The 43,832-nt window shown below is 69.6% G+C and carries 44 protein-coding genes, 1 tRNA gene and 1 pseudogene (1 of these 46 only partly in view); 22 read left to right on the top strand and 24 right to left on the bottom strand.

Annotated elements, in window-relative coordinates:
* Positions 1–22: 22 nt before the first annotated feature.
* From NBT67_RS16060 to NBT67_RS16045, 4 genes are read right to left on the bottom strand one after another with little or no spacing between them, the layout of a single operon-like run.
* Positions 23–907 carry an FAD binding domain-containing protein gene (locus tag NBT67_RS16060; RefSeq protein WP_251342769.1) on the bottom strand — a complete coding sequence of 295 codons (885 nt, stop codon included), beginning with the start codon at positions 905–907 and terminating at the stop codon, positions 23–25.
* Positions 907–3,318 carry a xanthine dehydrogenase family protein molybdopterin-binding subunit gene (locus NBT67_RS16055; RefSeq protein WP_251342768.1) on the bottom strand — a complete coding sequence of 804 codons (2,412 nt, stop codon included), beginning with the start codon at positions 3,316–3,318 and terminating at the stop codon, positions 907–909. Before NBT67_RS16055 ends, NBT67_RS16060 begins: the two co-directional genes overlap by 1 nt.
* Before the next feature lie 2 nt (positions 3,319–3,320).
* Entirely contained in the window at positions 3,321–3,824 is a 504-nt protein-coding gene (locus NBT67_RS16050) for a (2Fe-2S)-binding protein (RefSeq protein WP_251342767.1), read from the bottom strand.
* 2 nt (positions 3,825–3,826) lie between these two features.
* Positions 3,827–4,426, bottom strand: coding sequence for an SRPBCC family protein (locus tag NBT67_RS16045; protein WP_251342766.1), 600 nt, complete (start codon positions 4,424–4,426; stop codon positions 3,827–3,829).
* 250 nt (positions 4,427–4,676) lie between these two features.
* Between NBT67_RS16045 and NBT67_RS16040 the strand changes: the two genes are divergently transcribed.
* The 3 genes from NBT67_RS16040 to NBT67_RS16030 are packed head-to-tail and all read left to right on the top strand — an operon-like array spanning position 4,677 to position 7,339.
* Positions 4,677–5,879, top strand: coding sequence for a molybdopterin molybdotransferase MoeA (locus NBT67_RS16040; RefSeq protein WP_251342765.1), 1,203 nt, complete (start codon positions 4,677–4,679; stop codon positions 5,877–5,879).
* Complete coding sequence (locus tag NBT67_RS16035; RefSeq protein ID WP_251342764.1) at positions 5,846–6,502, top strand: nucleotidyltransferase family protein; 657 nt, start codon at positions 5,846–5,848, stop codon at positions 6,500–6,502. Before NBT67_RS16040 ends, NBT67_RS16035 begins: the two co-directional genes overlap by 34 nt.
* A gap of 42 nt (positions 6,503–6,544) precedes the next feature.
* Positions 6,545–7,339: a VOC family protein gene (locus tag NBT67_RS16030; RefSeq protein ID WP_256474664.1), complete on the top strand. Its 795-nt coding sequence runs from the start codon at positions 6,545–6,547 to the stop codon at positions 7,337–7,339.
* A gap of 87 nt (positions 7,340–7,426) precedes the next feature.
* Here NBT67_RS16030 and NBT67_RS16025 read toward each other — a convergent pair whose 3' ends face one another.
* Positions 7,427–7,783 (bottom strand): DUF5658 family protein, encoded by a 357-nt coding sequence (locus NBT67_RS16025; RefSeq protein WP_251342763.1) that lies wholly within the window; start codon positions 7,781–7,783, stop codon positions 7,427–7,429.
* Positions 7,784–7,866: 83 nt separating this feature from the next.
* On the opposite strand from NBT67_RS16025, the gene NBT67_RS16020 reads away from it, so the two are divergent.
* The 7 genes from NBT67_RS16020 to hmgB all read left to right on the top strand — a co-directional run bounded on the left by NBT67_RS16020 (position 7,867) and on the right by hmgB (position 14,498).
* A complete protein-coding gene (locus NBT67_RS16020; RefSeq protein ID WP_251342762.1) occupies positions 7,867–8,322 on the top strand; it encodes an NYN domain-containing protein in 456 nt (151 codons plus the stop codon).
* A gap of 49 nt (positions 8,323–8,371) precedes the next feature.
* The gene (locus NBT67_RS16015; RefSeq protein WP_251342761.1) at positions 8,372–9,226 is read left to right on the top strand and encodes a TatD family hydrolase; all 855 of its coding nucleotides are present in this window, start codon (positions 8,372–8,374) and stop codon (positions 9,224–9,226) included.
* 104 nt (positions 9,227–9,330) lie between these two features.
* Complete coding sequence (locus NBT67_RS16010) at positions 9,331–9,915, top strand: DUF2150 family protein (RefSeq protein WP_251342760.1); 585 nt, start codon at positions 9,331–9,333, stop codon at positions 9,913–9,915.
* 45 nt (positions 9,916–9,960) lie between these two features.
* Positions 9,961–11,682: an Ig-like domain-containing protein gene (locus tag NBT67_RS16005; protein ID WP_251342759.1), complete on the top strand. Its 1,722-nt coding sequence runs from the start codon at positions 9,961–9,963 to the stop codon at positions 11,680–11,682.
* Between the two features lie 88 nt (positions 11,683–11,770).
* Entirely contained in the window at positions 11,771–12,580 is an 810-nt protein-coding gene (locus NBT67_RS16000) for a type IV pilin domain-containing protein (protein WP_251342758.1), read from the top strand.
* A gap of 43 nt (positions 12,581–12,623) precedes the next feature.
* A complete protein-coding gene (locus tag NBT67_RS15995; protein WP_251342757.1) occupies positions 12,624–12,884 on the top strand; it encodes a hypothetical protein in 261 nt (86 codons plus the stop codon).
* A 276-nt stretch (positions 12,885–13,160) separates the two neighbouring features.
* Entirely contained in the window at positions 13,161–14,498 is a 1,338-nt protein-coding gene (gene hmgB / locus NBT67_RS15990; protein ID WP_251342756.1) for a hydroxymethylglutaryl-CoA synthase, read from the top strand.
* Here hmgB and NBT67_RS15985 read toward each other — a convergent pair.
* Complete coding sequence (locus NBT67_RS15985) at positions 14,495–15,202, bottom strand: helix-turn-helix domain-containing protein (RefSeq protein WP_251342755.1); 708 nt, start codon at positions 15,200–15,202, stop codon at positions 14,495–14,497. The genes hmgB and NBT67_RS15985 overlap by 4 nt on opposite strands.
* Before the next feature lie 128 nt (positions 15,203–15,330).
* Between NBT67_RS15985 and NBT67_RS15980 the strand changes: the two genes are divergently transcribed.
* A complete protein-coding gene (locus tag NBT67_RS15980) occupies positions 15,331–16,122 on the top strand; it encodes a 2-keto-4-pentenoate hydratase (protein ID WP_251342754.1) in 792 nt (263 codons plus the stop codon).
* Between the two features lie 16 nt (positions 16,123–16,138).
* Complete coding sequence (locus tag NBT67_RS15975) at positions 16,139–16,759, top strand: metal-dependent hydrolase (protein ID WP_251342753.1); 621 nt, start codon at positions 16,139–16,141, stop codon at positions 16,757–16,759.
* A gap of 165 nt (positions 16,760–16,924) precedes the next feature.
* On the opposite strand, the gene NBT67_RS15970 is transcribed toward NBT67_RS15975, so the two are convergent.
* Positions 16,925–17,110 carry a DUF8178 family membrane protein gene (locus tag NBT67_RS15970; RefSeq protein ID WP_251342752.1) on the bottom strand — a complete coding sequence of 62 codons (186 nt, stop codon included), beginning with the start codon at positions 17,108–17,110 and terminating at the stop codon, positions 16,925–16,927.
* A 69-nt stretch (positions 17,111–17,179) separates the two neighbouring features.
* Positions 17,180–17,440: a DUF8028 family protein gene (locus NBT67_RS15965; RefSeq protein ID WP_251342751.1), complete on the bottom strand. Its 261-nt coding sequence runs from the start codon at positions 17,438–17,440 to the stop codon at positions 17,180–17,182.
* Positions 17,441–17,706: 266 nt separating this feature from the next.
* On the opposite strand from NBT67_RS15965, the gene cmk reads away from it, so the two are divergent.
* Positions 17,707–18,396 (top strand): (d)CMP kinase, encoded by a 690-nt coding sequence (cmk, locus tag NBT67_RS15960; RefSeq protein WP_251342750.1) that lies wholly within the window; start codon positions 17,707–17,709, stop codon positions 18,394–18,396.
* Here the strand turns inward: cmk and NBT67_RS15955 are convergent.
* Positions 18,393–19,331 carry a DMT family transporter gene (locus NBT67_RS15955; protein ID WP_251342749.1) on the bottom strand — a complete coding sequence of 313 codons (939 nt, stop codon included), beginning with the start codon at positions 19,329–19,331 and terminating at the stop codon, positions 18,393–18,395. The genes cmk and NBT67_RS15955 overlap by 4 nt on opposite strands.
* A 25-nt stretch (positions 19,332–19,356) precedes the next feature.
* Entirely contained in the window at positions 19,357–19,860 is a 504-nt protein-coding gene (locus NBT67_RS15950) for a CBS domain-containing protein (protein ID WP_251342748.1), read from the bottom strand.
* Between the two features lie 84 nt (positions 19,861–19,944).
* Here NBT67_RS15950 and NBT67_RS15945 point away from each other — a divergent pair, with 84 nt between their 5' ends.
* A complete protein-coding gene (locus NBT67_RS15945; protein ID WP_251342747.1) occupies positions 19,945–20,592 on the top strand; it encodes a ribonuclease H family protein in 648 nt (215 codons plus the stop codon).
* Positions 20,593–20,602: 10 nt separating this feature from the next.
* On the opposite strand, the gene NBT67_RS15940 is transcribed toward NBT67_RS15945, so the two are convergent.
* A complete protein-coding gene (locus NBT67_RS15940) occupies positions 20,603–22,861 on the bottom strand; it encodes an NADP-dependent malic enzyme (RefSeq protein WP_251342746.1) in 2,259 nt (752 codons plus the stop codon).
* A gap of 79 nt (positions 22,862–22,940) precedes the next feature.
* The gene (locus NBT67_RS15935; RefSeq protein WP_251342745.1) at positions 22,941–23,090 is read right to left on the bottom strand and encodes a hypothetical protein; all 150 of its coding nucleotides are present in this window, start codon (positions 23,088–23,090) and stop codon (positions 22,941–22,943) included.
* Between the two features lie 41 nt (positions 23,091–23,131).
* On the opposite strand from NBT67_RS15935, the gene NBT67_RS15930 reads away from it, so the two are divergent.
* On the top strand, positions 23,132–23,980 hold the full coding sequence (locus tag NBT67_RS15930) for a COX15/CtaA family protein (protein ID WP_251342744.1): 849 nt from the start codon (positions 23,132–23,134) through the stop codon (positions 23,978–23,980).
* On the opposite strand, the gene NBT67_RS15925 is transcribed toward NBT67_RS15930, so the two are convergent.
* The 4 genes and pseudogenes from NBT67_RS15925 to NBT67_RS18195 all read right to left on the bottom strand — a co-directional run.
* The gene (locus tag NBT67_RS15925) at positions 23,977–25,044 is read right to left on the bottom strand and encodes a zinc-dependent alcohol dehydrogenase family protein (protein WP_251342743.1); all 1,068 of its coding nucleotides are present in this window, start codon (positions 25,042–25,044) and stop codon (positions 23,977–23,979) included. The two genes, NBT67_RS15930 and NBT67_RS15925, sit on opposite strands and share 4 nt — an antisense overlap.
* Before the next feature lie 35 nt (positions 25,045–25,079).
* The gene (locus tag NBT67_RS15920; RefSeq protein ID WP_251342742.1) at positions 25,080–26,534 is read right to left on the bottom strand and encodes a replication factor C large subunit; all 1,455 of its coding nucleotides are present in this window, start codon (positions 26,532–26,534) and stop codon (positions 25,080–25,082) included.
* A 461-nt stretch (positions 26,535–26,995) separates the two neighbouring features.
* Positions 26,996–29,683 (bottom strand): HVO_2072 family ArtA-dependent S-layer glycoprotein, encoded by a 2,688-nt coding sequence (csg, locus tag NBT67_RS15915; RefSeq protein WP_251342741.1) that lies wholly within the window; start codon positions 29,681–29,683, stop codon positions 26,996–26,998.
* A 168-nt stretch (positions 29,684–29,851) separates the two neighbouring features.
* Positions 29,852–29,944: pseudogene (locus NBT67_RS18195) on the bottom strand (surface glycoprotein); the annotation flags it as partial.
* Positions 29,945–30,306: 362 nt separating this feature from the next.
* Here NBT67_RS18195 and NBT67_RS15910 point away from each other — a divergent pair.
* On the top strand, positions 30,307–31,203 hold the full coding sequence (locus NBT67_RS15910) for a hypothetical protein (RefSeq protein ID WP_251342740.1): 897 nt from the start codon (positions 30,307–30,309) through the stop codon (positions 31,201–31,203).
* On the opposite strand, the gene NBT67_RS18040 is transcribed toward NBT67_RS15910, so the two are convergent.
* The 3 genes from NBT67_RS18040 to NBT67_RS15900 form a co-directional block, all read right to left on the bottom strand.
* Positions 31,204–31,332, bottom strand: a complete 129-nt coding sequence (locus NBT67_RS18040; protein WP_256474663.1) for a hypothetical protein — start codon at positions 31,330–31,332, stop codon at positions 31,204–31,206. It abuts the gene before it with no gap.
* Between the two features lie 218 nt (positions 31,333–31,550).
* Positions 31,551–33,338 (bottom strand): ArnT family glycosyltransferase, encoded by a 1,788-nt coding sequence (locus NBT67_RS15905; RefSeq protein ID WP_251342739.1) that lies wholly within the window; start codon positions 33,336–33,338, stop codon positions 31,551–31,553.
* A 55-nt stretch (positions 33,339–33,393) separates the two neighbouring features.
* Positions 33,394–33,546, bottom strand: a tRNA-Met gene (locus tag NBT67_RS15900).
* Between the two features lie 164 nt (positions 33,547–33,710).
* On the opposite strand from NBT67_RS15900, the gene NBT67_RS15895 reads away from it, so the two are divergent.
* Positions 33,711–34,712, top strand: coding sequence for a DUF7115 domain-containing protein (locus NBT67_RS15895; protein WP_251342738.1), 1,002 nt, complete (start codon positions 33,711–33,713; stop codon positions 34,710–34,712).
* Here NBT67_RS15895 and NBT67_RS15890 read toward each other — a convergent pair.
* Complete coding sequence (locus tag NBT67_RS15890; protein WP_251342737.1) at positions 34,709–35,074, bottom strand: DUF5830 family protein; 366 nt, start codon at positions 35,072–35,074, stop codon at positions 34,709–34,711. The two genes, NBT67_RS15895 and NBT67_RS15890, sit on opposite strands and share 4 nt — an antisense overlap.
* An 82-nt stretch (positions 35,075–35,156) precedes the next feature.
* Here NBT67_RS15890 and NBT67_RS15885 point away from each other — a divergent pair, with 82 nt between their 5' ends.
* Positions 35,157–35,783 carry a VTT domain-containing protein gene (locus NBT67_RS15885; protein WP_251342736.1) on the top strand — a complete coding sequence of 209 codons (627 nt, stop codon included), beginning with the start codon at positions 35,157–35,159 and terminating at the stop codon, positions 35,781–35,783.
* On the opposite strand, the gene gpmI is transcribed toward NBT67_RS15885, so the two are convergent.
* The 3 genes from gpmI to NBT67_RS15870 all read right to left on the bottom strand — a co-directional run bounded on the left by gpmI (position 35,780) and on the right by NBT67_RS15870 (position 39,874).
* The gene (gene gpmI, locus NBT67_RS15880; RefSeq protein ID WP_251342735.1) at positions 35,780–37,294 is read right to left on the bottom strand and encodes a 2,3-bisphosphoglycerate-independent phosphoglycerate mutase; all 1,515 of its coding nucleotides are present in this window, start codon (positions 37,292–37,294) and stop codon (positions 35,780–35,782) included. The genes NBT67_RS15885 and gpmI overlap by 4 nt on opposite strands.
* Before the next feature lie 108 nt (positions 37,295–37,402).
* Positions 37,403–39,346, bottom strand: a complete 1,944-nt coding sequence (locus tag NBT67_RS15875; protein WP_251342734.1) for a coiled-coil domain-containing protein — start codon at positions 39,344–39,346, stop codon at positions 37,403–37,405.
* Between the two features lie 6 nt (positions 39,347–39,352).
* Complete coding sequence (locus NBT67_RS15870) at positions 39,353–39,874, bottom strand: hypothetical protein (protein WP_251342733.1); 522 nt, start codon at positions 39,872–39,874, stop codon at positions 39,353–39,355.
* A 242-nt stretch (positions 39,875–40,116) separates the two neighbouring features.
* Between NBT67_RS15870 and NBT67_RS15865 the strand changes: the two genes are divergently transcribed.
* The 4 genes from NBT67_RS15865 (at position 40,117) to NBT67_RS15850 (ending at position 43,219) form a co-directional block, all read left to right on the top strand.
* Complete coding sequence (locus NBT67_RS15865; protein WP_251342732.1) at positions 40,117–40,398, top strand: hypothetical protein; 282 nt, start codon at positions 40,117–40,119, stop codon at positions 40,396–40,398.
* 51 nt (positions 40,399–40,449) lie between these two features.
* Complete coding sequence (locus tag NBT67_RS15860) at positions 40,450–41,142, top strand: hypothetical protein (RefSeq protein WP_251342731.1); 693 nt, start codon at positions 40,450–40,452, stop codon at positions 41,140–41,142.
* Positions 41,143–41,157: 15 nt separating this feature from the next.
* Positions 41,158–42,342, top strand: coding sequence for an ATP-binding protein (locus NBT67_RS15855; RefSeq protein WP_251342730.1), 1,185 nt, complete (start codon positions 41,158–41,160; stop codon positions 42,340–42,342).
* 127 nt (positions 42,343–42,469) lie between these two features.
* Entirely contained in the window at positions 42,470–43,219 is a 750-nt protein-coding gene (locus NBT67_RS15850) for a zinc ribbon domain-containing protein (RefSeq protein WP_251342729.1), read from the top strand.
* An 85-nt stretch (positions 43,220–43,304) separates the two neighbouring features.
* Here the strand turns inward: NBT67_RS15850 and NBT67_RS15845 are convergent, their stop codons facing one another.
* Positions 43,305–43,832, bottom strand: partial view of a zinc ribbon domain-containing protein gene (locus NBT67_RS15845; protein WP_251342728.1) — the 3' portion only. Its footprint extends 354 nt past the window's final position; 528 of the gene's 882 nt are visible here — the last part of the coding sequence; the start codon falls outside the window, past its right edge; it ends in the stop codon at positions 43,305–43,307.

Raw genomic sequence — 43,832 nt, 5'->3', positions numbered from 1 at the left:
GGGCGATACCGGCGGGCGGGGATTACGCCGATCCGGCGAGTACCCCGGTGCCGTCGCCGGCCTCCCGGATCGCACGCTCGGTGTAGGACTCCAGCAACTGGGCGCGGAACTCGGCGGAGGCCTGCAGGTCGTCCATCATCATCATCTCGTCGAGGTCGTCCGCGGCGCTCGCGGCCGCCTCGGCGACGACGTCGGCGTCGGGAGTCGTCCCCACGAGCGCCTCCTCGACGGGGTCGAGGCGGACGCCGTGGTCCATCACGCCGTTGGCGGCGACGCCCGCGTCCTCGACGAGGCCCGCGTCGACGGACAGCGACACGGCGACGCCGACCATCGCGTACCCGGAGGACGGACTCGGCTTCTTCGCGTAGGCGCCGGCCGCGTCGGGCCGGGCGGGGAACTCCACGCGCGTGAGGAGTTCGTCCTCGCCCACGTCGGTGGCGTACATGCCGAAGAAGAAGTCGTCGGCGTCGACCCGGCGCTCCCCGTCCGGACCCTGGACGACCATCGTCGCGTCCGCCGCGAGGGCCGCCGCCGGGAGGTCCGAGGCGGGGTCGGCGTGCGCGAGGTTGCCGCCGATGGTGCCGCGGTTCCGGACCTGCACGTCGCCGACGGCGTGAGCCGCCTCCGCGAGCACTTCGACGGTCTCCCGGACGGCGTCGTGGTCGGCGACCGTCGCGTAGGTCGTCAGCGCGCCGATTGAGACGACGTCGCCGTCGGCGTCGATCCCCTGGAGCCCCTCGACCGACCCGATGTCGACGAGGAGGTCCGGGCTGGCGAGCCCGGACTTCATCGTCGGCAGCAGGCTGTGCCCGCCGGCCAGGATCTCGGCCTCGGGGTGGTCGGCGAGCAGGTCGATCGCCGCCTCGACCGTCTCGGGACTGCGGTAGTCGAACTCGTCGGGGTACATCAGTTCTCACCTCCGTCGGTCGCCGCGTTCGCAGCACGCCACACCTTCTCCGATTTCAGCGGCATGTCGATGTGGTCGACGTCGAACGGCTCCAGCGCGTCACAGACGGCGTTGACGACCGCCTGGGGCGCGGCGATGGTGCCGGCCTCGCCGACCCCCTTGACGCCGAGCGGGTTGACCGGGCTCGGCGTGCAGGTGGAGTCGGTCTCCATCTCCGGGATGTGTTCGGCCTTCGGGACGGTGTAGTCCTGCATCGACCCCGTCACGAGCTGGCCGTTGTCGTCGTACTCCGCGCCCTCGTAGAGCGCCTGGCCGATGCCCTGGGCGACGCCGCCGTGGATCTGCCCCTCGACGATCTTGGGGTTGATCTGGTTGCCCACGTCGTCGACGGCGACGTAGCGGTCGATCTCGATCTCGCCGGTGTCGGGGTCGACCTCGACGACCGCCGCGTGGACGCCGAACGGGAACACGAAGTTGTCCGGGTCGTAGAAGGACGTCGCCTCGAGCCCGGGCTCCATGTCGTCCGGCATGTCGTGGGCGAGATACGCCGCCTGCGCGATCTCGGTGATGTGCATCGAGCGGTCGGGCGCGCCGGCGACGCGGACGTCGCCGTCCTCGAACTCGACGTCCTCGGGCGCGGCTTCGAGCTGGTGGGCGGCGATCCGTTTCGCCTTCTCGACGAGCTTCTGCGAACTCTTCACGAGCGCGCTGCCGCCGACGGCGGCGGATCGGCTGCCGTAGGTGCCCATCCCCTGTGGGATCTCGTCGGTGTCGCCCTCGACGACCTCCACGTCCTCGTAGTCGACGCCGAGTTCGTTGGCGACGATCTGGGCGTACGTGGTGTCGTGACCCTGCCCGTGCCCGGAGGTGCCACAGTAGGCGGTCACCTTCCCGGAGGGGTGGAAGCGGACGAGGCCGCTCTCCCAGAGGCCGGCCTGGGCGCCGAGCTGGCCGGCGAGTTCCGAGGGCGCGAGGCCGCAGGCCTCGATGTACGCCGAGAACCCGACGCCGATGTAGCGGCCCTCCTCGCGGGCGGCCGCCTGCTTCTCGCGGAACTCGTCGTAGTCGAGCAGGTCGAGCGAGCGGTCGAGCGTCTTCTCGTAGTCGCCGCTGTCGTACTCGACGGCCACCTCCGTCTGGTAGGGGAACTCCCCGACGAAGTTGTGCCGCCGGAACTCGGCGGGGTCCATCCCCACCTCGTCGGCGGCGAGGTCGACCATCCGCTCGACGACGAACGACGCCTCCGGGCGACCGGCCCCGCGGTAGGCGTCGACCGGCGGGACGTTCGTGAACGCGCCCGTCACCGAGCAGTGGATCGCCGGGATGTCGTACTGTCCCGACAGCAGGGTGCCGTAGAGGTAGGTCGGCACCGCGGGCGCGAACGTCGAGAGGTAGGCGCCGAGGTTGGCGGCGGTGTCGACGCGGAACCCGAGGATGTCGCCCGCGTCGGAGAGCGCCATCTCGGCGGTGGTGTCGTGACCGCGGCCCTGGGCGTCCGTGAGGTAGGTCTCCGTGCGCGTCGCCACCCACTTCACGGGGCGCTCGACCCGCTTGGCCGCCAGCGCGGCCAGCGCCTCGTCGGCGTAGTGGTGGATCTTGCTCCCGAACCCGCCGCCCACGTCGGGCGCGCGCACCCGAAGCTTGTGCTCCGGGTGGTCGATGACCCCCGACATGAGCAGGCGATGCAGGTGCGGGTTCTGGGAGGTCATGTGAACCGCCAGTTCCTCGTTCGAGGGGTTGTACTCCGCCACCGCCGCCCGCGGCTCCATCGCGTTGGGGATCAGAAGCTGGTTCTCCAGGTCCAGGGAGACGACGTGGTCGGCGTCGTCGAAGGCCGCGTCGGTCTTCTCGGCGTCGCCGATCTCCCAGTCGAAGGCCGTGTTGTCGCCGGCGTCGTCGTGGACGACCGGCGCGTCGTCGTCGAGGGCGTCAGCGGGGTCGGTGACCGCGTCGAGGCGGTCGTAGTCCACGTCGATCCGGTCGACGGCGTCGTGGGCGACGTATCGCTCCTCGGCGACGACGACCGCGAGGGCGTCGCCCTGGTAGCGGACCCGCTCCCCGGCCAGGATCGGATGATCGACCTGCTCCAGCGTGTCGAGCAGCCACCCCGTCGGGAGGTTGCCCGGCACGTCGAGGTCGTCGGCGGTGAAGACGTCGACGACGTCGTCCATCGCCTCGGCCTCGCTCGTGTCGATCCCGTCGATGCGGGCGTGGGCGTGCTGGCTCCGCTTGATGGCCATGTGGACCATCCCCCGCATCTCGATGTCGTCCGTGTACTCGGCGTCGCCGGTCAGGAGCGCGGGGTCCTCCCGGCGCTCGATGGCGGACCCGAGGATGTCCGCGGCGTCGACGTCGTCGGGGTCGATGGCCTGGACGCCGGATCGGGGCTCGGAGTCGGACTCGGCGCCCATCGTCAGTCACCCCCTCCGTCGGCCACGGCCGGCCGTTCCTGCATCTTCTCCGCGGCGGTTTCGACGGCGCGGACGATGTTCTGATACCCCGTGCAGCGACAGAGGTTCCCCTCCAGCGCCTCGCGGATCTCCGCCTCGCTCGGATCGGGGTTCTCCTCCAGCAACTGCGTCGCGGTCATCATCATGCCCGGCGTGCAGTAGCCACACTGGAGGCCGTGTTCCTCCTGGAACCCCTCTTGAATCGGGTGGAAGTCGCCGTCCTCGGCCAGGCCCTCGACGGTCGTCACCTCGGCGCCGTCGGCCTGTACGGCCAGCAGGGTACAGGACTTGACGGCCTCGCCGTCGACGTGGACCGTACACGCCCCGCACATGCTGCTCTCACAGCCGACGTTCGGGCCGGTGTAGTCGAGTTCGTCCCGGAGGACGTGGATCAGCAGCGTCCGCGGCTCGACGCTCAGTTCGTGTTCCGTGCCGTTGACCGTCAGCGAGATGTCCCGTGTCGACATGGTTAGATGAGTCCCTCGATGCGGTCACGGAGTCCCGAGGACTCCTCACCGACGTCGCTCAACTGGCTCTGGATCTGTTTGAAGAAGCGGCCGACGACGCGGTTGGCGACCGGGTTGATGACGCGCTGGCCCATCTGGGCGACGCGGCCGAACACGTCGGCCTCGGTCCACCACTCCACGTCGACGCCGTCGTCCGTCTCGACGAGGGTCATCCCCGAGTCCATCTCGAACGAGGAGTCGCTCGCGCTCCCGTAGCCGGAGGCGTCCATCTCGGGGAACTCCTTGCGGTCGATGGTCACGACCGTCTCGAACCGCGGTTTCACGCTCCCGACGCCGACCTGGACGAGGGCGGCGTAGTGCCCGCCCTCCTCGAGGGCGCGTTCGGCGACGTCCTCGGGGTCCGCCTCGGGGAGCGTCGGCGGGTCCTCCCCGTCCTCGGCCGCCTCGGACAGCGCGTCGAAGTCCACGTCGTCGGGGTCGTCGACTTCGACGAGGAACTGACACCCCGGAAGCGCGTTCCTGACCATCACCGGGTCCGAGAGGGCGAGCCACACCTCCTCCGTCGTCACGTCCGATAGGCTGAACGTCCCGTCGAACTCCATCTATCGGCCCACCTCACGCGGTACCGCGATATTAAGTGTTTGTAGCATCATCAGCAATCTACCGTGACAGTAACCATATTCACCAACCTAATAAGCCTTTTGAGGAATAACGTAACTATATTACGTTTCTCGACGCTAGTGGATAGACCTAGCCGACGAGAAATCGAGTCCGGTTCCAGTTACTTCCGTTTCGAAAAATCGGATTCATTTTTCGAGTTGATCGAAAGTAGTTACGCCGGACGGGGGACCCGTGTCGTCGCTCCGTGATCCGGCCGAAGCGGCGACGGCGGCAGCACGGCTCGGGGAGGCAGTCGCGGGCGAGACGACGACGGTCGCCGCCGACGCCGTCGGCGGACTGCGACTCGTCGAGGCCGTCGTCGCCGCGGACCCCCGCCCCGCGCACGACTACGCGACGATGGACGGCTTCGCCGTCGCGGCCGGCGATCCGCTCCCGCTCTCGATCCGCGACCGCACGCTCGCCCCGGACGACGACCCCGTCGACCACGCGGCCGGGACGGCGACGCGGATCGCCACCGGCGCGCCCCTGCCGCGCGGCGCCGACGCCGTCGTGCCACGGGAGGACGCCCGCGTCGACGGCGAGCGGCTCCGGGGACCGTCGCTCGAGGCCTGGACCAACGTCGTCCGCAGGGGGAGTTACTGCAGCGCCGGTGAGACGCTCGTCGAATCCGGGACCGTTCTGTCGCCGCGGGACGCCGCGATCCTCCGCGACCTGGGCCGGGACCGGGTCACCGTCCGGGAGCCGCTCTCCGCCGCCGTCGTCGCCACCGGCGACGAGGTGGACGCCGGCGCCCAACCGGACCGCGACTCGGCCACGATCGCCGGCCTGTGCCGTCGGTGGGGGCACGACGCCACGCTCGCGGGGACCGCGCCCGACGACTCGACGGCCCTCCGTCGCCGGTTGCGTGCGGCGGCCGAGACACACGACGTGCTCGTCACCTCGGGCGGCACCAGCGTCGGGCGACTGGACCACACCGTCGGCGTGCTGGCCGACCTCGGCGCGGTCGTCTGGCGGGGCGTCGCGCTCCGTCCCGGACGCCCGGCCGCGTGTATCCGCCTCGGGGGCCACGACGCCGTCGCGTTCGCGCTCCCCGGCAAGCCCGTCGCGGCCTACGTCGCCGCGGTCACCCTGCTGGCGCCGTTTTTCCGCGGGGCGCGGGCGCTTCCCTGGCGCGAGGCGACCGTCGACCGCGATCTCGCCCTCCCGGAGGCCCCGCTGGAGTACGCGATTCCGGTCGCCGTCGCGGACGGGACCGCGACACCCGTCGGGACGCCGGGAACGGGGGCCGACCTGTACGACGGCCGATACCGCCCCGGCCGGGTCGCGTCCTGCCCCCGCGTCCTGCGTGCCGACGGCCTCGCGTTCAGGACGGCGCCGCTCGTCGCCGGCGACGCAGTCGAGTGGACGCCGTTTCCGGCGCTGGAGACGCCGTGATCGACGCCGACCTCCCCGTTCGCTCGCCCCCGTTCCACCCGACGCGGACGGCGAGCGTCGCGGGCGTCGTTCTCGCGGCGGGCACGAGTTCCCGCTACGGCGACGCCAACAAACTGCTCGCACGCGTCGACGGCGAGCCGATCGTCACCCGCGCCGTCCGGACGTACCTCGACGCACCGGTCGATCCAATCGTCGCCGTCGTCGGCCACGAGGCGGGGCGGGTCCGGACCGCGCTCCCGGACGGCGTCCGCGTCGTCCACAACCCCGACTACGCCGACGGGCAGGCGGCGTCGGTCCGAACGGGAGTCGCCGCCGTGCCACCCGACGCGGACGCCGCCGTCGTCGGTCTCGGCGATATGCCGTTCGTGCGGTCCGAGACGGTGACGCGCCTCGTTCGCGCCTTCCGCGCGGGCGCCGGCGACCCCCTCGCGGCGGCCGTCGACGGTCGCCGCGGCAATCCGGTCTGTTTCGGGTCGCGGTGGTTCGACGCCCTCCGGGGCGTGGCCGGCGACGTGGGCGGGCGGGGGATCCTCCTGTCGGCGCCCGACGCCGCACTGGTCGAAACCGGCGATCCGGGCGTCCACCGGGACGTCGACCGGCCGTCCGATCTGGACGCGGCGTGACCGCCCGGCAGAGCGAAGGTCCCCGCGTGCGTAGCCGGAGCCGTGACCGGAAGCATCGGACGGGTGGGACTGTGGGTGACCGATCTCGACCGGATGGTCGAGTTCTACGGGGACGTGATCGGCCTGGAGACGCTGGTCCGCGACGGCGACCGCGCGGTGCTCGGCGTCGACGACCCGCTCCTGGTCCTCGCGGCGGCGCCCGACCGCCCGGCCCGCGGGGTTGACGAGACCGGCCTCTTTCACACGGCGTTTCGGGTCCCCTCGCGGGCGGCCCTCGGCGACGCGCTCGGCCGGATCGAGCGGAACTGGCGGCTCGACGGCGCCTCGGACCACCGCGTCAGCGAGGCGCTGTACCTGAGCGACCCGGAGGACAACGGGATCGAGATGTACCGCGACCGGCCGCGGTCGGCGTGGCCCACCACCGACGACGGCCGGGTCGAGATGGACACGCTCCCCCTCGGGCTCGACCCCCTGCGCGAGGCGGCCGGCGGTGCGGATCGGTGCCCGCCTGGGACGGACGTCGGCCACGTCCACCTCGAAGTGTCGTCGCTCGACGCCGCGCGGTCCTTCTACGCCGACGGCCTCGGCCTGCGCGTCCGGCAGTCGATGCCGGGCGCGCTCTTTCTCGCCGCCGACGACTACCACCACCACGTCGGCTGTAACGTCTGGAACGGGCGGTCGAAGCCACCGGAAGGCAGGGGACTGGCGTGGATCGAACTCGCTCTCGACGACGCCGAGGCGGTCGCGTCGCGAGTCGGCGGGGCGCCCACGAACCGCGCCGGCGAGGTCGAGGCCACCGACCCCGACGGCATCACGATCCGGCTGCGTCGGGCGTAGCGTCCCGACCACCCATCCCCACTGTGGGCGGTCGACCCGGCACCGGCGGCCCGGAACGCGACCCGGATCGGCGGCCGCGCCGCACGGCTAGCCGACCAGCAGCCGGACGTTGTACGCGGTGGTGAAGGCGCCGACGAGCGCCAGCACCGCCGGCGGCCCGTAGTAGAGCAGGTCGTCGGCGTCGCGGGCGCCGGAGAGGCTGATCGCCAGACAGGTGAAGAAGGCGGCGAGTTTGAGCCCGACCAGCCCCCACAGACCGAAGGCCTCGATGGCCGTCCGCAGGAGGGCGTTGGCCTCGCTCACCGACGCGCTGAACCGGACGAGCGCGACCGTCGTCACGACGTCGCCGACGCCGTAGGTCGCCGTCGCGACGAGCCACAGCCGCGAGAACTCGGCGTCGTCGTAGGGGGTGCCGTCGAGCGAGAGGAGGGTGCGGCCGGACACACCGGCGGTGGAACGCCCTGGCACAAAACGTCACCGGCGATCCGAACCGGGACGTATATGCCCGCGACCGGGGTAGGAGGGCCATGGATCCCTTCGGGTGGCTCTCGGACGGCGCGGGCGACGGCGAGCCACGCGTGGCGCTGTTCGTCGACGGGCCGAACGTCCTCCGCGACGAGTTCGACGTGGACCTGGACGACGTGCGCGAGGCCGCGGCGGCGGCGGGACGGCCCGCCACGACCCGACTCTACGTCGACGAACACGCGACGCCGAAGCTGATTCAGGCCGCCGAGGCGCGCGGGTTCGAGGTGGTCGTCACCAGCGGCGACGTGGACGTGAAACTCGCCGTCGACCTGACCCGCTTCGCCGTCGAGGGGCGCGCCGACGTCGTCGCCGTCGCCTCCCGGGACACGGACTTCAAACCCGCAATCGAGACGGCCAACGCCTGCGGACTCCGGACGCTCGCCATCGCGCCGGGCGAACACGGCCGGTCGGACGCCCTGCGCAACGCCGCCGCCGAGAGCACCACCCTCGGCGAGTGACCGACCGAATCCGAGCGACCTTTGCCGCGCCGGCCCCTCAGGGTCGCCCGTGACCGAACCGGACCTCGACACGCCGGTACTCGACGACCACCTCCACCTCGACCCCGACGCGGGCCAGGGGCTGTCGGCAGTCCGCGACTTCCGCCGCCTCGGCGGCACCCACCTGCTCGTGGTGAACAAGCCCTCCTGGCACCTCGGCGTCGAGGCCGAGACGGGCGAGGACTTCCGCGACGTGTTCGAGCGCACCCTCGACGTCGTCGTGGAGGCGAACGACCTGCTTCCCGGGCGCGCGTGGCCGGTGCTGGGCGTCCACCCCGGCCTGATCTCCCGCCTGGTCGACGACCGCGGGTTCGCGCCGGGCGACGCGCGCGACCTGATGCAGGCCGGCCTCGACGTCGCCGCGGAGTACGTCCGAGACGGGCGCGCGCTCGCGCTCAAGTCCGGGCGACCCCACTACGACACGCCCGACGAGGTGTGGGACGCCTCGAACGCCGTCCTCCGCCACGCGCTCGGCCTCGGGGCGGACGTGGAGTGCGCGGTGCAACTGCACACCGAGGCGAGCGAGGACCTCACGGAGATCGCGTCGTGGGCCGAGGAGCGGGGGCTCCCCGCCCATCGAGTCGTGAAACACTACGCGGGCCCGACGCTCGCGGGGCCGACGCCGAGCGTGATGTGCCGCACGGAGTGGCTCCGCGAGGCCGCCGAGCGCGGCGAGCCCTTCCTGATGGAGACGGACTTCGTCGACGACCCCGACCGGCCCGGGGCGGTGATGGGACCGAAGACGGTCCCCCGACGGGTCCGCACCCTGCTCGAGGAGGGGTACGACGACGCCGTCCGACTGGCACACGTCGAGACCCCCGCTCGCGTCTACGGGATCGACACGGAGGCGACGCTTTCCGCGTGAGGCGCCGAGCCGCCGGATACGACGGGAATCCGTCGGATCGGGTCGCCGAACCGACGCCGGGAGTATCGGAAAGGTCTTTGAGTCCACGAACGTTCGGTCGAGGTATGACCGACGTGGAGGACACGTTCTACACCGAAGACCGCTGGGGGAACTGGATCGAGCGGGTGGCCGAGGAGGACCTCGACCCGGAGAACGAGGACTCGGCGCGACTCCTGCTCAACCTGCAGGACGACGCCGCCATCGCCGTCGCGAAGATCGTCAACGCCTACGAGGACGGCCGCCTCGACGAGGAGGAGGCCGTCGACGAACTGACCGACGTGCGCGACATCGTCCTCGAGGACGTGGACCTGGAGGACGAGGAAAAGCGGATGCTGGTCGACGGCGTCCAGACCAGTCTGGTCTGTGTCTTCTACGCCGCCGAGGAGTACATCGCCGCGGGCGCGGCCGAGGACGGCACCATCGAGGAGTACGTCCACGCCGCGGCCGACGCCGAGGCCAACGAGGACCTGGACGCCGCGCTCGGCTACCTCGTGCAGGCCGGGACGCGCATCATCGACGGCGACGAGCTCGACATCGCCCTCGTCGAGGACCTGGAGTACGGCCTGGTCTCGGAGTGGGTCAACGGACTCGACAGCCTCCAGAGCGCGATGAGCGACCCCGAGGTCGTCGAGGAAGAGGACGAGGACTGATACTCGGGCCGGCATCCTTTTGAACGCCGGTTGGCAAACGGAGGTATGCGACTCCGGGACGATCGGCGAGCGGCCGCCCTCCAGGTCGGTGCCATCCTGTTGCTCGGCTTTCTCGTCATCGGACTGGCGCTCTATCAGGCCACGGTCGTCCCCGACCAGAACGAGGAGGTCGAGTTCGACCACAGCCAGCAGGTACAGGAGAGCCTCCAGCAGTTGCGAAACGGGATCCTGCAGACGGCGTCGGCGGAGCGCACGAGTCCGACGACGATCCAGCTCGGCACCCGCTATCCGACCCGCATCGTCGCGGTGAACCCGCCGCCGTCGAGCGGTCGGCTGGCGACCGAACCGGGCGGAGAGGTTCGGCTCGTCAACGCCACGGCGATCAACGACGAGACCGCCGACTACTGGAACGGGACGACGCGCTCCCGGTCGACCCGGACCCTGACGTACGATCCCGACTACAGCCTCTATCAGGCCGCGCCGCGGACGGTCTACGACGACACGGTGCTGTACAACGACTTCGGGAGTCGGAGCCGCGCGGTGACCGACCAGCGCCTGCTCCAGGGCAACCTGATCTACGTCGTCGCGCTCGACGGGGACCTGAGTCGGAGCGGCACGCAGGCGACCAGCGTGAGTCCGACGCCCGTCAGCGCGAGCGACCGGACCGTCGCCGTCAACGGGAGCGACATCGCCATCGAAGTGACCACCGACCTCCCCGAGGACGAGTGGGAGCGACTCCTCGCCGACCAGTACGAGTCCAACGGCGGGCGCATCGACGGCAACGCGAGCGGGGTGACGGTGACCGGCGGGACGCTCACCGTCGACCTCGTCCCCAACCGGACCTACCGCCTGCGGATGGCGAAGATCGGCGTCGGGACCGGAGTGTCCGACACGAGCGAACAGTACCTGACGGTCGTCGACGGCGCCGACAGCGTCACGGCCGGCGGCACCCGTCGGATCGTCCTCGAAGTGCGGGACGGGTACAACAACCCCGTCTCGGGCGTGACCGTCGACGCGGCGGTCTCGGGGACCGGCGCCGATATCCTGCCGTCGGAGGGCGTCTCCGACGGCTCCGGGCAGGTGATCTTCGAGTACGGCGCCCCGAACTCCATCGTCGGCGCGACCCGAACCGACAGCATCAACTTCACCTTCGACCCGCCCGCGGATCGGGCGGACTTCAGCGGCGAGGAGCCCGAATCGGTGCGGATCAACGTGACGGTGGTGTCGTTGGGGAGCGGGAACGGAGGCGGCGGCTCGACGCCGCCGCCGGACTCGCCGTACTATCCGGACGCGTTCAACGACGGGAACGGGGGTGACGGATCGATCCCTCCGGAGAACAACGCGTACGGGTATCTCAGCGACTTCGCCAACATGCAGGAACCGGACAGTCAGACCGCCAAGCTGGAAACCGAATACCGTAACCCCGGGAAGGAACATCAGTTCGATGTCGGGACGGTGACCAGAAACGTGGCGCCGTCGAACTCCTACACGCTCGAAATCGCGTACTTCTTCGAGAACGGGAACACCGACGGCGTCGACGTCGTGGTCGTCGACGAAGGCAATCAGGAACTCGACCGGTTCAGTTTGGACGAAACCCAGACCCGTTCGAACACCGGACTCGCCGAGGATTCGTTCACGCTCAATCAGGCGGCGACGGATTACATCAGCAACAACGGCGACCTGTACGTGCGGTACGAGACGACGAGCCCTTCGAAGGGAGACTACGTCCTCATCGAGATCGGGTACCAGCGACTGCGAGCGGGGTAAGCGGATCGCTCACGCGCGCCGCCGATATCACTCGTAATACTGAGACGGTACGCTCATACCGCCAGGCGAGTATATCTCCAACGAACGGATGCTCGACCGTGCCCAGTCCGAAGTGATCGGGTCGGTGCTCGTCGTCGGCCTCGTCGTCGTCTCCGTCGGGGTCGCCGGCGCGTACGCCATGGGAACGGTCGCGCCGGCCACGGACGACCCGCGGGCCGACATCACGGGCGAGATCCGGACCGACGGGATCACGCTGAGCCACCAAGGTGGGAGCGCGGTCGCGGGCGCCGACCTCCGACTGCTCGTTCGCGTGAACGGGAGCGAGACGTCGCTCGCCTGGGAGGACGGCACCCTCTCGGGCGACGACGACGTCTTCGATCCCGGCGAGGGCTGGACCGTCTCGCGGAGCTACGACGCCGACAGTCTGGTGTCAGTCACGCTCGTCCACCGGCCCTCGAACACGGTGCTGTTCCGGACGGAAACCTCACCGACCGCACAGGAGCCGGTCGAATCCGAGATGGGTGGGAAGGTCGATGCGGTCGACAGCGAGGGAGAAATCGCCCCCGGAACCGGCGGACCGTCCACGCCGGAGAACGGCGACGAGACCGACGACGGGGACGGCACCGAGGACGGGTGTCAGCCCCCGAAGGATAGGGAGGACGACGAGGACGACGACCACGACGAGGGCGACGAAGACGACGACGAGGACGACGAGGACGACGACGAGGACGACGAGGACGACGAGGACGACGATTGCGACGATGACGATGACGACGACGATGACGACGATGACGACGACGACGATGACGACGACGACGATGACGACGACGACGATGACGACGACGACGACGATGACGACGACGATGACGATGACGACGACGACGACGACGACGACTGACTGACTGACTGAGACGCACGCGGACTCGACTCGGAAGGATCCCATGGACGCGCTCGCTCGACTCGTCGGGACCCTTTTGCTCGCGGTGAGCGGCGCCGCGGCCCTCTGTGGCGTCGGCCTCGTCGGCTGGCTCCTGCTCTCGGGACCGACCGCCGTCCGCGTCGTGGCGGCGATGGTCGCCTTCGGCCTCGCGCTCGGTGCCGGCCTCACGGGGGTCGTCCTCCGCAAGTGGGCGGCCGGCACTCTCCTGCCGTCGGACGTCGACATCTCGGTGGGGTTCCGCGGGGGACAGGGCGGGCTCTGAGAGCGGGAGCGAGGTCTCGGTCCCTCGCTGCTCTCACTCTCCGCACGCTCCACGGCTCGCTCCGCTCGCCGTTCCGCTTCGAGGCCTCACTCCATTCGGTCGTTCGGCCTCGCCCCTGCCCCCACTCTCCGCACGCTCCACGGCTCGTTCCTCGCCGTTCCGCTTCGAGGCCTCACTCCATTCGGTCGTTCGGCCTCGCCCCTGCCGAACCCTTCTTCGACGTTCGACGTAGCTAGCATCGACAAACCCATATAGCGGCCCTCGAAACCCGAGGGTATGACAGCCGTCGGCATCGACGCAATCGAGATCTGGACGGGCAAGCTCGAGCTCGACCTGGCCGAGACGTTCGCCCCGGCCAAAGACGAGAACCCGGAGAAGTACACGAAGGGACTGGGGCTGGAGGCCTCGTCGTTCCCCGACACCTACGAGGACATCGTGACGATGGGTGCGAACGCGGCCAAGCGCCTGATGGACCGGAAGGGGCTCTCCCCGGACGACATCGGCCGGATCGACGTGGCGACCGAGAGCGCGTTCGACAACTCCAAGCCCGTCTCGACGTACATCGCGGGCTGTCTGGAGGACGTCTACGGGGGCGACTTCCACCACGCCAACAAGGGCGAGCGGAAGTTCGCCTGCGTGGCCGGCACCCAGAGCATCGACGACGCGTACAACTGGATCAAGGCGGGTCGCAACCGCGGCCGGGCGGCGCTGGTGATCGCCACCGACACCGCGCTGTACGCCCGGGGCGACCCCGGTGAGGCGACGCAGGGCGCGGGCGCCGTCGCGATGCTCGTCGACGAGGATCCCAGCGTGGTCGAACTCTCGACCGAGCAGGGGTACGGCAGCGCCGACGAGACGGACTTCCTGAAGCCCAACCAGCAGTTCCCGAGCGTCGACGGCAAGCGCTCGGTGCAGGTCTACCTCGCGCGGATGCGCGAGGCGCTGACGGACTTCGAGTCGGTCGCCGGCCGCACCCACCCCGACGACTACGCCTACTTCCCGTTCCACACGCCGTTCCCGGGGATGGTGCGCAAGGCCGCGCTGCTCGGCTTCCGGCACATGACCCGCGATACGGGTGTCGAGGACGAACTCGCCGACCGGATCGGCCGCCAGCCCCGTCGGGCGGACTTCGAGGACTGGGACGCCTACGAGGACGCCATCCGGGAGTACATGGACGCGCTGAAGGAGACGGACACGTACAACGACTGGTACGCGCGGGCCATCGACCCGACGCTGACGCTCTCCCGACGGGTCGGCAACTGGTACACCGGGTCGGTCCACGTCGCCCGCGCGAGCGCGCTCAAGACCGCCGCGGAGACGGGGCGGGCGCTCTCGGGCGAGAAACTCCTCGTCGGCTCCTACGGCTCCGGCGCGCAGGCCGAAATCCACTCCGAGACGGTGGCCGACGGCTGGCGCGAGGAGGTCGAGGCGTTCGACATCGACGAACAGCTCTCCCGGCGCTACGACCTCAGCTTCGAGGAGTACGGCCGCGTCCACGACGCCCACAACCACGAGAAGGATCGGGAGCTAGAGGAGTTCACCGTCCCGAGCGGCGAGTTCGTCTTCACCGGCTGGGGTCGGATGAACGAGCGGAAGTACGAGTACGTCGACTAGGGCAGGTCGCGGATCTTCGCGAGCGCCGAATCGAGGTCGCAGTTCGAGACGGCGAGGGCGAACCCGTCGATTTTCGCGAGTTCGGTCGCGTGTTCCCAGAGGTCGTCCGGATCGAGGCCGTGGAGGACGACGGCGTTGGGCGTCGGGTTCACGACCCGGAGCGCCACCAGCGGCGACTCCCCACGGGTCACGTCGGTGAAGACGAGCGCGCGGTTCGTGCTCTGCCCGTAGAGGCGGTAGAACTCCTCGCTGGGGAGGCGCGTGATCGCCTCGATGCTGTTGATGACCGTGTGGCCGCTGACGTGGTCCTGATCGCCGGCGATCACCTCCGTCGCCTCCATCGCCTCGTAGAAGGTCTCGAGGGGGATCGAGGTGGGATACTCACGCAGGTCGTGGACGATGTCGCTCTCGAAGCCCGCCGAGATGACGCGTGCGTACTGGCGGATGCGGCCGCCGCCGCGGGACTCGTCGATGTCGAGCAGCGCCCGGACGATGCGACTGACCACGCCGATGCCGGGGCTCTCCCGCCGGCCGCTCTCGTAGTCCGAGATGACGGACGACGAGACGTCCAGTCGGTCCGCGAGTTCCGTCTGTGAGACGTCGAAGTCCGTGCGCCACTTCCGGAGCGTGGCGCCGGGGTTGGAACTGAGCGTGATCTCGCCGGCGATCCGTCTGGCGAGGTCGTCACGGGGGTCGTCGCTCATCGGTCACCCAACCCTCCGAGGAGCCAGTCCATACCCCGATTCCGGGCGGTGAGCGCAAAAGGTTACCGAAAGGGCGGACGGCCGCCGACCCCACGGATCTTTGCCCGTCCGGCCCGCAGGGAGGGGCGATGCCACGGACCATCGACGCGGAGACCGTCGCCCGACTCGCCGACCGACTGACCGAGGCCTACCGGACGGGCGAGAGCGTCGATCCCCTCCCGGCTCTGTCGGTCGCCGACGGCTACGCGGTGCAGCGGGCGGTGATCGACCGCCGGGCGGACGCCGAGGGGCCGCCCGTCGGCTACAAGGTGGGGTTCACGTCGGCGGCGATCAGGGAGGAACTCGGCGTCGAGGAGCCGGCCTACGGGCGCGTCCTCGCCGACACCGTCCGGTCGGAGGGCCGCCTGACCGACGACCTGATCGAGCCGAAGGTGGAGGCGGAACTGGCGGTCCGCCTCGGCGACCCGCTCGATCCACCGGCGACGCCCGTCGACGTCCTCGCGGCGGCGGACGCGGTCGTGCCCGTGATCGAGGTGGTCGACTCGCGGATCCGGGACTGGGAGATGGACGCCGGGAGCGCCGTCGCCGACAACGCCCTCGCGGCGCGGGTGATCCACGGCGACCGGGTGGCCGACCCGTCGGCGCTCGACCTCGCGCTCGAGGGCGTCGCGGTCCGCCGGAACGGCGAGCGGGTGGCGACGGGCGTCGGCGCGGACGTCCTCGGGGGGCCCGCGCGGGTGGTGGCGTGGCTGGCCGAGCGACTCGCCGAGGCGGGCGAGCGACTGGCGGCCGGCGACCTGATCTCGACGGGGTCGCTCACGCCGCTGGTCGCCCTCGACCCCGGCGACACCGTCGAGGTTCGGTTCGCGTCGCTCGGGAGCGTGACCGTCTCGCGCGGGGCGAGGGATTCAAGCCCGTGACGGCCAAGGCCTACCCATGCCCTCGACGGTCGTCCACCTCGCCGTCGGCGGCCTCGTCGCCGCCGCACTGCTGGGCGACGAGTTCGACCGGCGAGCCGTCGCCGTCGTCCTGGCCGTCACGGCCATTCCGGATCTGGACACGTTCGCCGGCCTCTACGTGCAGGGCGCCCACCGCGCGCTGTTGCACACGCTCGTCCTGCCCGCCGTCGCGGGGGTGGCTCTCGCCTACGACACCCGGATGCGCGACGCGTCGCGACTCCGGGATCGCTGGGGAGGCCGGGGCGTCCGGGTGGCGTGGGTCGCCCTCGCGGCGCTGCTGGTCGGCGGGATCCTCCCCGATCTGATGACCAACGGCGTCAACGCCTTCTACCCGCTGTACGACCGGTTCCTGACCGTCGACGGCGAACTCCTCCTGTCGAACCAGCGCGGAGTGGTCCAGACGTTCGTCGACCTGTCGGCCGATCCCGAGCGGACGACGGAGAACACGCACTACTGGACGGGCGTCGACCCCTCGCCCGGACCGGAACCCGAGAACGTCGAACGGGTCTTCCCGGTCGTCCGCTCGGGGTTCCAGTTGCTCGTCGTCGTCCTCGGGGTCTTCACGCTCGGTGCGCGGTTCTGGGAGGAAGGACGGTAGATCGGCTCACGGATGCGGCGGGGCGGCGCAGCGAACAGCCAGCCGGCTGATCGACCCCGCGAATCGGCGGGGTCGAGCGTCGACCTCTGGCGGACGGGAGGGACCCGCTCAGGGCGCCGCGAGTGCTCCGAACGGGTGGGGAGCACCGCGAAGCGGCGCGGTCTCTCAGGCGGGGCGGCCGTCGACGTCGGTACCGATGAGGTAGGTGCCGACGGTCAGCAGCGCCGCCGCGGCGACGGCCAGCAGGTCGATACGCATCGTCGTCCGCGGGAAGATGGTCGGGAAGAAGGCCGCCGTACCCGCGATCATCAGGACGATTCCGATCACTCCTCGCTGCGAGAGGCCGAACATACGACGTCCCTCTGTCCCCAGTCACATAATTGATTTCGCTTTCCGTCGCGTCGGAGGGCGCCGCGACGATCAGCGACCGTGTTCGTGACCGAGGACGAGGGCCGCGACGTTCGCCAGCAACAGTCCGGCGAAGACCGTCGCCTGCTGGCCTTCGAGGCCGCCGACCAGCAGGGGGAGATAGAGGAAGGGGAGGGCCACGGCCGCCCAGAAGGCGACGAATCGGAGGGGGGCGGTGAGGACTTCGAGGCTCCGGCGCAGGGGCCAGGCCTCGGCGAGTTCCTGCAAACGGGGCAGTCGGTCGATGGGCGCGGTGGGGGACGAGTTCGACATCGGGGACACCTCGTTCACTCCATGAAGCCCGGATACCATATACCCCGCAGAGCGTTGCCGTCGTTTCGGGGGTTTTCATCGACCGTGCGACCGCCGGCACACGATTCACGACGGCCGATGATCGCTCCTAACGTTTTACGAAGCGCCTCGACTCTTTTATTCATCCTCCAAAAGAAGAATTCAAATGGAGCGACACCTGACGCGAGTGACGTCCCGGAACCGGTGTTCTCTTAACGACGGTGACGCGTAGATGCGGACGAACGTTCATGTCGAACTCGAGCGCCACCACAGAACGGCAACTCGACAGCAACCTGTTCATCACCGTCTCCGGTCCTCCGGGGTGTGGTGCGACGACGCTCACCGAGGGGCTCGCGGAGGCCCTCGACTGCGGGTACGTCATCGGCGGCGACATCTTCCGTGACCTCGCGGAGGAACGGGGGCTGTCGCTCCAGCAACTCATCGCCAAGGCGGAGGAGGACGACGAGATCGACCGGGCGCTCGATCAGCGGCTGCGCCGGATCGCCGAGCAGTGGGGGGCGGCGAACAAGGCGTTCATCCTCGAATCGCGGCTCGCGGGGTGGCTGGCTGGCAACCGCGCCGACCTGCGGATCTGGCTCGACGCGCCCGAGGAGGTCCGCATCGAGCGTCTCAGCGACTACGAGGTGAGCTACGAGATCGAGCGGCCCGACGAGCGCACCTCCGAGGACGTCCGCCTCCAGGAACTCGACGACGAGGAGGCCATCGGTCCGCTGTTGCGCGTCCGCGAGGTGAGCGAGGCCGGCCGCTACCGGAGCTACTACGGCATCGACGTGGAGGACCAGTCCTTCTACGACCTCTGTCTGAACACGGCGCGGTGGGACGCCGACACCGTCCTCGACATCGTGCTCTCGGCCGTCGAGGGGTACGACGCCGAGACGGACGAGGGCGCCTTCACCACCCGCGACGTGGAACTCTAGTCGCCGTCACGCCGTCGACCCGGGGTGCGGAGCCGCGGGAGTTCCGCGCGGATGGCCCGGCGCTTGACGAGCAGGAAGCCGAGGAAGATCAGCGCGAACCCGACGGCCGTCGCCGCGGAGAGCCGTTCGTCGAGGAGGAGCCAGCCCGTGAGCGCCGCGAAAATCGGCGCGACGTAGGAGACGAGGTTGATCTCGACGGCGCCCAGTCGGTCCAGCAGGTCGAAGAAGATGAGAAAGCCGAGCGCGCTCGCGGCCAGCGAGAGGTACGCGAGCGCCAGGACGCCCGTCGTCGAGAGGGTCACGTCGGCGACGGACTCCCCGAGCGCGGCGGCGATGGCGTGCATCAGCGCGGCGCCGCCGAGCATCGACCACGCCTCCATGGTCTCGATCGGCAACTCGGCGTCGATCCGTCGGGTGAGCACCGAGCCGAGGGCGAACGCCGTCGCGGCGCCGAACACGAGCAGTTTCGCGACGACCGCACCAGTCAGCAACGCGCCGGGTTCGGGCCGGGCGAGGACGGCGACGCCGAGGAGCCCGCACAGCAGTCCGACGACGCCGACGGCGGTCAGTCGCTCCGCGGGGAGGAGGGCGCGGGCGAACCCGGTCGTCAGGACGGGGCTGAGGCTGACGATGACCGCGGCGGCCGCGCTGGTCACCGCGGGGTCGGACTCGCCGAGGAAGAGCAGGACGTGATAGCCCGCGATCAGGAGCGTCGACCCGACGGCGACGAGCGCCCACTCGCCACGCCCGCGGGGGACGGGGTCGTCGACGACCCAGGCGGCGTAGCCGAGCATGAGGACGCCCGCGACGTCGTATCGGATCGCCGCGAAGAGGACGGGCGGGAAGTAGTCGAGGCCGGCCTTGATCGCCACGAACGAGGAGCCCCAGATGGCCGCGAGGGCGAGAAAGAGCGCGAGGTTCCGGTATCGGGCCACGGACGATATCGGCCCGACACTCCACTCAACGTTTCGATTCCGCCCGCTCGTCGCGGATCGCCCGCAGCACGTCCTGCCGGGCGACGATGCCGACGAGGCGGTCGTCGTCGACCACCGGCAGGCGGTTGATGTCCCGTTCGTCGTCGGCCAGCAGGTCGAGGATCGTATCGAGGTCGGTGTCGGGCGCCACCGTCACCACGTCCGCCGTCATCACCTCGCTGATCGGTCGCCCGGCGTGTTTCGCGAGGTCGATGCCGAGGTCGAGGTCGTCCCACGACACGTCGACGGCGTAGGTGAGCGTCTCGGTGAAGGGCGGGAGCCCGATCGGGAGCCACAGCACCCGGTCCTCGGTCTGGAACAGGTGGACGAGGTCGTGCTGGGTGACGATGCCGACGACGCGGCCGGCGTCGACAACCGGGAAGCCGTTGAACTCCGCTCGCGCGAGGCGGCCGAGCACCTCGCTCACCTCGTCCTCGGGGGCGACCGTCTCCACGTCCGTCTCCATCAGGTCGCGGGCAGTCAGGGTCACACCCGGGGTGACGGCCGACGCGCAGGTAGGGTTTGCGGGTCGCTCGCGCCGTACGTTTAAGTTACCGCACCGCGAACGGAGCGTATGGCCGTTCACGGCCGTTCGACGCTCCGGGATCTGTTCGACGACTCGCCCACGCCCCACATCGCGCATCCGCCGCGCACACACCACCGACACTTCTACGTCGCCACCGACGGCTCCTACAGAGCCGACGGCGGGGGGCTCGGGGCAGTCATCGAGACACGCGACGGGCAGCGGGTGGCCCGGCTCTCGCTTTCGGATACGCCGCCCGACAACAACGTCGCCGAATATCGGGCGCTCCACCTGGGCCTCGACGTCCTCGCTGCGCGGGCGCCCTCGGGGTCGCGGGTCGGCGTCCTCGTCGACCACGACGACCTGGCGGCGAACGTCAACCACGCCACCCTCGCGGCCGACGACCCCGACTGGAAGCCGGCCCACCCGGTCGACGTGCCGACCCACAGCGAGTACCACTGGCGGGGCATCCGTGCCCGCATCGCCGACTTCGACGAACTCCGGGCGGCCCGCATCGACAGTCGGGTCAACCCCGCCCACCCCCTCGCCAACGCGCCGGACCAGTACGCTCACGTCAACCGTCGCAAGGAGCGGTGCGTGATTCCGGACGCCGGCGGGCGGGCGGCCGACGACGGCCACGCGGACGCCGGCGCGGAGATTCCGCCGCCGTCGCGGGCCGAACGGCGCGCGGGCGACTGAGGGGAAGTCCCTACTCGTCGCGCTCCTGTGCGTCGACGACGGCCACGCCCGCGAGGTTGACGATGTCCTTCACCTCGTCGCCGCGCTGGAGGACGTGGACCGGCTTGTCCATCCCCACGAGCATCGGTCCGATGGCGTCGGCGCCGCCGAGCCGTTGCAGGAGTTTGTAGCCGATGTTGCCCGCCTCGAGGTTGGGGAAGATCAGCACGTTCGCCGGATCCTCCAGGTCCGCGAAGTCGTAGGTGCCGTCGAGGATGTCCTCGACGACGGCGGTGTCGGCCTGCATCTCCCCGTCGACCGGGAAGTCGACGTCGGGGTCGTTCCGGAGCATCTCGGCGGCCCGCCGTGGCTTTCGAGTCCCCGGGTTGTCGACGCTCCCGAAGTTGGAGTACGAGAGCATGGCCGCGCGCGGGTCGACGTTGAACCGTCGGGCCAGGTCGCCCGTGTGGCGGCCGATTTCGGCGAGTTCGGCGGCACCGGGATCCTGGTTCACCGTGGCGTCGGCGACGAAGATCACCCGGTTCTTGAAGGTGAGCATGTAGACGCCGGCGGCGTAGTCGGTGTCCTCGGCCGTCCCGATGATCTGCAGGGGCGGGCGCAGCGCCGAGGGGTAGTGATGCATCAGCCCGGTCAGCATCGCGTCAGCGTCACCCATCTCCACCATCACGCTGCCGAGGTAGTTGCCGTCGCGGACGAGTTCGTTCGCCTCGCGTCGGGTGATCCCCTTGCGCTTGCGGAGTTCGTACAGGCGCTCGGCGTAGGCGTCGAGCTCGTCGGCCGCGGGGTCGACGATTTCGGGGTCGAAGTCGAGACCGAGGTCGTCCATCGCCGTCCAGATCTCCTCCCGGTCGCCCAGCAGGATCGGGTGGGCGATCCCCTGCTCGGTGATCTGGTAGGCGGCGCGGATCATCTTCTCGTCGGTCCCCTCGGCGAGGACGACCCGCTTGGGGTCGGTCTTGGCCTTGTTGAGGACGACCCGCATCATCTCGCGTGACTTGCCCAGGCGGGCTTCGAGTTCCTCGCGGTAGGTGCTGAGGTCGACCGACTTCCGGGCCGCGTCGCTCTCGATGGCGGCCTGTGCCACCGCGGGGGCCACCTCGAACATCACGCGCGGGTCGACGGGCTTGGGCAGGATGTACTCGGGGCCGAACTGGAGCGGCTGGTCGCCGTAGGCCTTGACCACCGAGTCGGGGACGTCCTTGCGGGCGAGGTCCGCCAGCGCGCGGGCCGCGGCGATCTTCATCTCCTCGTTGATCTCGGTCGCGCGCACGTCGAGGGCGCCCCGGAAGAGGAAGGGGAACCCGAGGACGTTGTTGACCTGGTTCGGGAAGTCGGAGCGCCCGGTGCCGACGATGACGGTGTCGTCGCGGGCCTCTTTGGCGTCGTAGTAGTCGATCTCGGGCTCCGGGTTGGCCATCGCGAAGATGATGGGGTTGTCGGCCATCGACTGCACCATCTCCTCGCTGACGATGCCGCCGACCGAGAGACCGACGAAGACGTCGGCGTCGACCATGGCGTCGGCCAGGTCGCCCGCGGGGCGGTCGCTGGCGAAGCGGGCCTTGTACTCGTTGACGTCGCCGCGCTCGGCGCGGTCGGTCGTGATGATCCCCGAGGAGTCACACATCGTGACGTTCTCGCGGGGGACGCCCAGCGAGACGTAAAAGGCCGCGGTGGCGATGGCGCTCGCGCCCGCTCCCGAGATGGTCACGGAGAGATCGGCGAGTTCCTTGTCGACGATGTCCGCGGCGTTGAGCAGGCCGGCGCCGGTGATGATGGCGGTGCCGTGCTGGTCGTCGTGGAAGACCGGGATGGACATCTCTTCGCGGAGACGCTCCTCGATTTCGAAGCAGTCGGGGGCCTTGATGTCCTCCAGATTGATGCCGCCGAACGTCGGCTCCATCGCCCGCGTCGACTCGATGATGTCCTCCGGGTCGTCGAAGTCGAGTTCGATGTCGAAGACGTCGATGTCGGCGAAGCGCTTGAAGAGGACGCCCTTCCCCTCCATGACGGGCTTGGAGGCCTGCGCGCCGATGTTCCCGAGGCCGAGGACGGCCGACCCGTTGGAGATGACGCCCACGAGGTTCCCCTTCGAGGTGTACTCGTAGGCCAGATCGGGGTCCTCGTGGATGTCCGAACACGGTGCCGCCACGCCCGGCGAGTAGGCGAGACTCAGATCCCGCTGCGTGTTCGTCGGCTTCGTCGTCGAAATCTCGATCTTCCCGGGAGGATCCTGTCGGTGATACTCCCTGGCGTCGTCGTCGAGTCCCATAACCGCGACCACAGGAGGTGCAGACAAAAAGCTATCCGTGGGACGTCGATTATGACATTCGTCGATCGACGAGACGAGGTCAGTCCCCCCGAAGCACCTGCGGGCGGCGGACCGTCACGTCGTAGTCCCGGGAGACGACCGGGCCGGTCGGCCAGTCGCCGGTCGCGGTCACCACCTCGATGCCGTCCTCGGGGGCGGTGAAACGTCGGCGTTCCCAGCACGCGGGCACGGGCGGACAGGTCTAAGTGCGCGTGGTGCCGAGACGCGCGCATGAGTCGACTGGACGCGATCACCTTCCCCCGCTTCGCCGCGTTCACGACGGGCATGACGCTCTCGCTCGTCATGCTCGGCATCTACACCGCCGCGACCGGATCGGGGCTCGCCTGTTCGGCCCAGTGGCCGCTCTGTGACGGCGGGGTGCTCCCGCAGACCATCCCGAGCTTCGTCGAGTGGTTCCACCGCCTCGTGGCGATGGTGACCGGGTGGTTCATCCTCGGAACCGCGCTCTGGTCGTGGCGCCGACCCGATCGACGGACCCGCATCGCGGCGACGCTCGCCGTGCTCCTCCTCCCGCTCCAGATCAGCATCGGCGCCGTGACTGTCACCCTCAACGGCCTCCTGCCGGCGGGCTACTCGGCGCCGACCCAGGGCGCCCACCTCGTCGTCGCGCTCGGGATCTTCTCGCTGCTCGTCTGGACGACGCTGTCGGCGCGGACCGAGCGACGGCCCGAACTGCCGCGGGTTCGGACGGCCCTCGGCGTCGCCCTCGTCGCCGTCGTCGCGAGCGTCTTCGTCAGCCGCGTCTTCACCCCGGTCCCCTACTCGCCGGCCGCGCAGGCGCTCTTCTACGGCGCGGCGCTCGTCGCCGTCGCCGCGCTCCTCGCCGCGACCCGCTGGCTCGCCGACACCGCGGTCGCGCACCTGCGGTACGCCACCGGCACCGCCCTCGCCCTCCTCTTTTCGGGGATGCTCCTCGGCCGCGATCTGGTCTTCTACACGCCGACCGTTCGGGTCGTCAACGCGGCCCTCTTCGTTCTCGCCGTCGTCGCCGTGGTCGCCGCGACGCTGCTCGCTCGGCGGGCGCGCAGCGACGGCCGGACCGGATCGGTCGTCTCCTAGAACTCCGTGACGACTTCGACCCCGGTCGTCTCGTAGTCGGTCATCGCCGCCAGCCGCTCGGGCACCTCGTCGAGCGACACCTCGCGGCGAACCAGCCGACCCGGTTCGATGGCGTCGGACTCCAGCAGGCGAAGGAGTTCGTCGTACCGCGTCGGCGGCATGCCCCTGGCGCCCCTGAAGTCCGCCTCCATCATCGACATGCGCTCGACGGGGAGGGACACCTCGCCGCGCTCCTCGTCGGTGGTCAGACCGACCTGCACGTGGGTGCCCCGGCGGCGCAGGGAGAACACCGAGTTCCGGCAGGTCTCCGCCACGCCGAGGGCGTCGACGGAGACGTGGGCGCCCCCCTCGGTGACCGAGCGCACGTCACCCGTCACCTCGCGGCCCGAACGGCCGTCCGCGTTCACGACGGCGTCGGCGCCGAGGTCGGTCGCGAGGTCTAGGGCCGCGTCGCGGATGTCGACCGCGACGACCCGGGCTCCGAGGGCGTCGGCGATGTGGACCGTCGAGAGGCCGACCCCGCCACAGCCGTGGACGGCCACCCAGTCGCCGCCGCCCACCTCGCCCCGCGCGGTCAGCGCGTGGAACGCCGTCATGAACCGACAGCCGAGCGCCGCCATGTCCCGCGCGGAGACGCCGTCCGGCAGGTGCATCGCGTTGTAGTCCGCGTAGGGGACGTGGACCGCCTCGGCGAAGGCGCCCTGGGCCTCCCGCTGGAAGCCGAGGGCGAGTCCGTCCTCGCAGACGTTGCCGTGGCCGCTCAGACACTGCGGGCAGGAGCCGTCGCCGAGGTTGAAGGGAACGGCGATCCGGTCCCCCTCGGCGACGCGCTCGACCCGGTCGCCGACGGCGACGACGCGTCCGGCGGGTTCGTGGCCGAGGATCTGGCCGTCGGTCACCCGGTCGCCCACCCACTCGCCGTGACCCTGCCAGGCGTGCCAGTCGCTCCGACAGACGCCACAGGCCTCGACGGCGACGACGGCGCCGTGGGGCGCGGGGTCCGGTCGGTCGACGTCGGTTATCTCGAGCGGTTCGCCGTGTTCCCGGAGAACGGCAGCGCGCATGCTGGGACCCACGACGCCGGGGGGCAAAAGTGTCGTTACATGAAATCCGAGAGGCCGGACTGGCCGTCGTCGGCGTCGTCGGCGTCGTCGGCATCGTCGGTGCCGGCCGCCTCGTCCTCGGCTTCGGCGCCCTCGCTCCCCGAGGGCGCGGACTCCCCGTCGACCGACTCGTCGCCGCCCGCCGCGCGCCCGCCGCCGAACGCCCCCGAGTGGTCCTCCATCTCCGACTCCCGGAGTTCCGCGGCGTCCGCGACGATGGACTCGACCTTGTTCGTCGTCTCGCCGCTCCCGGTCACGAACGACACCGCGGCCTCGTCGAAGTCGTAGTACGCGGCCATCGCCACCGTCAGGTCGCGGGGCTTGCAGTGGTGGGTCATCGCCGCGAGGAAGGGCAGCACCTCGCGGCGGGCCGTCGCCACGCTGAACCCACCCCGCTCGGCCACCGCGCGGACCACCTCGTCGGCCGTCGAATCCGACGAGGGCCAGAACTGCGGGCGAGAGAAGCGCGTCCACCCGCCTTTCGAGCCGTCACGGGCGGCCGCCACCCCGCCGGCGAGGGCGTCGGTCGCGTACCGCCAGTAGCCGTACTCCTGGCTGGCACGCACCCGACCCAGCCAGCGGTCGGCGTTCGCGAGGCTGTCGTACGCCCGGGCGAGTTCCGCCCCCTCGTACACCTTCGGGACGTTCTCGGCGACCCACTTCGTCAGGTCGTCGGGCGTCTCGTCGACCCGGTAGGCGGACCCGATGGCCTCCTCGGCCGACTCCTCTTTCAGCACGGCGTCGAGAAACGGGAACACGTCCAGTCCCCGGTCGCGGTCGCTCGTCGCCACGTCGTCGACGGTCAGCCGGCGGTCCCCCTCGGCGGCGGCCTGCAGGTCGTTGACCGCCGACCGGAGGTCGCCGTCGTTCACCTCCGCGATCCGGTCGAGGGCGTCGGCCTCGAACTCGACGCCCTCCCGCCGGCAGATGTCCCGGAGGACGGGGACGATGGAGCGGGCGGACACGTCGCGGAACTCGATCTCCCGGCAGGCGTTGCGCAACCCCCGGCTCATGTCGTAGTAGTCGTTGGCGATCAACACGATGGGCTGCTCGGCCTCTTTCACCACCCGGGTGACGGCGCTTGCGCCGCCGCGGTCGTAGTTGCCGTGGATGTTGTCGGCCTCGTCGAGGATCACCAGCTGTCGGCCGTCGCCCGACCCGTCCGTGGATCCGGCGAGCGTCGCGTTCTTCGCCGCGCGGCCGGCGAAGCGCTCGATCACGTCGGCGGTCCGCTGGTCCGACGCGTTGAGTTCGACCGTCTCCCACCCCATGTCGGCGGCCAGCGCGTGGGCGGCCGACGTCTTGCCCACGCCCGGACTCCCGTGGACGACGACCGCCTCGCGGTGGTCGTCCCACGTCTTCGCCCACTCGGCCAGCGCGTCCCGGGCCTTGTCGTTTCCCCGAACGGCCGACAGGGTCGACGGTCGGTACTGCTCCGTCCAGTCGGTCATTGCCGGAGGAAGGTGCGAGGCGCGTTTAGTGGTTGCGGAGCCGGCGGACGGCGCAGCCGGCCGGCCCGCGATCCGACGGTCCGGGCGCGACGCACACCGCATCCGAACGTCGGCGCCCGTTCCCTCCCCGACCGTCAGAGTGAGTCCACGATCGTCCCATACACTTATCACGGGGGACAGACTACCACACTTCGACCGCGGCCCACATCCCCCCACCCACAGACTGGCACCCCAGTTCGAACGCGACTCCGTCGCCGTTCGGGGCCGCGGTTTCGTTTTCCGAACGCCGTCCCGGTGCCGAGCCCAGTCGCGCCTCCCGACCGTTCACACGCCGAGTGGCGACCATCGCGACGGGCGATCGGTGTGAATCCGATCGACGGAGCCGTCGCTCGCGGGTGTAGCGCCGTCGAAAAAATGAAGCCGCACCGTGTGACCGCTTTCGGCGGTCAGTCGTAGTTAGCTTAGTTGTCGCGCCGGGTCGCGAGCAGCGCAGCCGCGAGCAGCGCGATGACAGCGACGATGGCACCGAAGCCGGGGCCGCCACCCGAGGTGGGCGTCGGCGTGTCAGTCGGTTCGGCCGTCGCCGTCGCCGTCGGTTCGGGCGTCGCCGTCGCCGTCGGCTCCGGCGTCGCCGTCTCCGTCGGCGTCGGTTCCGGCGTCTCCGTCGGTTCCGGCGTCGCCGTCTGGACGTTCTGGACGATCTCGACGTCAACTATGTCCGTGTTGTAGCTGTCGTCGGCCTCGAGGATGTACGAGCCGGTCTGCACGTCCTCGAGCTCCATCGAGACCATCCAGGTGCCGTCGAAGGACCACTCCTCGGTCGTCGTCAGTGCGACCGAGTCGCCGTCCTGCGTCAGCAGTTCGACGGTGATGGAGTTGTCGTCGGGGCGCAGGTTCGTGCCACCCTCGGCGACCAGCGTGTCGTCAACGCCGACCGGGTTGACACCCGAGGCTTCCATGCCTTCGGGGTAGACCGTGTTGATGGTCGTCTGCGCGTCCGCGTAGCGGAAGCGCGTCGTGACCATCCGGTCGTCGCTTGCGACTTCCTCGGTCGTCTGATCGAGGATACGCGAGCGGACCTGCTGGCCCGTCAGACCCGAGTTGTCGTTGTCCAGATCCTCGACGAAGCCGGAGAAGGTAGTGGCACCGGTGCCGAAGCTACCGTCACCGAAGTTGTCGTCACGACCGGGGATCAGGACGTGGGCACTGACCTCGCCCTCCGCGAGGCCACTGCCACCCGACGACGTGGAGACCGTGAGGTCGTCCTCGTCGAAGGAGTTGTCGTCGTCGACGCTGACCGTGTGGAACGCCGTGTTCCCACGCTCACCGACGAAGACGATGTAGGCCTGCTGCGAGCCGAAGGCCGTCCCGGACACGTTGACCGAGTTGTCCTCGACGGCCACCTGGCCGCCGACGGTCTTGAAGCTCGCCTGCAGTTCCGTGTCGAGCACCCGCAGCGACTTCTGGGTGCTCGTGTTCGTGTTGAAGTTCGACGTGGAGATCGTCTGGGGCGGCGTCGCGCCGATACCGCCGGCGTCGACGACGCCGAGCCGGTAGGTCCCGGGCTGGGACAGCTCGTTGTTACCGGGCTCGTTACCTTCCGAGAGGACCACGTCTTCCTCTTCGAAGGTGCCGTCCGCGTCGACGGTCAGCGTCGCCGAGCCGTCGATGTCGAGCAGCTGGTACTCGTTCTGTCGGCGGACGTAGAAGGCGACCTCGTCGATGCCCTCGGAGGCCGTACCGTTCACGTCCACCTCGCTCCCGACAACGTACGTGTTGCCGGGCGACTCGATCGAGAGGTCACCCTGCTCGATGGCGATCGACTGATCGTCGACCTGGTTGTCCTCGGTCGTGGTCGTGCCCAGCTGGAAGGGCACGAGGTAGCCCTGCTCGTACAGGTAGATGTCCACGTCCGAGTCGTCGAGGTACTGCGTCTCGATCTGACCGACGCCGAGACCAGTCCCGTCGTCGATGGTCACGTTCGCGTACGCGTACTCGATCGTGCCGCTGGGCGTGGTGCCCCGGGGCACGGCCGTGTTACCGCTGTTGTTGACCACACCGACCTGGCCGGTGTCACCGACCTGGCGGAAGATCTTCTGCGCGTTCGTGGGGGAGACACCGTCACGGAAGTCGTCGGACGAGATCAGGACCGTGTGCTCGTCGCCAGCGTCGGAGCCCTGGATCTCGAAGCGGACGTCCTCACCGCGGACGATGTCGTCCTCGTCGACCTGAAGGCTCGGGTCGTCGTCGCCGGTGACCGTGATGGTCGTCGACTGGGACGCCTCACCGAAGCCGAGGTCGTCCGAGCCGGCGAGCGAGATGGTGTACGTACCCGTGCCGGTGTCCGAGAGGTCGACGTCCCAGCCGACCTCGCTGGGGGCGATGTCTAGGCCGTTGACGTCAACGCCCGTGTCTTGGGGGGCGCTCTTGACGGCGTCGTTATTGACGTCGCCGGTCACGTCGAGGCCGGAGTCGTCCTCGACGGTCAGTTCGAGGTCTTCGGCTTCCTCGTAGTTCCAGGCACCGACGACGGTGAGTTGACCGGCGCCGGACTGGTCGCTCTGACCCTCGCCGACGGAGCCGCCGGCGATGTCCTCACCGTTCGTGTTGAGCACTTCGAGCGAAGTGACACGCGGCGTGGTGACGACAACACCCGGGGAGCCCGTGCCGCCGGTGGTCGTGTAGCGACCGGTCTCCTGGCTCTGCGGGACGTCCGGGAGTTCGAGGGGAACACCCTCGGCGTCACCGGCCGTCTTCAGGAGTTCGTTGTTCGCGAGCTGGCCGCCGAGTTCGAGGCCGGTCTCGCCCTGGAAGACGGTCGCGCCGTCGAAGATGTACCCTTCACCGTTCGTGGTGTCGAAGTCGCCACCGTTGAGGCCGGCACGCGAATCGTCGCCGCCTCCGACGGTGACGGTGATGTCATTACCGATCTGGGTACCACCACTGACACCGCTGATGGAGGTAGTGTCGGCAATCTGGATGTTTTCGGTGGTCGATTCGGAAGTGATGCTGGACCAGTCAACGGTCAGCGTAGCCTCAATGGTGACGTCATTATCAACGGTGTTGTTGAAGTTGATCTGAGCACCACCATTGTTGATGGAAGCGTCCTGAGTCGTGATATCCGTACCAGAAGTATTGGTAACGGACACGTCGGACACTCCAGTCACACTATCTGCGCTGGATGTGATGTTGACCTGTTCGTCAGAACTGTCAATACTCACACCAGTAAGATCAAACTGTACCGTATGCTGGGCCGAGCTAACGTTAGCGACACTGTTGGGATCAACAGAGTCGTTAGTCACTGATGCCGCAGCAGCCGTCCCCGAGAACGCCACGGTGCCAGCGAACACGCTGAACACCATGAGCGCCGCGAGGATGACCGCGCGGACCTTCTCGTTATAGTCTGTCATGTTTTGCGTTGTTGTCTGCGGTGACAGTCCGGAGGTCGCTCCTCTTTCGTGCCGATTCGTGATCTTGCTACCCGAGGGGTAGCGCGACCACTGGTAGGGGTACGGGCATGTCTTTAGCCAAGTTCGGTATATGTTTTGTGGTCTTGTCGTGTGTGTGTCAGACGTCACCAGATACGACCCCAAAATAGAACGACGTCGGCCGAATTGGACCGTCGATACGTTCTGTAACCCCCGTGACCAAATTGGTTAGATTACCAATAACTGTCGGTGGCGTGACTATAGTTACATATCCAACACTTACGCAGTGAGGGACGCGAGGGGGAACCGGGCACCATTTACGTCGGGCGCGCGGACGCGAGGACATGCGACGCCGCGCGTTCCTCAGTTCGGTCGGAATCGCCGCGCTAGCGGGGTGTTCGAACGGCGGCGGGTCGGACGGCACCGCGACGCCGACGCCCTCGCCGACCGGGTCGGGATCCCCGAACTTCGAACTGGTCACCGTGGAGTACGCGGAGAGCACCCCGTTGAACAACCCGACGTCGTTCGCCATCGGCGTGGAAAACACCGGCACGGGACGGGGAACGTTCACCTCCGAGTTGGACCAGCGGCTCGGGGACGGCGAGTGGGAGACGGCCGGAGAACTCGAGATGCCCCTCGCGGCGGGCGAGCGGGGCGAGTGGCACAGTCCGCGGTTCATGCCGCGGTATCTGACGACGTTTCACTTCCGACTCGACGCGTTCGACCGGACGTGGTCGACGGAGGCCGTGCCCGCGGAGTACGACTTCGGCATCCGATACGCGACGCCGAACGACCTGTTCGTCAACGTTCTCGGCGGAAGCTTCGAGTCGGCGTATCCGACGGCGAGCAACGAGACGGCGACCGACGGGACGGCGAGCAACGAGACGGCGACCGACGGGACGGCGAGCAACGAGACGGCGACCGACGGGACGGTGACGCCGACGACGCCGCCCGACGGGCAGGTCTGGGCAGTGATGCGCGTCGACGTGCGGAACCGCCTCCAGGAGCCACAGCCCGCCCCGGCGCCGTCGACGTTCACCCTGGAAGTCGACGGCGAGCAGCGTCCCCTCCGTCAGGACGTCACGGCCGATCCCTACGAGGGCGGTTCGCTGGGGGGACGGACCGTCAGGCGGGGTGATCTGGTGTATCCGGTTCCGGCGGGCACGGAGGCCAACGACCTCCGGCTGACGTGGGCGTGGTCGCTGGAGGACGGCGACGTGAAGGTAATCTGGACGAAGTAATCAGGGGAGCGCGGCGACGGCACAGCCGGCCATCGCGACGAACAGCATGGCCATCGAGAGCGCTTCGACCAGACATTCGGTTGGCGATAGCAGCCGAAACAGGTCCCTCGGGGTGAGCGCGACGTTCATTGGCTGTCGGTACCGGCGATTGGAACCGCATATTTTAATCTCTTTCGGGATATTTGCAATGTATTTTCACCTTCCATGAGAATACGGTCCAGACGGACGATTTTTCGGGAGATAACTGAATAAGAACCGGTCGGTGTTCGGAGAGTGAACACCCGGGCGAGCCGAACCTCGGCAACGGCGGATCGGGTCGGTCACGCGGCGGGCGAGCGACGGCGGCGTCAGGTCTCCGGGGGCGGACCGAGTTCGACCAGCACGATCCCCAGGTGGTCGCTCCGCGCGAGGACCGTCGGATCGCGCTCGGTCACGAGGGGAACGCCGGCCGTCGTGAGCAGCGCGTACCTGACGCGTGGGTCCGACCGGAGGCGCTCGACCGGGACCTCCCGCATCGGGCGGTCCGCGTAGAACTCGTACGAGGCGTAGAACCACAGCGCCGCCGCGTTGGGTTGGACGTACACGCGCTCGCCCGCGGGGACGACGTCGGCCGTGGTCTCCCCGAGGCGGTGGAACGCCGTGTCGGTCGGCTCGTCGGCGTTCCCCGCGGCGTAGACGGAGGGAGTGCCGACGAGGGCGGCCGCCACGAGCGCCAGCACCACGCCGACCGTCAGCGCGCGGCCGAAGGCCTCGACGTCCAGCGACAGCGCCCCCGGCAGGGAGACCTCGCCCCCTCCGAAGGGGGTCGCCGTCAACAGCCAACCGCCGACGCAGACGATGGCCACGGCGATCACCGCCGTCGGGTCGGACGGAAGCGCCGGGTCGAGGACGAACCCGCCGTCGCCCCCCAGTCCGTACAGCCGGCCGTCGTCCCCGGCGAGGGCGACCAGGACGGTGCCCGCGACGACGCCGGCGGCCGCCGGGCGATGGCCGTCGACGGCGCTCGCGACGAGCCACCCGACCGTGAGCGCCGCCGGGACGTACAGCGGGAGGATGTACCACGGCTGGGTCCCGAAGAGGGCAAAGGGCGCGGCGGCCGCGAGGGCCCACCAGAGCAGGAAGCGGGGATCGAGCGCCCCGGGAGTCTCGTCGCCGTCGGCGGGCCGTGGCCGGGCGGCCGCGACGACGGCGCCGGCGAGAAAGAGGAACCACCAGGGGCGGAGGGTGCCCTGAATCTTCGTGAGGTACGGGTACTCGAAGACGGGGAGGAGCGTCTCCCGGCCGGGGCCGGGGGCCGCGGTGTCGGCGCCGACGATCCGCGCCCAGACCGGGTCGAGGAAGATCTCCTCGACGAAGTAGCCGCCCTGGAGCAGATACGCCGCGACCACCCACCAGCCGACGGCGACGGCCGTCACGGCGGTCGCGACCCCGACGAACCGGGGGGAGAACCGCTCGCGGTAGCGGACGGGGAGGGGAGCGAGCGCGAGGAGGAAGGCGCCGGCGGCGAACCCCTTCGTCAGGAGGAGTGCGGACGCGACCCCGCCGACGAGGAGGGGCGAGACGTCGCGTCGGCCGGTGGCGTGCAGCCAGACGAGGACGACGAGGAGGGAACCAAAGAGGACGTGGAGCGTGTCGGTGGCGCCGAACCGGGCCGCGTTCGTGCCGACGATCACCGCCGGCGTCGTCAGGAAGACGGCGGCGGCGACGAGGCCGGCCGCTCGCCCCCGGATCCGCCGCCCGACCGCGTAGACGAGGACGGTGGTCGCGACGGCCGCGGCGGCCGAGGGAACCCGGACGGCGAACTCGGTCGGGCCGAAGGCGCCGATGGAGAGCGCTTCGAGCCAGATGGCCAGCGGCGGCTTCTCGAGGAACGGCGAGGGGTGGATCGTGTCGAAGCCGGCGAGGTGGGGGATCAACCAGTGTCCGCCCTCGACGGCGTGGAGCGCCGCGTTCGCGTAGAACGACTCGTCCCACCACCACAGCGGCCGCTCCCCGAGGCGGTAGAAGACGACGACGGTGGCCACCGCGAGAACGACCCCGACCGGCGCGGAGAACGCCTCCCCGAAGGCGTCGAGCCGCGCCCGCAGTCGATCCGTGACCGATGCGACCGTCCGTGTCCAGTCCCGTGTGCCCATCTACGGCCGTGATGGCGGCGTGATCGGAGTAAAAGCACCGGTGGACGGCAGAAAGTGCCCGGGGTGGGCTCCGAACCCACGATCTCCGCATGTCCCAGGTTCCGAGGCTCGGCGGGCCCCGAGGGAGGCGGAGGCTTCCAAGGCGTATCCGCACCGAAGCTCGAATACCCTATGAGTGCGGCGCTATGTCCAGCTAAGCCACCCGGGCGCACTCATCCGTAGGGAAATCCACCCCTTGAAGCTTCCCATATCGGTCCACCCCCCGGCCTCGTCCCGTCGGGCGGATGCGGGAGACGTCCCGCCCGGGGCGGCGCGTACCGTCATCGGCAGCCAGCCGGCAGTATTATCATCCGCGGCGGGGACACTCCGCCCATGAGTTTGCCGGAGATCGTCCAGTCCAGCCTCGACGACGAGTCCGTGGCGGCCCGCGTCGGACTCGGGGGCGAGGACCTGCTCCTCGTGACGCCGACGCGGACGCTCGTCTACCGGGCGGAGGGGCTCCTCTCCGACGAAGCGGTCGAGGAGTTCCCCCACGACGCCGAGCGCGTCGGCGTCTCCGAGGGGCGACGGAAGGCCACGGTCACGCTCGACTACGGACTCGACGGCGAGCGCTCGTTCTCGGCCCCGACGAAACAGCTCGATCAGGTGATCCACCCCGTGCTCGCGGGCGTGTTGAACGCCCGTGGCGTGACCGACCCGGGCGAGACGGTGAAACAGACCTACCGGTTCAGCGAACTCACCGTCGTCGTCACGAGCGCACGGCTGGTTCGCCACATCGGCGAGGCCGTCTGGGACGAGGAGTACGACGAGTACCACTTCGACGACGTGACCGACCTCGACTTCGAGGAGGGGAGCGTCGCCACGTCGGTGGTCATCACCGTCGACGGCCGGCAGGAGCGGTTCAAGGCGCCGAACGATCAGGCCCGGGCGCTCCGCGAGGGCCTCGTCGCGGCCGTGTGTGCGTATCACGGCGTCGAGGACCTCGACGAACTGCGGGCGGCGACGGCCGAGGACGACGAGGACGCGGACGCCGAACCGGGCGACACCGTGTCCTTCGGCGACGGCCCCGGGCCGCTGGACACGAGCGGCGTCGACGGGGACGTCGACGACGCGAGCGACCGGTCGGAGCCGACGGCGAGCGAGGGCATGGCCGGGAGCGACGGCGAGGCTGCGGCCAGGGCCGCGGGCGCGAGCGCCGACCCCGACGACGGCTTCGGCGACTCCGGGTTCCAGTCGGCCGGCGTCGTCGACGACCCGGCGGTCGCCCGCGAACTCGCGGAGCTTCGCGAGGCGGTGGAGGCACAGAACGAGCGCCTCGAACGGCAACAGCGGACGATCGAGCAGTTGATCGAGGAACTCCGGCAGGGCCGCTAGTCCCGGCCGAGCACTTTTCGCACGCAGGAGGAGCCGAAGGGGCCGAGTTCGTCGGTCTCGAACCTGACGAAGTGGCCGGTCGAGATGGACGCTCCACAGCGCCGGCAGTCGAAGTCCCCCTCGCGGGCGACGACCTGGCGCTCGAAGCTGACGTGGCTGCCGCTTCGCACCCGGATCCGGCCGTCCTCGCGGTCGACGAGGCCGCGGCGTTCGGCCTCGTCGAGGACCCGCCGGACGAGCGCCGGATCGGTCGTCACCGTCTCGATGCGGTCGACGACCGCCGGCAGCGGCAGCTCCCGGCGTTCGAGGTTGGCGAGCAGGTCGAGTGCGAGTTCGACGCGCTCGTCCGTCCGATCGGTCACGCCCGCCCCTTCGACGCCTCCCGTCAAGAACGTCCCGGCGCGCACGCGAAGGACACTTGAGGTGGGGCGGCCACCGGCCCCTATGGACCGACGCGCGCGGCTGGCCGCCGGAGTGGGGGTGCTCTCGTTGGTGGCCCTCCTCGCGTGGGCGAGTTCGCCGTCGTGGGTGCTCGGCCGGCTGGCGTGGGTGGCCGCCGACCCGCTCCGCCTGACGGTCGCACTCGTCGCCGTCGCCGTCGTCCGCCCGCTGTTCGCGTGGCCGACGACGCTGCTCGCCGTCGTCGCCGGCTACGGACTGGGGCTCGCGGGGTTCCCGCTGGCGCTCGGTCTCGTGGTCGTGACGAGCCTGCCCCCCTACTGGCTGGCCGGACGGGGAGTCGGCGACGGCCGCGTGGCCGCCGTGGGGGAGCGGCTGGTGGCCGAGGCGGGCGACCTGCGGAGCGTCGTCGGCAGTCGCCTCCTGCCGCTCCCCTCCGACGTGGTGTCGGCCGGCGCGGGCGTCGCGGGGGTCTCCACCCGGACCTTCGCGCTCGGCACCGCGGTCGGCGAGGTGCCGTGGGTGGCGGCCGGCGTGATCGCCGGCGACTCCGTCGCGACGCTCTCCCGCGTCTCGCTGTCTGCGGCGATGGATCCCCGCGTCGTCGTCGGGGCGGCGATGCTCGCCGTCCTGGCGTTCGCCGGGCCGGCGTACCGACTGGCCACGAACTAGTCGAGGAGCGACTCGCCGGTCATCGCCGCCGGCTTCTCGACGCCGGCGAGTTCGAGCAGCGTCGGCGCCACGTCACACAGGGAGCCGCCGGCCCGAATCCGTCGGCCGTCCGAGGGGTCGTCGCCCGGGGCGAGGTAGACGACCGGCACCGGATTGGCCGTGTGGGCGGTGTGGGGGTCGTCGGCGGTGCCCATGTCGTCGGCGTTGCCGTGGTCCGCGGTGACGAGGACGTGCCCGCCGGCGGCGTGGACGGCGTCGACGAGGCGCGCCAACTGGGCGTCCACCGCCTCGACGGCCGCGACGGCCGCCTCGAAGTCGCCCGTGTGCCCCACCATGTCGGGGTTCGCGTAGTTCAACACCAGCACGTCGGGGTCGTCGCGCTCGACGCGTGCGATGGCGGCGTCGGTGACGGCCGCGGCGCTCATCTCGGGGCGCTCGTCGTAGGTCGGCACGTCGGGGCTCTCGACGATGACGCGCTCCTCGCCTTCGAACGCCACCTCGCGCCCCCCGTTGAGGAAGTAGGTGACGTGGGCGTACTTCTCGGATTCGGCGATGCGCAACTGGGTCTCGCCGGCGCGGGCGAGCGTCTCGCCGAGCGTGTCCGGCAGGTCGACCGGCGGGAAGGCCACGGGGAAGGGGAAGCGCTCGTCGTAGTCGGTCATCGTGACGAGGTGGACCTCCGGGGGATCGACCGGGTCGGGCCACGCCGGGTCGAGGTCCGCGAGCATCCGCACGAGTTGGCGGGCGCGGTCCGCCCGGAAGTTGGCGACGACGACGGCGTCGCCGTCGCGGAGCGGGGGTGCGTCGTCGACGAGCGTCGGCTCGACGAACTCGTCGGTCTCGCCGCGGTCGTAGGCGGCCTCGACGGCGTCGACGGCGGTCGGCGCCTCGTGCGCGGCCGTCCGGTCGACGATGGCGTCGTACGCGCGCCGCGTCCGGTCCCAGTTCCCGTCCCGGTCCATCGCGTAGTAGCGGCCGCTCACGGTCGCCACGTCGCCGGTGCCGTGGTCGTCGACGACGGCCTCGAGGTCGGCCAGCGCGTCCGCGCCGGCCGTCGGCGGCGTGTCTCGTCCGTCGGTGAAGGCGTGGGTGACCGCCTCGACGTCGTTCCGTGCCGCGAGTTCGATCAGGGCGTGGAGATGTCGCTGGTGGGAGTGGACCCCGCCGGCGCTGGCCAGCCCCACGAGGTGGAGCCGACCGCCGGTCGAGCGGACGCGCTCCACCGCATCGAGGAGGGCGTCGTTCTCGAAGAACGAGCCGTCGGCGATGGCGTCGTCGATGCGCGCCAGCGGCTGGGTGACCACCCGGCCGGCGCCGATGTTGAGGTGGCCGACCTCGCTGTTGCCCATCTGGCCGTCGGGGAGGCCGACGCGGCGGCCGGAGACGTCGAGCGTCCCCGAGGCGCCCGTCGCGAGAAAGCGGTCGAACGTCGGCGTGTCGGCGGCCGAGACGGCGTTCCGGCCCGGGCCGTCGAGCCCCCATCCGTCGAGGATGACCAGCGCGGCGTCCATATCCGAGGCGAGGCCGGCGTCCGTTAACTACCTGTTGCATCGCGTCAGCGCGTCGGATCGGCCGCCGAGCGGCCGTGCGTCGCTACCCCCGGCCGGTGGAGGGGAGGATCACTCGAGATCCAGCGTCAGGCCGAACTCGTCGAGGTAGAACTGCTCGCCGACTCCCTCGGCCGCCAGGTCGTTGAACGACTGCTTGACGACGTGGGGATCGAACCCGTCCTCGCGGACCTCGTCGAGGGTGACGGAGTCGGTCGTCACGTCGTCGACGTACGCCTCGCGGACGTGATCCGTGCAGGCGGCCACGCGCTCGGCCACGACCGGCGGTTCGAACAGGGCGGCGTTGTCCGCGACCACCGGATCGTTCGCGTCGTAGTACAGGTCGCCCGTCTGGAGGTCGACCAGACAGAGGCTGAGGTGGCGGCTGAACCGACTGCCGCCGTCGTCGCCGGCGCCGGCGACCTGCTGGCGCGCGCGCTCGGACCACCCCGTCGGCGAGGCCAGGGCGAGGAGGTAGTGGTAGCCCTCCCGTTCGGCCTCGTAGACGACGGGGTTGACCACGTCGAGCAGGCGGTCCACGTCCGCGGGTGCGGCGTCGAACCCGTTGCGGGCGTGCGCGTCGAGGTTGCTGACGACCTGGGCCTCGACGACCAGTTCCAGGTCGCGCGACAGGCCGAGATACCGCTCGTCGGTGACCTCGTACCGCGCACACCGGTTGTGAGGGTACCGCTCCGGGTCCTCGCCGTCGGGGAGCAAGTCGAGCAGGCGGGCCCGATCGGTCCGCCGCTCGCTCCGGTCCTCCCAGTAGCCGTCGGGGATCTCCCGGGCGCCGTCCGGCGTGTGGACGGTCGCCGCCTCGTGCATCGAGATGTCGAAGCGGCCGAGGTAATCCATCTCGAACAGCCGGGCCATCGACGTCGTCACCACGTCGTCGCCGTCGGCGGCGTCGTCGGCGCCGCCGAGGGACGCCTCCAGGTCCGCCCGTTTCTCGTCGAGGCGCTCGTTCGCGGCGGCCAACTGCTCCCGTTCGCGTTCCAGGCGGTGGACCTCCGCCTCCAGACGGTCGTGTTGCTCGTGGAGTTCCGACAGTTCGTCGTCGAGGAGCGCCGACGCCTCCTCGCGGACGGCCTCGCGGGCGGCCTCCTCCGTCTCCTCGCGGACCGACTGGAGGTTCGACACCTGCGCCTCGAGGTCGGTCTGGAGGTCCTTCGTCAGGTCGATCCGGGCGGTGAGTTCGTCCATCGCCGTCTCGCGCTGGTCGGCACACCGCTCGATCCGCGCCTCGACGGACGAGTGGCTCCCGCCGCCCCCCGCCTGCAGGTCGAGGAGGTCGGCCTCGAGTTCGCGGAACTCGTCGCGCAACTCGCCTTCCAGCCGGTCGTAGAGGTCGGTCAGCTCCGACTCGAGTTCGTTCCGGACGCGCTCGCGCTCGGCCTCGGCCGACTCGACGGCGGTGATCGCCTCCTCGATGGCCTCGACGGTGTGTACCAGCCCCTGATCCTCGACGTAGACGAAAAAGCCCCGCCGGATCTTCTCGCGGCGGTCCTCGTAGCGCTCGATGAGTCGCTCCATCACGTCGCGCTGGACGTCGGGGTCGTCGAGCAGGTCGTCCAGGTTGTCGAGTTGCGTGGCGGTGTACTCCGTCACGAGTTCGTACACCTCGCCCTCCATCCGGCGGACGCGGGTGGCGATCTGTTCCTCCGAGAGCGCGTCGAACTGCTTGTAGCGGTCGAAGTCGACGACCGCCTGGAGTTCGGCCTCGACGAAGTCGCCCTCCATCGCGGCCGGGAGGCCGCCGTCGTCGTAGAAGCTCGCCGCGACGAGCAGGCGGGCGAGGCGGAACTCGCTGCGGATGCGGTCCTCCTCGGCGCCGGTGAAGAAGTCCGGACACTCCGCGGTGAACTCGAAGACGAACGACTCCTCGTCGGCCTTGAGTTCGTTGTACCGCTCGATGCGCGCCCGCTCCGACATCCGCTCGAGCGCGGCCAGGTCCTCGTTCAGAATCCGATCCTTCGTGTGGGTGAGATCCCTGTATTGCTCTTTGCAGTCGCTCATGTGGATTCAGCTCCGCTGACTCGCCGCGTAGTCCGTCAGTTCGCTCTCGAAGAACTCCGCCAGGAACGCGGGGGCGTCGGCGTAGCCCGTGATCCGGACGCGTACCGTCGTCCCGTCGCCGTCCTCGTCGAGTTCGTACGTTGCCGTCGCTCGCCCCTTCTTCGTGTACATCTCGTACTCGTTGTGCGCCGGTGACTGGAGGACCGCCTTCTTCTTCGAGAGCATGTACTGCACGAACGTCTCGACGGCGTCGGCGTCCGTCGGGACCGTCCGCTCGACGGTTCGCGTCGTCGGCGACACCTCCCTCCGCCCTTCCTCCAGCCGGTACGCCCGGATCCGCTCCTCCGGGACCTTCGAAACGAGCTGTTCGTAGAGCCGCTCGTGATCGACGTCCGACGTGAGTCGGACCACCCCCTCGGGCCGGTCGATCTCCCCGCCCGACCAGTTGTTGAACAGGTACTCGACGCGCTTGCGCTCCGCGTCGTCAGCGTAGTCGACGACGTACAGATACTCCGGTTCGTCGGTCATCGCTGTCGGTCGACGTGCCGATCGCCGTTCACGCGCCGGGGGGGCCGAGCCGGTCTCTCAGAGGGTCTGCTCACTGTCGGTCACGCTCGTTCACGTGTGTCTCGCCCAACTCTGTAAGTGTTTCTCCCAGCGGGTTTCGGATCGTTGTGTCCATTCTGGAGAAACGAATTGGCTCCACACGGGAGGAAAATTTAAGTCAATGGATATGGACATTCGATCTGAACGTCGAGGGAAATCGAATCATGGCACCTGTCCACTGGCTGTCCGCCGGCGTACTCGCACTCAACACCGTCATCGGCGTCGCGCTCGTGTTGGGCGTCTTCATGTTCATGGAGCGTCGCATCCACCTCGGCGCGTTCGGGGGGCTCTTCGTGGGGGCGGCCGTCATCTACGTCGAGGCGACGATGGGGGAACGACTGCTGCAGGTCACCGTCGGGGAGATGAAGCTCCTCGTCCTCGCGGCGGCGTTCGGTGCGGTCCTCGGCGTCGTCGGGACGGTGCTGACGGTCAAACCGGAGCTGTAGGGGCATCGAACGGAGAAACAATCATGACGGTACGACTACGTAACACGAATCATGGAAGTCCGTAGTTGGGTCAAAGACAAGTTCGGCACGACGGATCAGACGCTGTTGAGCACGGAGGTCTACTCCGACGAGGACCTCCGTCGGGACAAGATCAAGCTGGAACGGCAGCGCAACCGCATCGAGGACGAGATCGAGGACCACCGGAGCAAGTACAAGCAACTGGTGAAGGAGGCGGCCGGCGAGGACGACATGCGAAAGCAGGTCCTCGCCAAGAAGGCGAAAAACCAGAAGAAGCAGTACGAGCTCAAACAGAAGAAGTACCAGAAGACCTCGATGAAGTACGGGACGATCCTCTCCATCGAGGGCGCGCGCGAACTGCTCCAGGAGCAGGAGAGCAGCAAGAACCCGGACCTCGCCATCGACGACGTGATGGACGAGGACCTCCAGGTCGAGGAGTTCGAGGCCAAGATGGAGCAGAAGATGGTCGACTTCGACATGGAGGTCGACATGATGGAGCGCATCCAGGGGAGCCTGGACTTCAACTTCACCTCCGGCGACATGTCGATGAGCTCCGACGACGACGTGCTAGACGAGATCAACAAGGTCGAGGAGGGACAGCTCGAGGAGGAGGAGATCGACGTCGATGACGACACCTCGAGCGTCTCGGCCAACGTCGAGGCGTCCGTCGACATCCAGGAGGAGGAGGTCGACATCGAGGACGACATGAGCGAACACGGCTTCTGATCGTCCGGTCCACGCATGGAAGACGACATCCAGCGGGACATCCTCCAGGACCGGTACGAGGAGTACCGTGCGAAGGCCGACGAACTCCGCGCGCAGGGGGAAGCGAAGAAGGCCGCGGCCTACTACGAGAAGTGCGCCGACGCGATGGCGGACCTGGCGGCCACCGAGTCCAGCGACTCGCTGGCCGAGAAGCGCCGCGACCTCGCGCAGAACCTCGCGAACGTCGCCGAACGGCTCCGGGATTCGGGGTCCCTCGACGCCACGGAGCAGGTCGACGACATGGAGTCGGGCGACGGGGACGCGGGCGCGTCGGATGACGCCGGCAGCGGGGGCGGGTCGGGGAGTCCCGACGCCGACGCGAGCGACGGCAGCGACGCCGATTCGGAGTCCGTCGAGGACGCCGGCGAGTATCTGGAGCCTCCGCCGGATCTGGACTTCGAGGACGTCGGGGGGATGCACGACCTCAAGGAGACGCTGCGGGACAAGGTGATCGACCCGCTCGAACGGTCGGACCTGTACGCGGAGTACGACCTCGGGGTGGTCAACGGAGTGATGCTGTACGGCCCCCCGGGGACCGGCAAGACGTACATCACGCGAGCGCTGGCGGGCAAGCTCGGCTACAACTTCGTCGACGTCGAACCCAACGACATCACCAGCTCCCTGGTGGGCGAGGCGGCGGACAACGTCTCGGAACTCTACGACGTCGCGCGGGACAACCAGCCCTGTCTGGTCTTCATCGACGAGGTGGACGCCCTCATGCCCTCCCGGAGCGGCGGCTCCCAGAAGACCCAGAGCGAGCGTCAGATGGTCAACCAGTTCCTGACGGAGCTGACCGAAACCCGGGGCGAGGACGTCATCACCGTGACGGCGACCAACATCCCGGACGAGGTGGACGGGGCGGCGACGAGCCGCTTCCAAGAGCGCATCGAGGTGCCGCCGCCGGGACCGGAGGCCCGCGAGGCCATCCTGCGTGTCCACCTGCGAAACCGGCCGGCGCTTCCCGACGAAATCGACTGGGAGCGGATCCGGGAGTCGACCGAGGGGTACTCCGGGCGGGACCTCGAAGTCGTCGCGGACGACGCGGCGCTCGCGGCGCTACAGGAGGCGGTCGAGGACGACGAGATCCGACACATCCGCCAGGAACACCTGGAGCAGGCGCTCGCGGAGACCGATCCGAGCCTCGACCACTGGAGCGGGTAGCGCCGCACTCCCGCCAGTCGACACCACCGACCGCCGACCGGTAGACGGCCCCGACCCGTCGGACGGTAACTGATCCGACACGATCGTCGGCAGCTTTTTTGCCGGTTGTCCGTCAGGGAACACCCATATGACAGCTCGACGGTGGGACAAGTGGTGGTCGAATTACTTTCTCGCACTGGGCGTTCTCTCGGTCGTCGCGATGGCGGTTCTGGGGTGGGTGCTGAGCCAGGCGCCGAGCGGCATGGGACCGGGGAGCTCCGAGACGATCGTGGTCGTGCTGGGCGTCTACGGCGTCGGCGCCCTGCTGAACGTCGGGATGGGGCTCTGGATCCGGCGGGGGAGCGGGTACGCGTGGTACGCGGGGATGGGATTGCTCGTCCTGTCGATACTCGCGTCGCTCGCGGCCGGTGCGAGCGGAGCGGTCGGCGGGGCCGCGGTTTCGGGGATCGGCCTGGTCCTCGGGTATCTCGCACGCGACGATCTGCTCGAATCGAAGAGTGCGCCGGCGGCCGACGAATCGGGGGAGCGGCGCGGGACGGAACCGACGGGCGAGGGGGCGAGCGAGCGACAGCAGGCGAGCGAGCGAGGGGGACCCGAACCGCAGCAGGCGTCCGAACACCGACAGCCCGAACGCCAGCAGGGCCGCGGGACCGCCTCGGCGGACGCCGGAGCGGGGTCACCGAACCGGTCGGGGAGTTCCGGATCGCCGGCGAGCGAGTCCGGCGGCGGCCGTCCCGCGTCCGCCGCTGCCGGGGGCGAGGAGTCGGCGTCGCCGAACGCCGCGGACGACGGCGGAACGAAGTTCTGCCCCTACTGTGGCGAGGAGATTCCGGAGAAGGCGGGTCACTGCCCGTACTGTTCGTCGTCGGTTCAGTAGCGCGTCACCGGTGTATCGGGTCGGCAGTCACCACCGGTGGACCGCCACCCGTTCGGCGGCTCACCGGCACACAGTTACAGTCCGATCAGAGGTCCGATCCGCAGCTGATGCACGTGTTCCAGTCCGCCTGGACCTCCTCTCCACAGCTCGCGCAGTACTGGGCGCCGCCCCCCGACTGACTCTGGCCCCCGGACGCCTCGTGCTGTCGATTGCCGCCCTGGGGCTGGCGGCCGCCCCGGGAGCCCTGATCCGGGTGTGACTGGCCGCCCTGTGTGGTTCGGTCGGGTCGCTGACCGCCTTCGGACCGGCGACCGCCCTGGGGTTGCTGGCCGCCCTGAGGCTGCTGGCCACCCTGAGGTTGCTGACCGCCTCGGGGTTGCTGACCGCCCTGGGGCTGCTGGCCGCCGCGGTTCGCGCCCCTCGGGGCGTGTCCTTCGCCCTCGGCCGAGGCGGTGATGTCGGATCGGTTGACGACGCTGTCCTCGACCTGCGTGCGCTGGTCTTTGACCGTCTTGCTCTGGTCGACGGTGGTGGTGCTCTGATCGATGGTGTCGACGTTGGTGGTACTCTGATCGACGTGGGTCTGCTGGTTCTTCCGGTCGACCATGTCGCC

The organism is Haloplanus sp. GDY1 (genome assembly GCF_023703775.1).
In the GTDB taxonomy this organism is placed as follows: domain Archaea; phylum Halobacteriota; class Halobacteria; order Halobacteriales; family Haloferacaceae; genus Haloplanus; species Haloplanus halophilus.
Note: the sequence above shows the minus strand (reverse complement) of the source record. Positions and strands in the feature narration are given on the sequence as shown.

Coding starts and splice junctions, on each gene's coding strand:
- NBT67_RS16060 (WP_251342769.1), bottom strand. CDS start 907: ATGTACCCCGACGAGTTCGACTACCGCAGTCCCGAGACGGTCGAGGCG.
- NBT67_RS16055 (WP_251342768.1), bottom strand. CDS start 3,318: ATGGGCGCCGAGTCCGACTCCGAGCCCCGATCCGGCGTCCAGGCCATC.
- NBT67_RS16050 (WP_251342767.1), bottom strand. CDS start 3,824: ATGTCGACACGGGACATCTCGCTGACGGTCAACGGCACGGAACACGAA.
- NBT67_RS16045 (WP_251342766.1), bottom strand. CDS start 4,426: ATGGAGTTCGACGGGACGTTCAGCCTATCGGACGTGACGACGGAGGAG.
- NBT67_RS16020 (WP_251342762.1), top strand. CDS start 7,867: ATGGATCCCTTCGGGTGGCTCTCGGACGGCGCGGGCGACGGCGAGCCA.
- NBT67_RS16010 (WP_251342760.1), top strand. CDS start 9,331: ATGACCGACGTGGAGGACACGTTCTACACCGAAGACCGCTGGGGGAAC.
- NBT67_RS16005 (WP_251342759.1), top strand. CDS start 9,961: ATGCGACTCCGGGACGATCGGCGAGCGGCCGCCCTCCAGGTCGGTGCC.
- NBT67_RS16000 (WP_251342758.1), top strand. CDS start 11,771: ATGCTCGACCGTGCCCAGTCCGAAGTGATCGGGTCGGTGCTCGTCGTC.
- NBT67_RS15995 (WP_251342757.1), top strand. CDS start 12,624: ATGGACGCGCTCGCTCGACTCGTCGGGACCCTTTTGCTCGCGGTGAGC.
- hmgB (WP_251342756.1), top strand. CDS start 13,161: ATGACAGCCGTCGGCATCGACGCAATCGAGATCTGGACGGGCAAGCTC.
- NBT67_RS15985 (WP_251342755.1), bottom strand. CDS start 15,202: ATGAGCGACGACCCCCGTGACGACCTCGCCAGACGGATCGCCGGCGAG.
- NBT67_RS15980 (WP_251342754.1), top strand. CDS start 15,331: ATGCCACGGACCATCGACGCGGAGACCGTCGCCCGACTCGCCGACCGA.
- NBT67_RS15975 (WP_251342753.1), top strand. CDS start 16,139: ATGCCCTCGACGGTCGTCCACCTCGCCGTCGGCGGCCTCGTCGCCGCC.
- NBT67_RS15970 (WP_251342752.1), bottom strand. CDS start 17,110: ATGTTCGGCCTCTCGCAGCGAGGAGTGATCGGAATCGTCCTGATGATC.
- NBT67_RS15965 (WP_251342751.1), bottom strand. CDS start 17,440: ATGTCGAACTCGTCCCCCACCGCGCCCATCGACCGACTGCCCCGTTTG.
- cmk (WP_251342750.1), top strand. CDS start 17,707: ATGTCGAACTCGAGCGCCACCACAGAACGGCAACTCGACAGCAACCTG.
- NBT67_RS15945 (WP_251342747.1), top strand. CDS start 19,945: ATGGCCGTTCACGGCCGTTCGACGCTCCGGGATCTGTTCGACGACTCG.
- NBT67_RS15940 (WP_251342746.1), bottom strand. CDS start 22,861: ATGGGACTCGACGACGACGCCAGGGAGTATCACCGACAGGATCCTCCC.
- NBT67_RS15930 (WP_251342744.1), top strand. CDS start 23,132: ATGAGTCGACTGGACGCGATCACCTTCCCCCGCTTCGCCGCGTTCACG.
- NBT67_RS15925 (WP_251342743.1), bottom strand. CDS start 25,044: ATGCGCGCTGCCGTTCTCCGGGAACACGGCGAACCGCTCGAGATAACC.
- NBT67_RS15920 (WP_251342742.1), bottom strand. CDS start 26,534: ATGACCGACTGGACGGAGCAGTACCGACCGTCGACCCTGTCGGCCGTT.
- NBT67_RS15910 (WP_251342740.1), top strand. CDS start 30,307: ATGCGACGCCGCGCGTTCCTCAGTTCGGTCGGAATCGCCGCGCTAGCG.
- NBT67_RS18040 (WP_256474663.1), bottom strand. CDS start 31,332: ATGAACGTCGCGCTCACCCCGAGGGACCTGTTTCGGCTGCTATCGCCA.
- NBT67_RS15905 (WP_251342739.1), bottom strand. CDS start 33,338: ATGGGCACACGGGACTGGACACGGACGGTCGCATCGGTCACGGATCGA.
- NBT67_RS15895 (WP_251342738.1), top strand. CDS start 33,711: ATGAGTTTGCCGGAGATCGTCCAGTCCAGCCTCGACGACGAGTCCGTG.
- NBT67_RS15885 (WP_251342736.1), top strand. CDS start 35,157: ATGGACCGACGCGCGCGGCTGGCCGCCGGAGTGGGGGTGCTCTCGTTG.
- gpmI (WP_251342735.1), bottom strand. CDS start 37,294: ATGGACGCCGCGCTGGTCATCCTCGACGGATGGGGGCTCGACGGCCCG.
- NBT67_RS15875 (WP_251342734.1), bottom strand. CDS start 39,346: ATGAGCGACTGCAAAGAGCAATACAGGGATCTCACCCACACGAAGGAT.
- NBT67_RS15870 (WP_251342733.1), bottom strand. CDS start 39,874: ATGACCGACGAACCGGAGTATCTGTACGTCGTCGACTACGCTGACGAC.
- NBT67_RS15865 (WP_251342732.1), top strand. CDS start 40,117: ATGGCACCTGTCCACTGGCTGTCCGCCGGCGTACTCGCACTCAACACC.
- NBT67_RS15860 (WP_251342731.1), top strand. CDS start 40,450: ATGGAAGTCCGTAGTTGGGTCAAAGACAAGTTCGGCACGACGGATCAG.
- NBT67_RS15855 (WP_251342730.1), top strand. CDS start 41,158: ATGGAAGACGACATCCAGCGGGACATCCTCCAGGACCGGTACGAGGAG.
- NBT67_RS15850 (WP_251342729.1), top strand. CDS start 42,470: ATGACAGCTCGACGGTGGGACAAGTGGTGGTCGAATTACTTTCTCGCA.